The sequence below is a fragment of the Kitasatospora sp. NPDC004799 genome (assembly GCF_040609095.1).
Lineage (GTDB): Bacteria > Actinomycetota > Actinomycetes > Streptomycetales > Streptomycetaceae > Kitasatospora.
Genome location: NZ_JBEXJK010000009.1, coordinates 1 through 54,767, shown reverse-complemented (window position 1 = coordinate 54,767; position 54,767 = coordinate 1). Strand labels below are relative to the sequence as shown.

Here is a 54,767-nt window from a genome sequence, read left to right as displayed (position 1 = left end):
GGTCGGCGCCGGCCGCGTCGTAGCCGGTGAAGAGGTCGGTCAGGCCGGCCGGGGGCTCGCGCCAGCCGGAGGGCGGCGGGGCGGGCTGGCTGCGGCCGATCCGCAGGGAGGCGAGCCGGGGCAGGTCGGTGCGGCGGTCCAGGTCGGCGGTGGACAGGGCGAGGCGCACGCCCGTCCAGTCCTCGCCGGTGCGCTGGGCGACGGCGGCGCGCAGCACCAGGTGGGCGGTGTCGGCGCCGGTCCGGTAGGACAGCCGGTAGGCGGGCACCCAGCGGGCGGCCGGGACGCCGTACTCCAGTTCCAGCTCCAGGTCCACGTCGGCGGGGTCTGCGGTGTCCGTGGGGTCTGCGGTGTCCTGGGGGTCCGTCGGGTTCGTGGGGTCCGTCGGGTCCGTCGGGTTCGTGGCGGTGAGGGTGAGCAGGACGGTGGTGCTGGTCCCGACCGGCTCGGCCCGGTCGGCGGTGGACGCCCGCTCCAGCCGGTCGGCGGCCAGATCGCGCTCGTGGTCGGCGAGTTCGAGCTCCTGGGTGAGCTCCTCGGCGTGCCGCTGGAGCCGGGCCAGCCGCTCGTCGACGAAGTCGGCGAGCTCCAGCCAGGCGTCGGCGGGCGTACGGCGCAGCGGCTCGTCGCGGCGGCGCTGCGGCGGGACGGCGCGCAGCGCGGCGGTCTCGGCGATCGTGGCGTGGACCAGCCGCAGGCGCTCGGCGAGCGCGCTGCGGTGCTCGTTGGCCTCGTCCAACGCCTGCTGCAGGGCCGGGAGTTCGTCCGGATCGCGGAGTTCGGCGAGCAGTTCGAGGCGGGCCTCGGTGACGGCGGCGCCGGGCGGTCCGGAGAGCACCCGGGCGCGCAGCGAGTGGCCGTCCAGGGCGGTGGGCAGGCCGGTCAGCCGCAGCCGTCCGTCCGGCGGGACCGGCACGGTGGCCCGTCGGCGGCACACCGCGCCCTCGGCGTACACCACGACGGAGTCCAGGACCGACGGGTGGGCCGGTGCGGCGGGCGGTTTCGACTGCCCGCTCCGGCCGCTGTGCTGATCGTCCATGCGCAACCCCTTCGTTCGCGTTTCGCCTGCCGCCCGGCGCTCGTGGTGCGGCTCGTGCTGCCGTTCGTCGTACGGCTCGTGCTGCCGCGCGGGCTTCCGGGCGGCCCGCGCGTCCTGCCCTCCTCGGTGCTGCCCGCGCCTTCCCTTCTCCGTTCTCCCCGGTTCCCCCTCGGGCGGCCAGTCTGCCCGGCTCCGGGGTGGGCGTCGTGGGATTTCCGGATCGGGATCTCCGGCGGCGGCGCGTGCACGGTGTGGGACGGGGGCGGGCCCGTGACGGTTGCCGGCAGCGCAAACTGCCGGGGCCGCCGTCCCGGTTGCCGGGCAGCGGGTGGGGACTTCGGCGGGGTGGATGAGGGAGGATGGGGCGCGGGTGCTCCCGGACGGTCCCGGCACCTGTCGAGAATCGTGAGGAGAGCGACCCGCCATGCGCACTGCCGTCGTCGTCGGCACCGGACTGATCGGCACCTCCGCCGCGCTCGCGCTGACCGCCCGCGGGCTGACGGTCCATCTGGAGGACGCCGACCCGGACGCGGCCCGCACCGCCGAGTCGCTCGGCGCCGGCATCACCGACCCGGTCGACGGCCCGGTGGACCTGGCGATCATCGCCGTGCCGCCCGCGCTGGTCGGCCGGGTGCTGGCCGACTGCCAGCGCCGCAACCTGGCGCACTGGTACACCGACGTCGCCAGTGTGAAGGCCGGCCCGGGCAGCGAGATCGCCGAGCTCGGCTGCGACACCGTCCACTACATCGGTAGTCACCCGATGGCCGGCCGCGAGCGCTCCGGCCCGCTGGCCGCCCGCGCCGACATCTTCGAGGGCCGCCCCTGGGTGCTCACCCCGACCGCGGACACCGACACCGAGACGCTCAACGCCGCGCTGGAACTGGTCGCGCTCTGCGGCGCGGTGCCGATCGTGATGGACGCCGCCGAGCACGACCGGGCCGTCGCCCTGGTCTCGCACGCCCCGCAGCTGGTCTCCTCGCTGGTCGCGGCCCGGCTGGAGAACGCCGACGAGACCGCCATAAGGCTCTCCGGCCAGGGTGTGCGCGACGTCACCAGGATCGCCGCCTCCAACCCCGGCATGTGGGTCGACATCCTCTCCGCCAACGCGGGCGCGGTCGCCGACGTCCTGGAGGGCGTGGCCCGCGACCTCGGCGAGACGGTCACCGCGCTGCGCGCGATGGAGGCCGCCGAGGAGACCGAGCGCCAGGCGGGCGCGGCCGGCATCGAGGCGGTCATGCGGCGCGGCAACACCGGCCAGGCCCGCATCCCCGGCAAGCACGGCGCGCCGCCCACCCGGTACGAGACCGTGGCGGTCGTGCTGGGCGACCAGCCGGGCGAGCTGGGCCGGCTGTTCGGGGAGGTCGGCGAGGCCGGGGTCAACATCGAGGACGTCGACATCGAGCACTCGACCGGGCAGCAGGTCGGCTTCGTCCAGCTGTCGGTGGCGCCGACGGCGGTGAAGCGGCTGACCAAGGCGCTGCGGGCGAGCGGCTGGAGCGTCCGGGACTGAGGTCCGGGGCGGGGGTCGGGGCCCGGGTCGGGGCCCGGGGCGGGGGGTCGGTCGGTCGGTCGGGGCCCGGGTCGGCCGGTCGGGGCCGATCGGTCGGGGCGAGGGCGGGGGCTGGCCGGGGCCGATCGGTCGGGGACGATCGATCGGGGGAGGCCGTCAGCCCGGACGGCGGCGGAGAGTGTTGCGGCGGCGGTCCATTAACCTTGAGGGAGACAGTCCCCGGCCGCCCGCCTGCCCAGGCCCCGGCTCCCATGCTCAGAGAGAGGTTCGCCCCGTGGACACTGCCGACCGAGCGCACGCCCCGGTCGTCGTCGCCATCGACGGACCCTCCGGCTCCGGCAAGTCGACCGTCTCGCGCGCCGTCGCGGCCCGGCTGGGCCTGAGCTTCCTGGACACCGGCGCCATGTACCGGGCGATGACCTGGTGGATGCTGGCCAACGAGGTCGACGTCGAGGACGCGGAGGCGGTGGCCGTCGCGTGCGGCAAGCCGGTGATCGTCTCCGGCACCGACGCCGACGGCCCCACCATCACGGTGGACGGCCAGGACGTGTCCGGCCCGATCCGCGGCCCCGAGGTCACCGCCAAGGTCAGCGCCGTGTCCGCGGTGCCGGCCGTGCGGTCCCGGCTGGTCGAGCTCCAGCGCGGCTGCGCCGAGGTCGCCGAGCGCGGCATCGTCGCCGAGGGCCGGGACATGGGGACCGTGGTGTTCCCGGACGCCACCGTCAAGGTCTTCCTGACCGCCTCCGAGGAGGCCAGGGCCGCGCGCCGGGCGGCCGAGCTGCGCGCCAAGGGCGTGGACGAGGCGACCATTACCGCGATGGCCGCCGACCTCGCCCGCCGCGACGCCGCCGACTCCTCCCGGAAGACGGCCCCGCTGACCCAGGCCGCGGACGCGGTCCTGGTGGACACCAGCGACCTCACCCTGGAGCAGGTGATCGACCGGATCGCCGGACTGGTGGAGGAGCGGGCCGGACTGTCCGCGGTCTGACCGGCTGCCGTCGGTCCGACCAGGACCGGCCCGAACCCCTCGGGCCGGCCGACGAGTGAACCGCGGGCCGTCGAGGTGCCGCGGAGACAACCATCGCGCTGCCCCGAGCGGGGCGGGTACGCACGGCACGCCCCTGGGAAGGGCCGGGCCGGGAAACGGAACAGACGAACATGACCGCAGAGCACGCCGCCACCGGCCCCGGTGAGCTGGACGCCGCCGACTACGCCGAGTTCATGGCGCTCGCCGCCGAGGAGGGCTTCGACCTCGACGGCTTCGACGCCGTGGACGGCGCCGAGCCCGTCCGACTGCCGGTGCTGGCCGTCGTCGGCCGCCCGAACGTCGGCAAGTCGACCCTGGTGAACCGCATCATCGGCCGCCGCGAGGCCGTCGTCGAGGACAAGCCGGGCGTCACCCGCGACCGGGTCACCTACGAGGCCAGCTGGAACGGCCGCCGCTTCAAGGTGGTCGACACCGGCGGCTGGGAGATCGACGTCCTCGGCATCGACGCCATGGTCGCCGCCCAGGCCGAGCTGGGCATCGAGCAGGCCGACGCGGTGCTGTTCGTCGTGGACGCCACCGTCGGCGCCACCGACACCGACGAGGCCCTGATCAAGCTCATCCGCCGGGCGGGCAAGCCGACCGTCCTGTGCGCCAACAAGGTCGACGGCCCCTCCACCGAGGCCGAGGCCGCCTACCTGTGGTCGCTCGGCCTGGGCGAGCCGTACCCGGTCTCCGCCCTGCACGGCCGCGGCTCGGGCGACCTGCTGGACGCCGTCATGGACGCGCTGCCCGAGGCCCCGCCGCAGACCTTCGGCGACGCGGCCCCCGGCGGCCCGCGCCGCATCGCGCTGATCGGCCGGCCCAACGTCGGCAAGTCCAGCCTGCTGAACAAGGTCGCGGGCGAGGAGCGCGTGGTCGTCAACGAGCTGGCCGGCACCACCCGTGACCCGGTCGACGAGATGATCGAGCTCGGCGGCAAGACCTGGAAGTTCGTGGACACCGCCGGCATCCGCCGCCGGGTCCACCTGACCGCCGGCGCCGACTTCTACGCCTCGCTGCGCACCGCCGCCGCGCTGGAGAAGGCCGAGGTCGCGGTCGTCCTGATCGACGCCAGCGAGACCCTCGCCGAGCAGGACACCCGGATCATCTCGATGGCCGTCGAGGCCGGGCGCGCCGTCGTCGTCGCGTACAACAAGTGGGACCAGCTCGACGAGGAGCGCCGCTACTACCTGGAGCGCGAGATCGAGCGCGACCTCGTCCAGGTGCAGTGGGCCCCGCGGGTCAACGTGTCGGCCAAGACCGGCCGGCACATGGAGAAGCTCGTCCCGGCGATCGAGACCGCGCTGGAGGGCTGGGAGACCCGCATCCCGACCGCGCGCCTGAACGCCTTCCTGGGCGAGCTGGTCGCCGCCCACCCGCACCCGATCCGCGGCGGCAAGCAGCCGCGCATCCTGTTCGGCACCCAGGCGGGCGTCCGTCCGCCGCGCTTCGTGCTGTTCGCCTCGGGCTTCCTGGAGGCCGGCTACCGGCGCTTCATCGAGCGCCGGCTGCGGGAGGAGTTCGGGTTCGTGGGGACGCCGATCTCGATCTCGGTGCGGGTCCGGGAGAAGCGCAAGAAGAAGTAGCAGGAGCGGTAGCGGCGGCCGGACGGGAACGGCCGGTCCGCCGCGACCGACGGCCGGAGGGCCTCGCCACGGTGGTGGCGGGGCCCTCCGGCATGTTCGGGGGTGTGGGCGGCCTGGCTCGGCTCGGCCGGGGCTTGGCGGGGGCGGGCCGGGTCTGCTGGTCGCGGCGCGGGCCGGACCGTCAGCGGAGTTCGACGGCGGGGCCCGGGGGTAGGGAGAGCATCTGGCGGTGGCGGCCGCCGGAGGCGCGGGTGGGGGCGAGGCCGGCGACCGTACCCATCACCGGGGCGGGCGCGGGTGGCGCCGGGGGTGCGGGTGCGGGGACCGGCACCGGGGGCGGGGCCGCGCCCAGGTAGCCGGCCGCGACCCAGCCCTGGCCGTTGGTGAACTGGGCTGCGGGGACGGCGGGTTGGTCCTGGGCGGGGGGTGCGGTGGCGTGGCCGGGGCCGTCGCCGGTGGGGGCGGTGGGCTCGGGGCGGCCGTGGTGGTGGCCGACGGCGTGGGCGCCGGTGCTGTGGCTGCTGGTGCTGTGGTTTCCGGTGCTGTGGCTGCCGGTGGCGTGGCTGCCGGCGTGGGGGGTGACGTGGGTGCCGGCGTGGCCGATGGCGTGGGCGTGCTGTTGGGCACCGGTATGACCACCGCCGGTATGAACGGCCCCGGCATGGCCGGGCTGTTGGCCGCCGGCGAGGCCCGCGCCGGAGCCGTGGTGCTGGTGGCTCGGCATGAACTGGGGGAGGCCCGGCACCTGGCCCGCGAGGGTGTGGAAGGCCTGCTGCTGGGGCGGGTACGGGCGCTGCTCGCCGGGCAGCGGGTAGCCGTCGCGGACCGCGAAGCCGGTGAACTTCAGGTCCTCCTCGCCCGAGCGGTCGCCGGGCAGGGCACGGAAGAGGCGCCGGTACTCGGAGTACAGCTCGTCGTAGATCGGCGTGGCGGAGTGCGGGTGCTCGGCGTCGTACGACGGGCGCATGCCCGGGATCGAGCGCGAGGCGGTGGCGGACCGGCCGGGGGACGCGGAGACGTCGTAGCTGTACACGTAGGGGCCAACGAGCGAGAGGGGCGGGGGATGCGGGGCGTGGTGGCGCGGGTGCGTCCACGCGCCGGAGTGCGGGAAGGGCGGACGCGCCGGGCGGAGGGTGGTCACGCCGGGGGTGCGACGGGCGTGCGGGGGTGACGGAGATGGCGGGGACGGCGGAGCGGCGGCGGGTCTGCCGGGGGTGCCGGGGCGGCGGCGAGGGTGACGGGGCGGCGCGGGGGTGCTGGCGGCGGTGGGGCTTCAGGGCGCGGTGGACGCGCGCCCGCCGGAAGGCGGCCACGGGGAGGCCGCCTTCCGGCGGGTCGGCGCGGGGAGCCGGATCAGGTGCCGGCGAGCGGGAGGGAGGCGGCGACCACCTGGCCCAGCGCCACTGCCCGCTCCAGCGCCTGCCGCAGCAGGTCCTCGCGGGGCTGGCGGCCGACCAGGCCGGCCGGGACGGCGTACATCGTCACCTCGGAGAGCTGGCTCGCGGCCATCCGCCAGGCGTCGGTGACCTGGAGCGGCTGGTGCGCCTGCCACCAGCCGGTGCTGCCGCCCGCCGCGGCGGGCTGGAGGATCGCGTGCAGCTTGCCCATCGCGACCAGGACCGACCAGCCGGGCAGCTGGTCCGGGGTCTCGTCCAGGTCGGTGACGGGCTGGAAGCCGGCGTCCTGGAGCAGGTCGAGGAACTCGTCCTCGCCCGAGGTGCTGCCGGGCCGGCCGACCGGACCGGTCGGCTCGACCACCAGCGAGGCGTGCCCGACCTTGCCGTGCAGCACCAGCCCGCAGGTGATGCCGAGGATGGCGGCCTGGCCGGGGGCGCTCGGCTGGGTCTGGGCGGGGCCGACGGGCGCGGCCGGCGCCGGGGCGGGCGCGTTCGGCACGACGGCGGGGACGGCGAGGTCCGGGCCGCCGGGCTGGGACTGGTTGATGCTGCGGACGGCGCCGACCAACTGCTCCTCGGAGACCGGTACGACCTGGGAGGGGATGCAGCGGGCGTGCGCGAAGGCGAGGACGGCGGTCTCGTCACCGACGAACAGCACGGTGCTGGTGGGCTCCACGTGGGTGTCGCCGGGGGTCCGGCAGGAGGTGCACTCGTAGCTGTCGGGGGCGCGGTCGCCGACTAGCAGGCGGTCGGCCTCGTCGTCGCCGATCTCGGACCGGACCTCGTCGCTGACGTCGAGCATGCGCGGCACAGGGTCTCCTCGGATGGGTGCGGATGGGGCTTCGGGGCTGACACGGAGAGGTCGCCATGCCCAACGGGCCCTTGTGTCAGGCGTCACGGGTGGCCGACGAGGCTGACGGGAATTGCCCCGGATCCGACCGCGCGGCGTGTTCTCGTGGTCGCAATCTGTCGATGTCGGTGCCGGGACTGCCGGAATCAAACGGTGAGGTGAGTCACGCGACCCGGATGTTTGATCTAGGAATCAACGGTTAATTCGGGCATTTCGGGCAGGATTGGTCGGTTGTTACCACCGGTAACCCTTGGCTGAGCTGGGCAGACCGTTGAAGTTTTGAAATCCCCGTCGCCCGGCTCGTAGCTTCTTGGGCGGCGCAACGAGCGCCACCCGGGTTCACCCCCGACGCACAGCCCCCCGGTCCGCCGGGCGCGGCAGGTGCCCGCCGACACGATCGCTCGAACAGATCGTCGGTGAGCGGCTGGGTGGCCGGGGCGGCAGCGGCACGTCCGACACGTGCACGGCCGTCCGACGGACGCGGCAAGCGATCGCGGCCCTTCCCAGGGCCTTGGTTCCGCATGCCCGCCCGGGGCTGTCGAGAGGAACCCCATGACCTTCCGTAACGAGACCGCCGCTGCCACCACCTCCGCCGCCACCAAGCGCAACCGCGTTCGGATGGCCGTCGTGGCGGGCGCCGCTGTCGCGGCCCTGCCGGTGGCCGGCCTCGTCACGGCCACCTCGGCCTCCGCCGCCTCCGTCGCGACCTGGGACGCCGTCGCCCAGTGCGAGAGCGGTGGCAACTGGGCCATCAACACCGGCAACGGTTTCTACGGCGGTCTGCAGTTCACCTCCAGCACCTGGGCCGCCTTCGGTGGCACCGCCTACGCCTCGCAGGCCAACCTGGCCACCAAGGCGCAGCAGATCGCCGTCGCTGAGAAGGTCCTCGCCTCGCAGGGCCCGGGCGCCTGGCCCGTGTGCTCCGTCAAGGCCGGTCTGACCAAGGGCGGCGCCCCGGCCGCCGTCGACACCTCGGCGGGCTCGACCGCCGCCAAGCCGGCCGCCCCCGCCGCTCCGGCTGCTCCGGCCGCGAAGCCCGCCGCCAAGCCGGCCGAGGCCCCGAAGGCCGCGCCCAAGGCCCAGGCCGCGCCGAAGGCCGCCGCCGCCCCCAAGGCCGAGGCCCAGAAGTCCGCGCCGAAGGCCGACCAGGGCGCCAAGTCCTGGAACCGCTCGAACGACGCCAAGCCGGCCGCCAAGGGCAGCTACACCGTCAAGGCCGGTGACACCCTGAGCTCCATCGCCGCCGCGCAGGGCCTGGACTGGCACGACCTGTACCAGAACAACGCCAAGGTCGTCGGTGGCAACCCCGACCTGATCTTCCCGGGCCAGACCCTCAGCATCTGAGGTCTCCCCGGCTCGGGCACCTGAGGACTCGTGCGTGGCCGCACCGTCCGGGTGCCGGACGGCACCGACGTACGGATGTGCTGATGTGTCGACGTTCCGATGTGTCTGCTGTGTCGGGATGTCCGCGTTCCGACGTACCGATGTGCTCGGCTTCCACGGCCGCTTCTCCGCCGCGCGGGTCACTCCGCCGGTCGGGGGAGCGGCCGTCGGCGTTTCGCGGCGTTCGGCCGAGTGCCCGGGCGGTGGGAGCGTGGCGCGTCTAGGGTCGGCTGCCGTGCCACATTCCTGTGATGAACGTATGGGCCGAGGTCGGTTCGTGGTGGGCGTGGCCGCCGCCGTGGCGGTGCTGCTGGCTCTCCCGTCGGGCGGGGTACGGGCCGGGGCGGCCGTCCCGGTCGCCGACCTGGTCTGGGACGCGCTCGCCGACTGCGAGAGCGGCGGCGACTGGCGGGCGGACACCGGCAACGGCCTCTACGGCGGCCTGCAGATCCGGACGTCCACCTGGGCGGAGCTCGGCGGTCCGCGCTTCGCCGACCGGCCGGACCACGCGAGCCGGCGGGAGCAGACGACGGTCGGCGAGGAGATCGTCCGCCGCCAGGGGTGGGAGGCCTGGCCGTCCTGCGCCCGGGAGCTGGGGCTGCTCGGGGGTGCGCCCGCCGCCGGCGGGCCGGGGCCCGGGTAGCCGCGGTGCGGGAGGATGGTGGGGTGATCCAGGGCGAGCTGTTCAGCGACCCGGGCGAGCCCCGGGGCGGGTCCGCAGGCGGGCGCGAGCGCTCCGAGCCGGCCCCCGGTGCCGTCCTGCTCCCCGGCTGGCTGGACCTCGACGCGCAGCGTCGGCTGGTCGCCGCCTGCCGGGAGTGGGCCCGCCCGCCGGCCGGCCTGCACACCGTGCGGATGCCCACCGGCGGGATGATGTCCGTCCGGACGGTGAGCCTCGGCCTGCACTGGTACCCGTACGGGTACCGGCGGGTCGCCGAGGACGGCGCGCCCGTCAAGCCGTTCCCGCCCCTGCTCGGGGACCTGGCGCGCAGGGCCGTCGCCGAGGCGTACGGATCCGCCGTGGGGGAGGTCGCGGGCGCGGCCTCGTACGGGCCGGACATCGCGATCGTCAACCACTACGCGCACGGCGCGAGGATGGGCCTCCACCAGGACCGCGACGAGCGGGCGGACGCGCCGGTGGTCTCGCTCTCGCTGGGCGACACCTGCGTCTTCCGGCTCGGGAACACCGAGACCAGGACCCGCCCGTGGACCGACCTGGAGCTGCGCGGCGGGGACCTGCTGGTGTTCGGCGGTCCGGCCCGGTTCGCGTACCACGGGGTGGTGCGGACGCTGCCGGGGACGGCCGATCCGGCGCTGGGGCTGGTCGGGCGGCTCAACATCACGGTGCGGGAGTCGGGGCTGGGGTAGTCGGTGGGGTGGGGTCCCGTCGCCCGCGGGCCTTGCCTTGCCGTGCCGTGCCGTGCCTTGCCTTGCGGTCCGTCACCTGTTCGTCGACTCGTCTACTCGTTCGAGTGAACTGGGTGCTCCGGACCGCTGCGCGGGAATGACCCGGGTCGCCGGAGAATTCGAGTGAGCTGGAGAATTCGTTCGGAGTCCGAGAGGAAGCGTGCGCATGGGAACCCCCGTCGACGACCTTGTCGATCTGCTCGACCTTGAGCAGATCGAACTCAACATCTTTCGTGGGCGCAGCCCCGAGGAGGCGCTGCAACGGACGTTCGGCGGCCAGGTCGCCGGGCAGGCGCTGGTCGCGGCGGGGCGCACGGTGGACGACGAGCGCCCGGTCCACTCGCTGCACGCCTACTTCCTGCGCCCCGGGGTCCCCGGCGTGCCGATCGTCTACCAGGTCGACCGGATCCGCGACGGCCGCTCCTTCACCACCCGGCGGGTGCTCGGCATCCAGGGCGGGCGGTCGATCTTCGCGCTCACCGCGGACTTCCACAGACCCGAGGCGGGCGGCATCGAGCACCAGTACCCGATGCCGTCCGTCGCCGCCCCCGAGGACCTGCCCAGCGCCCTGGACGAGGTCGGCTCCCGGCTCGGCGAGCTGCCCCCGTTCATCAGCCGCCGCCAGCCCTTCGACGTCCGCTACGTCGACCGGCTGCGCTGGACGAAGGAGGAGCTGGAGGGCGTCGAGGCGCGCAGCGGCGTCTGGCTGCGCACCAACGGCCCGCTGCCGGACGACCCGCTGATCCACGTCTGCGCCCTCACCTACGCCAGCGACATGACGCTGCTGGACGCCGTCCGCGCCCCGGTCGAGCCGCTGTGGGGCGAGCGGAGCTTCGACATGGCCTCGCTCGACCACGCGATGTGGTTCCACCAGCCGTTCCGGACGGACGACTGGCTGCTGTACCAGCAGGAGTCCCCGATCGCCCACGGCGCGCGCGGCCTGGCGCGCGGGCAGATCTTCGACCGGCACGGCCGACTGGTGGTGTCCGTGGTGCAGGAGGGGCTGTTCCGGCCGCTGAAGCGCGGCGACGGGTAGGTGGCCGGGTGGCCGGGCTCGTGCGCCGTGTTGCGCCCTCGTGTGCCCTGCCTGCTGCCCGTGTCGGTGCGTTGCCGCCGTGTTGCGGTTTCGGCGGCTCCGGCCCGGCCGGAATGATCCGTCCGTGCGGACGGTGTTGTGGATGAGCGAGACGGACGGCCCGAACGACGGGCCGTCCGCGGACCGACCGGGAGGGTGACCCGATGACGGCGACGGCCGCGGAGGACTGGAAGCACTGGAGCGACGGCCGGGCGGCGACGGTGAGCGCGCCGCACGGCCAGCTCGCACTCACCGGCACGCACTGGCTGGAGCCCGAGCCCGCCGAGATCCCCGGCCTGCCCGGGCGCTGGTGGGCCGACGCCGAGGGCGTCCGGGTCCGCGCGGCGGCGTCCGACGGCATCACGGTCCACGGCGCCGGAGCCCCCGTGGAGGGCGAGGTGCTGCTCCGCCCGGACACCGACCCGGCCGCCGACACCGCCACCCTGGGCGCCCTGCTGCTCGTCCCGATCGAGCGCGAGGGCGAGCCGGCCCTGCGGGTCTTCGACCCGGCCGCGCCCCGCCGGGCGGCGTTCGCGGGCATCTCCGCCTACCCGTACGCGCCCGAGTGGGCGGTCTCCGCCGTCTTCACCCCGTTCGAGGACGGCGACGCGCGGTCGGTCGTGGTCCCGAACGCCGACGGCCGGGAGCGCCCGCTGGCCGTATCCGGGCAGATCGCCTTCACCGTGGCGGGCGAGCACCGCACCCTGACGGTCAGCCGCTCGGGGCGGCGGCTCAGCGGCGTGATCGCGGACGCCACCAGCGGCATCGACACCTACCGCTTCCGCTTCATCACCCTGCCGGAGCCGGACGCCGAGGGCCGCACCGTCCTCGACCTCAACCGGGCCTACCTGCCGCCGTGCGCCTTCTCGGACCACTTCATCTGCCCGTTCCCGCCGCCGGGCAACCGGCTGGACTTCGCGGTGGAGGCGGGGGAGAAGCAGGTGCTGAGCCGGTAGGGGGCCGTGGGCGGGGGGTCTGCGGGTGGTCTTGCGGGTGGTCTGCGGGCGGGCCCCTGGCGGGACCGGGCGGGCCGGGGGTTCCGCCGGTGCCGGGCCCCGGTGCGGGGCTGCGCGGGGGCGGAGCGGAGCATGGGGGACTATGTCGAACGATCAACATTCCACGCCCGCCGGTTCCTCCACGCCCTCCCCGGCCGCCGCCGTCCCCTCGTCTCCCTCCGCCTCCGTCCCGTCGTCTCCCTCCGCCTCCTCCTCCCCTGAACCCGAACCCGATCCCGGGCCAGGGGAGGTGCCGGGGGCCGGCTCACCCTGGTACCGGCGGGCGTTCGCCGACCTCAGCCCGCTGCGCGACCACCCCGACTACCGCCGGGTCTGGGCCGGGCAGGCCGTCTCCTCCATAGGCCAGCAGATGACGGCCGTCGCCGTCTCCGTCCAGGTCTACGATCTGACCGGCTCCGCCTTCGCGACCGGCCTGGTCGGCATCTTCTCGCTCGTCCCGCTGGTCGCCTTCGGCCTCTACGGCGGCGCGATCGCCGACACCGTCGACCGGCGCCGACTGGGCCTGATCGGCTCGGCCGGTCTGGCCGCCGTCTCCGCCGTCCTGGCCGCGCAGGCACTGGCTGGCCTCGGCCTGGTCGCCGTCCTGTACGCCGCCGTCGCCGTCCAGGCCGGCTTCTTCGCGATCAGCTCGCCCGCCCGCTCGGCGATGATCCCCCGCCTGGTGCCCAGCCACCAGCTCCCGGCGGCGAACGCGCTGAACACCGTCAGCATGAACCTCGGCCTCACCGTCGGCCCGATGCTCGGCGGCGTCCTCATCGGCGCGTACGGCGCCCAGGCCGCCTACCTGATCGACACCGTCGCCTTCACCGGCACCCTCTACGCGATGTGGCGCCTGCCCGCCATGCGGCCGCTCGGCGATCGCAAGGGCCGCGCCTCCGTCCTCGACGGCCTCCGCTTCCTGCGCGAGCAGCCCAACCTGCGCACCAGCTTCCTCGCCGACCTGGCCGCCATGGTCTTCGGCATGCCGCGCGCCCTCTTCCCGGCCATCGCGGTCACCTTCTACGGCGGCGACGCCGGCACCGTCGGCCTGCTGGTCTCCGCCCCGGCCGTCGGCGCCCTGATCGGCGCGCTCTTCTCCGGCTGGGTCGGCCGCGTGCACCGCCAAGGCCTCGCCGTGCTCGCCGCCGTCGCAGCCTGGGGCCTGGCCATCGCGGCCTTCGGCGCCCTCCACAACCTCTGGCTCGGCCTGCTGCTGCTCGCGGTCGCGGGCTGCGCCGACACCGTCAGCATGATCTTCCGCAACACGATGATGCAGGTCGCGGCCCCGGACGAGATGCGCGGCCGGCTCCAGGGCATCTTCATCGTCGTCGTGGCCGGCGGCCCCCGCCTCGGCGACTTCGAGTCCGGCACCGTCGCGGCCCTCACCAACCCGGCCACCTCCGTGATCACCGGCGGCCTCGCCTGCGTCGCCGCCGTCCTCCTCCTCGCCGCCCGCCGCCCCGCCTTCCTCACCTACGACGCCCGCCGCCCCACCCCCTGACCCCACCCGCCCGAACCTGGCAGCGAGCACCCCCCGACGTGCTGTATTGTTTTCCACGTCGCCGGGACAACCGGAGATAAGGTCGAGAAGCCCACAGCAGAGCCCCCCAGGCCCCGCTGCAGGCGCCGAGACCACGGGACGTGGCGCAGCTTGGTAGCGCACTTGACTGGGGGTCAAGGGGTCGCAGGTTCAAATCCTGTCGTCCCGACAGTGATGTCGGTTGTGAGAGCGGGTACTTGGGAAACCAGGTGCCCGCTCTTGCTGGTTTTGGGGCCCGTTTTCTGGTCCCGGGCAGTTTCCAATGTGGTCCCCAGGTTTGGCCGCAGGTGTGTCGCCACCCGTTGCTCCAGTGGCTGGTGTGTGGATTGTTCTTCGATCTCAAGGTGAAGTGCGAGCTCTCCTGCCGTTTTGCTGGAGCGAGGCGTGGTGGCGCACTTGACCTTTGGTCAAGTGGGTCAAACTGGTTCATATCGGGTCACTTCTAAGGCCCTTCTGGCGCCTACTGCTTGCCGTGGTGTGAATCGGGCAGCATCAGAGCGGCTTGTCAGCGGCCATTGCGAGGCGATGGCAGTTACGGCGTGTTACCAGTGGCGGGTGATCGGCCGTCGCGTTGGAGCTTCTCGAGGTGACGGGGCAGGGCTTGGCCGGCTTCCAGGATCCGGAGCACGTCGGGGTGGAAGCAGCGCTGGGTGGTGGTGATGAGCCGGTGGCCTGCGATTTCCTTGAGGATGTGCGGAAGGATGCCGGCGTCGGCTATCTAGGTCAGGCCGGTGTGGCGAAGGTCGTGGCGGCGCAGGTGTTCGTAGCCGAGATCTCGGGTGACGTCGTCCCAATGGGTGGCGTCGCGTAGGACGGCGGTGCTGATGCGACCGCCGCGCGGGCCGGTGTAGAGGCGGGCGTCCGGGTCGCCTCGCGTTGCTTGGAGCCGCCTGATGATGAGTGGGCGCAATGGTTCGATGATCGGGATGAGGCGGGCGACCCTACCCTTGTGTGCTTGTCGACCAGGCCGCCGGGGGCGGGGGTGGTCTGTCGGCGGCAGGTCAGGAGCCACTTGTCGGTATCGACGTCGCGGGCCCGGACTCCGGAGACCTCGCCGATCCTTGTGGCCGTGCAGGCACTGTGGACAACGACATCACCCCATCCGCGATAGCGGTTGTAAGAGGCCGCGACCAGGGCATCGGCGAGTTCGGTGAGGGCGTCCCAGTCGCGCAGGGCGAGGGAGCGGGGATCCCGCAGTTCGTCTTCGACTTGCTGGTATTCGCGCTGCCAGCCGGTGATGTGGGCAGGGTTTTGTTCGAGGATGCCGTCCACGATGGCCTGCTCGAAGATGCGAGAGAGCATGGCGAGGGTGTTCTTGATCGTGGAGCGGCTGCAGCCATCGGCGATCCAGCCGAAAACTGCCGCAGTGATGAGAGCGGTGGTGATCAGGCGGAGGGGGAGCCGCCCGAGCCCGGGCTCGATCCGCAGGCGCCAGTCGGCCAGGTAGGGAGCGTGAGTGGTGGTTTCCAGGCCGGTCAGGATGACCGGGAGGCGGAGGTTGACGTAGCCGCCCAATGGCATGGAGGCCAGGGATGGGAGGACAGGGCTGCCGGTGGCGTCGGCCAGGATGGTCAGCCATTGGGTGACCAGTGTTGGGTCGAGCCCATTGTGGACGGCCCCTGCCAGGAAGCTGGCCCAGGGCGGCGTTGGTGAGCGGTGAAATACGGTATCGCGAGCGCAGGGCGCTCGGCGGAGCCGGAGGGTCGGCGGTGGTGATCTCGCTGAACAGATCCGGGGCGCTGATTCCCAGGGATGCATTGAAGTACTCATGGATCACGGTTGCGCCGATTCTGTTTGCTTGTTTGATGCCGTCACTGCTTCATGCTCTATGGTGTGCCGTCGCTGCAGGACATCGACCAGTCCGTCCTCGCGGAGATCGACGAGATGCGCGACCGGCTGCGTCTCCATCTGCGCACTTCACGTCGCTGGGAAGGGCAGCTATGGCGTAACCTCACGGCGCGGGCGATCGCAGGATCGAACACGATCGAGGGCTACGCCGCGAGCGTGTCGGACGTCGAGGACATCATGGTCGGCGAGGTGCCGATCGATGCTAACGAGACCGTCACGGCCGAGATCGAGGGTTATCGGCAGGCGATGGCCTACATCCAGCGCCTCGCCGAAGCGGGCGACGACTTCGCCTACATCAAAGGCCTGCTCAACGCGTTGCACTTCATGATGCAGGGCCACCACCTGATCAAACGGCCCGGCTGGTGGCGTACCGGGCCGGTGTACGTCACCTCTGCCGAAGACCCGACCATCGCCGCTTATACCGCCCCTGATGCCCAGCAGTTGGCAGTACTGGCTGACGAGCTGGTTGATTGGCTGAACGAGGGCGACCTGAACGCTCCGGGACTGGTGCGGGCCTCGATGGCGCACCTGAAGCCGGTGGCGATCCACCCGTGGTCGGACGGCAACGGGCGGATGTCCCGCGCGCCCTGCACACCCTGGTCCTGGCCCGTGAAGGGATCATGGCACCGGAGTTCTCCAGCATCGAGGAATGGCTCGGCCGGGCCCGCAACACCTACCGCTACTACGACATCCTCGCCGAGGTCGGCGGCCCCGTCTGGACTCCTGACCGAAACATCCTGCCCTGGATCCGGTTCTGCCTGCGCGCCCACCACCAACAGGCCCAGAGCGTCGAGCGCCAGGTGAACACCACCCGCGAGGTCTGGACCGCCCTCGACAAAGCCGTCGAGCAGCGCGGCTGGCCCGACCGCATGCTGTACGCCCTCTACCCCGCGGCGATGGGCAATCGCCTGCGCCGCGCCACCTACCAGGCCGACGCCGAACTCAGCGAGCAGCAGGCCCAACGCGACATCCGCGAACTCGTCCGCGCTGGCTGGCTCACCGCCAAGGGCGAGGCCCAGGGCCGTTACTACACCGCTGGCGCAGACCTGCCCGAGGAGATCACCCGTGGGGTACGTGAGCCCCGGCCGCTGCGCGACCCCTACGCGTAAGGTCGAGCCGGAGAACAGCGCGGACGCGCCGAGCGGGCTTCGGCATCGCGCCGCCGCTTCGCGTCGACTGCTCGGCAGCGGTAGATTTGACTAAGTCAACGGACTTCCTCGGAGGAGTGCTGTCCAGCACCTTCGCCCTCGGAATCCAGCCCGCCTGCCCCCAGGACGAGGAAGCATGGACCCTCACGACGACCCGGTGACGCTCAACCTTGCCCGCATCGCTCGGCTCGCCGGTGTCGGTCGGGCCGCGGTGAGCAACTGGCGTCGTCGCTATCCCGACTTCCCGCAATCCGCAGGTGGCACCGACGCCAGTCCCGCCTTCGTGCTGGGTGAGGTCGAAGCATGGCTGCTCCGCCACAAGAAGATCGAGGATGTCCCTCGGGATCTGAGCCGGCTGTGGCCGAAGGTTGAGGACCTAGGCGACCGGGAGGGCATGGCGCACGTGGTGGCCGCGGTCGGTGAACGCCTGACGGAGCCCGTGCTGCGTCCACCGGCCGCCGCTCCGGAGCCGGACGGAACGACTCAAGCGCTCGTGGCGGAGCTGTTGGAAGCAGTACGCGGCCAGTCTGCCGTCGAGGCGTTCTCAGACCTGATGGAGCGCTGGCACGGTGTCCACGTCCGCCAGGTGCCCGCCACTCCCGAACCGCTGGCGCGAGCTGCTGCGGTCCTCGCCGCCGGAGTGCGTGGTGCCTCCCCGGTGCGCGACGTCCTGGATCCGGCGTGCGGGCTCGGGACCTTCCTGCTGGCCGCCGCCGACCAGTGGTCCAGGCAGCTGCCGGCTCCGACGCTGGTGGGCGTGGACAGGGACCCCGCGCAGGCCCGGCTCGCCCGGGTCCGGCTCAAGCTGGGGTATCCCGGGAACGAGTCGGACGCCCAGTGTGCCGACGTCCTCCGTGGTGCCGTCCGACCACCGCTCCCCGTCGATGTGGTGTTGTGCTACCCGCCCTCCAATGAACGTGACTGGGGTCGCAATGAACTGATGTCCGACCCCCGTTGGACGTACGGGCTGCCTCCGCTCGCGGAGCCCGAACTTGCTTGGATCCAGCACTGCTTGTCCGTGCTGGCGGCTGACGGGGTCGCCGTCGTGGTGCTGCCGCCGGCGGTGTCGGCGCGTCGGGCCGGGCGCCGCATCCGAGCCGGCCTGGTGCGGGCCGGAGTCCTACGGGCGGTGGTTGCGCTGCCCGTAGGAAGTGCCCCGCCGTACGGGGTCGGCCTGCACCTGTGGGTGCTCACGAAGGACGGGCAGCCCGGCAGCCCCGTGGTGTTCGTCGACGGCTCGGACTGCCGTGAGACCTCCTCCAGTGGGCGGGGCACCGTCACCAACTGGGACGGCTTGCGAGAGCGGGCGCTCGCCGCGCTGCGGGGGGAGGAGCCGCTCGGCACGGCGCAGGTCCTTGCCGAGGACCTGTTGGACGACGAGACGGACCTGACCCCGTCGCGGCACACGACGGTGCGGCGAGCCGTCGGTCCGGGGGAACTGCGCCGGGCTTGGGCGGACTGGGACGGCGCTCTGGTGAACCTGACCGACGCGGCCCGGGTCCTGAGCACGTACCGTGCTGTCGCCACCGACCCCGACGGAGCGGACTTCAGCCTGGTGGCCGACTGGGAACGGTCCGGCGCGCTGCGGGTCGTGTCGGGGCGGACGCCCGCGCAGGCGCAGTTCCGGCAGGGGCCGGCTCCGCGGGACGGGCTGCGCATCGTCACGGCCTGGCGGTCGGAGCGGGACGAGTCACCGTGGCTTCCCACCGCGCAGGCCCTGGAGCTGGAGGCCGCGGGACAGGCAGAGCTGACCGAGTTCGGCGACGTCGTGGTGGTCACGGCCGCCGGCGACTTCGACGCCTGGGTGGAGACTGCGGGTCCGCGCTTGCTCACCGCACAGACGGTCGCGCTGCGCCCCGACCCGGAGCTGCTTGATCCGTTCTTCCTCGCGGCCTGCCTGCGAGCTCCCGGGAATGGGCGGGGCGCGGCCAGCCACGCGTCCACCACGTCCCGGGTGGACGTGCGGCGGCTGCGCGTTCTGCAGGCACCGTACGAGCGGCAGCGGGTGGTCGGCGAGGTGTACCGGCAGTACGTCCGGTTTCAGGCCGCGCTCGCCGGGCTCGGTGAGAGGGGCGAGGCTGTGGGGACGGTCCTGGCGGCCCTGCTGGGGCAGGGCGGGCTTAGTGGGGGATGATTCCCGTATGGTCGGTCAGTTCTGGCCGGGCAACCTGTCCAGCAGGTTGGTGACCTCCGGACGGAGCCGCGCTGACTCCGGGTCGGTCGGCTCCCCTTCAAGCAGCTCCCTGATGTCGAGCCCTGCTTCCATGCACAGCTCCGCACACGGCGGGCCCGGCTGCCCGTCGGTGACGGCCAGCAGGGTCTCGGCCTCCGCCAGCCAGCGCGGGGCCAGGGTCGCACCGCTCGCGCCGGTTGCCACCTCCGCACAGAGCGCACCGAATCGCGCGCTCGCCAGGCGCTCGCGGTGCTCCCGGTCGAGTGGGCCGTCGGCCAGTCGGTGTTCGATGGACCGGTAGGCCTGCCGTGCCGCCACCTCCTCGCCTCGTACCACGTGTGCGCGGGCGACGAGGAGATGGGCGTCGGTGACCATCAGGTCGCCTGGCCACCGACGGTCCGCCTTGGGCAGGAGCAGACCCAACTCGTGCACGAAGTGATCGGGTGCACCGCTCGCGACCTCGTGGCCGGCGGCTACGAGCAGTGCGCGCAGCCCGGACCGGGTGAGCCCGCCGACCGGTGGCCGCTGCACCCGCGGTCGGTGTCCGGAGGCGGTACGCGCGGCCGGCTCCGCCGTGACTGATCCGCCGTCGTCCTGCCGGTAGGGCAGGGTCGGGTCGGGGGAGAGCGTCGGCTGCGGGGCCGGATCACTGGGAAGGGGCAGGTGGGCGCGCCAGACGGCAAGCGCCTCGGACACGGTGGGGCGGTCCCGGGGATCCTTCGCCAGCAGCCCGTCGGTGATCTCGACGATCGGTACCGACAGTCCCGGGACGAGCGCACTGAGCAGTGGGGGGCGTTCCTCGCGGTGCCTGCGCATCAGCTCGACGTCGTCGCCAGTGAAGACGGGTTCGCCGCTGATCATGCGGAAGCCGATGCAGCCGACGCCGTAGAGGTCGGCGGCCCCCGTGGGGTTGCGCTCGCCACGATGGAGTTCGGGAGCCATGTACCCGAATGTTCCCGGGGTGTAGTCCTTGGTGTAGCGGGTGGCTTCCGGCGCGAGGGGGAGGGCGATGCCGAAGTCGGTCAGATACAGTCTGCCGCTCTCGTGTTCCAGAAGGATGTTCGGGGGTTTGACGTCGCGATGGATGACGTGCTCGGAGTGGATGCGGTCGAGTACCTCTAGGAGAGGCACGATGACCGAGGCCACTGCCGGTAGGCCGGGCCGATTGCGTTCGAGGAACTTGCGCAGGTCGAGGCCGTCGACATACTCGGTGACGAAGTACCAGCGCAGGCCTGTGAGGTGCTGGTGCACCAAGCGGGGGACGCCTTGGCCACCGAATTGCTGATGTAGCCGGCACTCCCGTGAGAACCGCCCGCGGTCCTCGCGCGCGGGTTGGCGTACCCCACTGCCCGTCCGGTCGTCCCGCAACTGCAGGAACTTGATCGCGACCTGCTGTCCGGTCTTCAGATCGTCCGCTTTGTAGACGACCCCCATCCCGCCCCGCGTCCCGTCGTCACACCGGACGAACCTGTCTGCCAGCTTCTCGTCCGCAGACCACGGCTCCCGCACTGCGTTCCCTCCCCGGTTCATCCGCGTGAGGGAGACGATACAGCATGTAACTAATGCGTTGACTCCGTTCACATCGTGCCTCATAGTGTTGCTCCCGTCACCGCGCTGTGAGGAGTCCGCTCTGTGCTGCCATGGATGAGCCCACCTGGCATGGTGGGTGCCGGCCGCATCGTCCGCATTCCGGTCCGCCACCTGCGCGACAGCCCGTCCGCCTGCCCGATGGGTCGGGCGCTGGACGTGCGGCGTGATGTCGCGGTACGCGGGGGCGCACCCGCGTTCGTGCCGGTGGTGGACTTCCCGTTCAAACCCTGGGGGCAACTGGTTGACCAGGTCGAGTTCCACGGTGCCGCCGACGTCGGCGCGGCGCTCGCCGCGTGCGGGCGCGCCCTGTCCCGGTCGCTGCCGCAGCACGTCGAGTACGCCGCCGGAGCCGCCGCCGCCTACCGTGCGGCCTGGTTGGCCGAACAGGCAACACGTGACGGAGGTTCGATAGCCCGTACCCTGCCTGTCGCCCCTCAGTGGATGGCGCTCCGGACAGCGCTTGAAGCTCCCGATGCCCGCGGCGTCACCCACTACGAGCGCACCGCCTGGGGCCGGCAGTACGCCTCGTCCGACGGCAGCGTGCGGGAGTTGGTGATCCCCAGCCTGGGGCCGGCCAAGGAGGTGCTGCCGCTGGCCGAACTGTCCGCCGTGGCATCGGTGCTGCTCTACGGTCGCCCGGTGCAGGACGCGTTCGCCACCCCGGTCGAGCCCGTCCCGGACCTGCCCCCGCCTCCTCAGCGGATGCGGATCTTCTCCGCAGGCCTCGCGGACGGGCGTCTCGTCCTGCTGCGGGCGGCGGAGAACGGCGTCGAGGCCGACTGGACGGCGGCCCAGGTGCAGTCGCTGCACGGCGCCCAGGTCGCCCCGCGGCTCGCCCGTGCCCTGGACGGTCGTGAGCTCAAGCCGGGCTCCGACTGCGTGCGGTGCAAGGGCTTCACGGCCTGTCCGGCGGTGCCCCGCGCTCCCGGCGTGCTCGTCGCGCCGCCACCGCGTCGGACGCGCAAGCGCCGCAGTGTGTCCGTCAGCGACCTGCGGGCGCACCGCGATTGTCCGGCTCGCTACCACCTGACCCGGGTGCTCAAGCTCAGGGACGGCAGGATGGAGAACGAGGCGCTGCGCCGGGGGCGGGCCGTGGACGCCTGGCTGAACGAGCGCCATGCCGATCCGCTCGGCCGCGCCTGCCACGAGGTGCCGCTGCCAAAGCATCTGGACGGCCTCTCGGAGGAAGAACTGCCGAGTGCCATTGCCATGTTGCGGTCACACCGGCGGCATTGCCCGTTGAACATGCCCGCAGCCAGCAAGCTCAGGCCGCAGTACCGGTTGGCCGTCCACGACCCGCAGGCCGACGTCCTCGTGGTCGCCGACTGCGACCTGCTGTACGAGGAGCGCGGCGGTGTCGTGCTCCGCGAGACCAAGACGGCGTCCCGCGCACCGTCCAGCAGTCTGGACCTGCTGGAGAAGTACCCGCAACTGGCCCTCGGCGTGCTGCTGCTGCATTCCGGTGTGCTGGGTGGCGACGCCCGCCGCTCCAGGGTGGAACTGGAGACGCTGCGGTCGGACGGGCCTTCGCTGGAGGAGTTCTCCCCTCGTGATGCGGCCACGGTGGAACGGGCCCGGGCCGTGCTGGCCGGCTACTCGGTACCGTGGGCCGCCGACAGCCGTTACGAAGCGCTGCCCAGGGCCGGCTACGCCTGCACGGACTGCGAGGCCTTGTCCTGGTGCGCGGCCGGCCGGGAGCGGGCAGTGGGTGACGTGCGGGCGACGGGGCGTCGCGAACGGGGGACGCCCTGATGCGTTCGACCGGACCCGGCCCGGCCCCGGAAGACCTCTCTACCGCCGCCGTTGACGACTGGGCGGCCCACGACGGCGTCCCGATGCTGGCCACCGTGGCCCGCGCCCTGTGCGTCCTGGAGCATCTCGATGGTCTGGAGGCCTTCCGCCTCCCGTACCCGTCGGTGGTCCAACTCGCGCTGGACCGCTCTGCTGTGGCCTTCCTGCGAAACGACGCCCGGCCGCCCGCGTCGCTCGCCGAACTCGTCCAGCGCTGCGCCCAGATCCCGTTGGAGGACTGGCCGTTGCGGCTCCCCACGGACGCTGCCGGCCCCGACGACCTGCTCATCGATCCGGTCTCCTGGCGCCCGACCCAGCTCTGCCACGAGTGGGGCGAGTGGGAGGCACACGCCCAGGATCCGGCGGTGTCACACCGCGACCGGCTGGTGATCCACGGGGCGCTGGAGCGCTGCCAGGCGTACGGGGAGGAGTCCGCCTACGCCGAGTTCCGTCGGCTGCTGGTGCAGCGGCCGGTGCTCACCACGGCCGAACACTTCGCCCTGCACCGCGACTTCGCGCTCGAGCCGGTGTGGGACCTGATCGACCTGATCTATCCTGAGGTGCCGCGTGCGATGAGCCGGAACGGACAGTATGCGGTGTGCGGCCGGTGCGGCACGCTGCTGACCCCGGTCTCCGGTGGCGAGTGGTGGTGTGAGCGTGACCGCTGCCGGCGGCTGGGCGATCCGCCGGTCGGCCGCTGGATCGATGCCGAGCAGGCGGGGGTCGTCCACCAGTTGGAGCAGCCGCTGCGGCGCCATGTGACCGGCCCCGGCCTCGCCGAGGTGGACCTGGAACGTGGACTGACCGCTCTCGGCCTGACGGTGACCATGTGGCCCGGGTTCGATGCCTACGACCTGCTGGTGGTCTTCTCCGACGGCCACCGCTGGGCCATCGACGTCAAGGATTGGGCACACCCCGGATTCCTGGGCCGCGCGGCCCGTCCGGTACCACCGCGGCCCCTGTACGACGAGGCCTTCTGGGTGGTCCCCGCGTACCGGGTCCGGGAACGGCCCGACTACCGGCAGACCTTCGAGCGTTCACGTTCCGCCTCGGCCCGCGGACTGCTTCTGGTGACCGACGAGGAGCTGGTGAACGCCGCACGGAAGCGGTTGCGTGACATCGGCACGACCACCCGTGAGGAGACCGACCATGCGTGACGAGCGCAGCGCCTACGCTGAGGTGGTTGCCGCACTGGGGCCGGAGTGGGCCGGCGCGGGCGCCCCAGACGGGTTCACACCGCTCGACCTGTGCCGAGTCGAACTCGGTCTGCGGCTGTTGGAGCGGCTGTCGCCGGAGACTCCGGCCGAGAACGCCTACGCCTTGTTCAGCGGCTACCCGTTCGCCACCCGTGCCGGATTCGCGGACCGTCCGTGGCAGCGCACCGCGCTCGCCGCGGCCCGGTACCTGCTCTGGCCACTGCGTCGCCGTGCCTGGCGACAGGCGCTGGAGGCCTATCGCCTGCTGCCGGACCGACTGCGGGCCTACGCGCTGCCTCCGCTGGACTCCGCGCAGCCGCCGCGACCACAGCTGCCCATGGTCGCGGCGGACCGCGTGCGAGTCTACGACCGCGCCCTCGCCGCGGTGCCCGGCCTGATCGTGCGCGACCTGGACGACGCGCCCGCCGGCACGAGTGCCTTCCAGGAGCGCCGGCGGATCGCCTCGGTGACCATCCCGGAGGAACTGGTCAAGCCCGCCGGGCCCGGACACGACCTGGCTGCGGGCAGACCGGGTGGCGGCGCGCCCCTGACCGTGCCCCGCGCGGAGCTCTACGCGACGGCTCGGTGGATGGACGAGCGGGAGCGGGAAGCCAAGCTCGAGAGCCCGGGCCACTGGGTGCGTCGTCTCGACGGCCTGCGGTTCGCCGTGCGGGACCGGACCGGTACGGACTTCGCCGAGACGGAGGCGCTCACCCTGGACGGCCTGATCCAGTTGGTCGGCATGGTGGGCGCCGGCAAGAGCACCTTCATGTCCCTGGTCGCCGTCTGGGCGGCGCGCCGGGAGACGCCGCTGCGCACCACGCTGGTCGTCAGTGACGTCGCCGAACAACTGCGGCTTTGTGCCCAGTTCGACGCCTTGGGGATCCCGGTGGCCCCGGTGCTCGGCATCACCACGCGGGAGCTGCACGTCCAGCGGCTGCACCGGCGGCTGGCGTCCCGCGGCTTCCACAGCATTCTCGATCAGGAGGACCCCGGCTTCGATCTGCTCAGCACCGTCTGCCTGGTGAGCGGTCTGCGAGGGGTGGAGGGCGGCCCGCTGGAGTACCGTGACGCGCCCTGCAACCGGCTGCACCCCGAACCGACGGCCCGACGGCGTCCGGAACCGGCGTCCGCCGCGCCGCTGCAGGCGTGGTCGCCCGAGGGACCAGCGCCGCAGGAGCCGCCGCAGCGGTCCGCCCCGGAGAAGCTGCCTGGTCAGCCGCACGCCTGTCCGATGTGGGGTGGCTGCCCGCGCCACACCGCCGTCCGGAGCCAGGTGGACGCCCTGGTCTGGGTGGCGAATCCGCAGAGTCTGGTCCAGAGTCAGGTTGCCGTCCAGCTCAACGACGAGCGGCTGCGCCAGCTGGAACTCGCCTGCCTGCGCAGTGATCTGATCTTCGTGGACGAGGCGGACAACGTCCAGATGAGCCTGGACCGGCTCTTCGTCCCGTCCGGCACGCTGGTGCGCCCGGACCCGGACTCCTGGCTGGACCAGGTGAACCGCTACAAGATCGAGGAACTGAGCCGGCGCGGTCGACTGCCGCTGACCGACGGGCAGGTGGCCGAATGGAACCGAGCCCTGGGTGGCGTCACGCTCGCCGTCGACCCGCTGTGCACACTGCTGATCAAGGACGAGGAGTTGCGGACCTGGGCGGAACCGTCCTACTTCAGCCCCTGGACCCTCCAACAGAAGCTCCTCGACGGCCTCTTCCGGGACCTGGGTCGGTTCCTCCGGGAGGCCGACCGGGAAGCCGAGGCGGACGGCGCGGTCGTGTCGGGGGACGAGGAGTACGACACCGCGGGCCCCGATGGCGAAACCCAGCTGTACGAGGGATACGACGACGTGGAGCAGACCTCCGCGCCGACCCCCCACCTCACCCTCTCGCCGGCCCGGCGAGAGTTGGAATCCGCCTGGGACGAGTTCCGTGACGATCCGTTCGGCGAGGGGGACGGCGTGGACCAGCTGGCCGCGTCACTGGTGCGGGCGGCCCGGGCTCTGCTGCACCACCTGGCCGCGGGCCGCACCCGGACGCGGATGCGGCGCCTGGCCGATGTCCTGGTCAGTCGGGTGGAGGAGGAGGTGCTGCGGCAGCGGGCCGAGGAGGGGCTGCCGGCCTCGGCGGTACGCGCCCAGGCGCTGCCGCCAGCGTGGTGGGACGCCCTGGTCCTGCGGATCTCGTTCCTGTTGTTGCTGAGCATCCTGCACCATCGGCTGGAGCGGCTCACCTTCCTCTGGCCGCAGGTGGAGGCGGCCCTGCGGCTCGACTCTCAGGGCAGGGAACTGGCCCGGCGGGTGCCGCTGGACTACGCGCCCCTGGTACCCGAGGCCCCGATGGGCAACGTCCTTGGCTACCAGTACCTGTCGGACGGGGAGGAGCGGGACGACGCGGGACGGCGTGGCGGGACCCTGCGGTTCTTCCGGTGCGCTGGTGTCGGCCGCGAACTGCTGCTCTCCCTGCACACCATCGGCGCCGACCCGGGTACCGGGCGGGGCGGACCGCACGTGGTGCTGATGTCGGGAACGAGTTGGGCCGGCGAGTCCACCCGGGCACACATCCGCGTCCCGGTCTCCGTGGTGCTGAAGCCGTCCGACGAGGCCTTGGCGGCGGTTGCCGGTACCAGCTTCGCCACCCGCTTCCTCTACGACCGGGAGGGCCGGGCGATGAGCCTGTCGGGAACGCCTCCCCGCAGCCGACTCGCCCAGGCCATTGCGATGGCCCACCGGTTGGGCGAGCCCGGGCCGGGCGGCAGCTCGGTGCTGGCGCAGGAGATCAGCCGCATCCCTGAACTGTCCCGCCGCAGAGCGCTGTTGCTGGTCGGCAGCTACCGTGAGGCGCACGCGGTGGCCGACACTCTGAACCAACTCGATGCCTGGCGGGGGAAGGTCCGCGTGCTGGTGCCGGACGACGAGGAGCGGGACCCGGACGCGGTGGGCACGGTTCCGGGTCTGGACGAGGAGCAACTCGTCGCGGTGCGTCGGGGCGACGTGGCGCGGTTCGCTGAGGACGCCGACGCGGAGGTGCTGGTGGCACCGCTGCTGGCGGTCGAACGAGGCCACAACATCCTCAACGAACAGGGTGAAGCCGCTTTCGGCGTCGCGCTGTTCATGGTTCGGCCGCACCCGCGTCCGGATGATCTGGACCTGTCGGTGTTCGCCGTCAACGACTGGCTGAGCCGGATGCTGCGGGACCAACCCCGCCCGGACGGCCTGGAGGGTCCCCACACCCTGACCGAACTGTGGGAGAAGGCCGGCTCCCTGGACGAGGCGGCACGCACCCTGCGCTTCCACGGCCGCCGGGAGTGGCGCCGGCTGCTCACCCGCCGCTACGCGTACCGGGCGCTGCCCGTCTGGGAGAAGCGGGCGTTCGCCTGGGACCAACTCGTCACGCTCTGGCAGGTTATCGGCCGGCTGGTCCGTGGTGGAGTGCCGGCCCGGGTGGTCTTCGTCGACGCGGCCTTCGCACCGGGCCTGGCCCGCCGGTTGGCGCCGGGCCCGGTGGAACGCGGTCGCTTCGCGAACGGACCATCGTCCGCAGTGACCGCGCCGGACGGTCTGCTTCAAGCACTTGGTTCGGTGCTCGGCCCCTACCTGAGCGCCTCCCCGGGAGTGGTGTCGGACTCCGACCCGGCAGCGCCGGCCCTGGTGCGCCTGCTCTACAAGCCGTTTTACGACGCGCTGTGCACCATGACGCACCGCTGAACACCCGCCGGTCCGTCCTATCCCAGCCTGACAGGAGTTCCACGTGGCACCCATCTACCGCAACGCTCGGACCACCGCGTGGATCCCGGCCACCCCCGACGCGTCGTTCGCGGCGCCGTACCGCGTCATGCCGTTCCCCGAACGCTGGCGTGACGCGGTCCTGGCGCTGTGCAACGCCTCGGTGGTCGCGGCGGGCAAGGAGCCGTGGCGGACGGTACCCACCCGGCGATTGGAACAGGTGCTGCAGGCGTTCGCCCCCGATGTCCTGGTCCTGCCTCGTTCTTACGGGGACCGTGGGCAAGGGGAAAGCGATCCGTGGCTCTGCGTGCCCGTGGGCGTCCCCGACCCCCTGCCGCCGGAGGTCCTCGACACACTGGTCGCCCACTGGCTGCGTGATCTGCGTCCCGAGCGGGAGTACCGCGGTCTGCTCAAGGACACCCTGGCCGAACTGGCGGCCCATCCGCCGCGCTGGGAGGCGCTGATGAAGGAACTGCTACCGCAGGAGACGACCGCGGGTGGCACCGCGCGTCCGGCGTCCGTCCAGTTCGCGCTCAGCCCGGACTGGCTCGCTCGGCAGGTGCTCACTCTAGGTTCCTACCCTTACCGGTCCGGACACCTGACCTTCCGTGCGATGCCGCGTGGCGCCCGTGACCAGGGCGCGCAGCTCGTCTCACAGCCCCTGTGCCACCCCGGCGAGGGAGGCAAGCCGGACGCCTGGTGGTCGGTGGTGCTGTCGATCACCCTGCAGACCACGCCGTTCGATCCGCTGCCCCGGTTCCACCTGCACTGGTCGGTGCGGCGTTGGGCCACCCGGGTCGGTGCGAAGACGGGACGGCTGCGGCTGCCGTGGGCATCGGCCACGACCGTGCTGCTGCGCCCGCGGGTGCCGTTCCTGCCGGGAACCCCGCGGAGCGAGCGGTTCGCCGTCGCCCGACTCGAGCGGTACCGAGCAGAGAACGGCGACTTCGGCGACCGCTGGAAGGACGGCGGCCCGGCCCGGATGCTCACCGGGCTGCCGTTGGGCGAGCCGTTCCCGGACGCCGACGGCATCCTCACCGACCCGGTCTCGTGGCTGCGCGACGACATGCGGGCAGCGGTCCTCTACCGGACGGCTATGGGAAGCCACGACGTCGGCGCCGGGTTCATGACGCAGCAGCTCTCCCAACTCACGGCCTGGGCGGAGCAGGCGCTCCCGAGCGGTCTGCGCCGGGCTCCCGACCTGACCTTGCTGGATCGCGGGACCCCGCTCAACGCTCCCCGCACCAACGGGCCCAAGGACGGGAAGCAGGTCGAGGAGGAAGCACAGCGGGCACGGCGCCGGCTGAGCTGCGCCTACGCGCTGGACGCCCTGCCGGAGACAGCGCGGGAGGGCGGCGTTCCAGTGTTGGAGGCGCGGTTGCTGTGGCAGTCGCCCCGGCTGCGGGACGCGGCGCTCGCTTCGCTGGTCGAACACCTTGGCCTCAAGGGTGACGGTGGTTCGTACACTGCCGCGCAGTATGAGGCGGCGACTCCGGGTGAGCCGGTCATCCATGAATGGTCCGCGCCCGAGCTGACGGTGCGCGTTCGCTGCCTGCGTCCGCTGGTCGTCACGGGTGAGCGAACGGCAGAAAGCCTGGTTGCTCCACTGGACTTGCCGAAGGGATCCCGGTCCAGGAACACCGACGTTGCGGCGGCCGTCGACATGCGCAGGAGGCGCACCGCCGAGTGGCTCGCAGCCGACTGGACCTCGGCCGCGCCCGCACTGGCGTTGGTGGAGATCGGTCGTCCGGAGAGCTTCGGTGACAAGCTGTGTGATCCGAAGTTCGCCTTGCGGCTCGGATGCGCCCAGGCCGGGTACGTCACGCAGTTCACGACGGTGCCCGTGGAGGCGGGCGGTCCGGACAGCAAGGGCGGTCGCGCGGAGACCGACACGAGTCTGGGACACCGCACTCGCAATGCCTGGGACGACGGTTTGCGCCAGCTCGGCGCACGCACCGTACCGTTGGGGGAGATCGGCGAGGGCTTGCCGGAGGGACTCCGGTACGCGGCACTGTGGATGGTCCGCAAAAACCGCACCACACGCAATCGATGGGCCGCGTACGTTCCGGTGGGCGTACTGATCACCCCGGACGCGGCGGGCACTGGGGCTGCCCGGGTCGAGGGCTGGGATCCAGACGCCCATGGCGGGGCGGGCGCTTGGGTCCCTTACCCGCTGATGCTCACGCGCCTCACCCGCCGCGCCGAAATCGAGCCGCTGCTGCCCGGTCCACGCCAAGCCACCGACGCGCAGGAGGCGGAATCCCCGGCGGAGCAGGAAGCGGCCGGCCGCCCGTCCCCCTGGCAGAATCGGGAGCAGCAGCGCCGTGAAGCGGCCGAGTGGCTGCACCAGTTGAGGTCCTCGTTGCGCGCCCAGCCAACCGTGCTCTTCGCCGAGGCACACAATGCCCGGCAGCACTGGACCTGGCTTCAGGACGGCCGCGTCGAGCGCGACCGGATCCAGGACGGTCTCGCTCCGGTCAGGCACCTCGATCCGGATCTGCGGCTGGTCAGGGTGCGGGCCGGTGCGCGGGGTGAGACACCGCAGTGGTGGGGTCTGGCCCAGGGGGGCAATCCCAATGGCATCCAGCAGGGCGTATGGCAGCCTGACGAAGCCCCGGATGGAGTCCGGGTGTTCAACAGCACGACCGCGAAGCCGGTGACAGCCAAGCACGCGGCCGTCACCGCCGACAAGCTCTCAACCCGCCCGATCCTGCAGGGCAAGCGCAAGGGTGAGCCGACCATCGACACCGACCAGAACGCCTGGCTGCCAGGCTTGTTGGAGATCGTCGTCCTTGGTTGCCATGAGGAGGACGGCGACGATCCCCGCGCCTTCGCCCTGCTCACCCACCTCCTGCGCCAGTCCCCGGACTACACCCAGGCGACGGCCCTGCCGCTACCTCTCCATCTGGCCGGACTTGCGCAGGAGTACGTCCTGCCGACACCGAAGTCCGGCGACGCGGCCGACGAGGAAGGCGCGGCCGGTGAGGCGTGGGTGGGATCCGGCTCATCGGCCGAGCCTGCCGCTGACCCGGATCCTGAGGATCAGCCACTGCCGGACCTGGAGGAGCCGGACAGTTCGGAGGTGGAGGGCGACAGTCAGCTCTCCCTCTTCGAGGTGTAGCCCATCGGCACCCAGGAGGCACCGTCGCCTGCTCAGGGGTCGGGGAGGGGCAGAACGCAATGACGCAGAGGCCGTGATGTTCGTTTCCCGACCCAGGGCTGGCTGCAGGTACGGTCGACTGCTCGCCGTTCGGACGTATGACGTGGGTCCACTGCCTGAGCAGCCGTGCCTCCTGCCGCTCGAGTACGGTGCGGGGAGAGGCGGTGATCGACTGGGGCAGGCGAAGATCAGACCTTCCAGCCGGCTCTCGGGGTGGGCGTTCATCTGGATGGCGGCCTGGCGGTGGAGGGCTGCGATGACTCTGGGGGAGAGGCTGATCCAGGCGCGGCTGGCCTCGGTCTTGGGTTCGCGGAGGTGGATCTTTCCGTTGTCGATGGCGGCGAGGGTCCAGCGGACGTAGAGCTTGCGGTCCATGAGGTGGACGTCGGACCAGTGCAGGGCGAGGGCCTCGCCGCGGCGCATGCCGGTACCGAGTAGGACCTCGAACAGGTCGGCCAGCTGGTCGGCGTACTGTTCCGCGTTGTGCCGCAGGAACGCCGCGGCCTCCTTCGGGGTCCAGCACGTGCGCTCCTTTGCGCGGGGCTTGGGCGGCGCGCAGTGCTCGGCAGGGTTGAACTTCAGCCGCCACGACCGCACCGCGTGGTTCAGCGCGTTGCGCAGCGTCGAGACCTGGTACAGCGTGACCCGGACCCGGCCGGCCTTCCGCTGCGCGGCCACCCAGTCCTCGATCTGCTTCGGCCGCAGGTCCAGCAGCCGCCGCCGCCCGAACACAGGGACCAGGTCCCTCTCCACGTAGTCCTTGTAGCCGACGTAGGTGTTCGCGGTGAGCTCCTTCGTCTGCGCTGTCAGGTCGCGGCTGCTCAGGCGGCGGCCCGGTCCGCTTCGTCGTCGATGGCGTCGTAGAGGTGTGTGCCCTGGGCCCAGTCGCGGAGGATCTGCCGGTTGACGAGGGTGAGGTCGTGGCGGGCGGCGAAGTCGCGGGCGTCCCGGGTGAAGCCGTTGAGTCCGATCATGACGGGTACGTCGGCGTGGTGTTCGGGCCGGGCGGTTCCGTTGAAGGTCTGAATGTCCCGGGACCCGACCGGTTTGCCGTAGTGCTTGCACTGCACGACCACCTTGCGGCCGAGGTGGTCCCAGGCGATGACGTCCGCGCCGAGGTCCCCGGCGCGGCCCGAGTGCTGGACCCGGGTGAAGCCGTCGCGGGCGAGCAGGGCGGCGCACGCCCGCTCGAACTCGGTGGCCCCCATCGCGTCCAGGTGGTGGATCCGGTACGTCAGGACGGCCGGGGCCTCGTCGTCGAAGTCGTCGTCCGCGTAGCGGACGTACGTGCGCGCGGGGTGAGGAGGCGGGTGACGAGCAGGAGGGGAACGAGGGCGACCGGAGCGGCGATCAGCGCCGACCACCACGGGTGTTCGGTGATCCAGCCCCAGACGTCCACGCTGAGCCAGCGCCAGAAGGTGGTGCTCAGCCATTGCCAGACGGCCTTGGCGACGGCGATGGCGAGTACCGCTCCGGCACTGGCCTTCAGCAGTGGATCGAAGGTGCCGTCATGGCGCACTGTGCGGCCTCTCGTGTGTCGTCCCGGGGTGCCGGAGTCGGGTCCTTCGGGCTGCGGGGCGGTGGGCGCGTTGCCGGGGGCTTCGGGTCGGCAGGTGCAGCAGTTCGTGGAGGGCGACGCCGTGTTCGGCCCACAGGCGGAGCCGGTCGCGGTCGACCCAGCGCACCTGGTGCTTGTCGCCCCAGGACCTGGCGTCGCGGGTGAAGGAGCCGTTGGTGACCACGACGGCGATGTCGGCGCCGTGGACGGGGCCGGCGGTGCCCTTGACCTGGTACATCACCGGGGATCCGACCTTCGCGCCGACCGTGGTGTGCTTCGCCTGCAGCACGATTCGGCCCAGCGCCGGGTGCCGGCCGATCACGTCGGCGGCCTGGTCGCCCTGTCGGCCGACCTGTCGGGCCGTCCAGCCGTCGCGGACCAGCAGGTCCCGCAACGCGAACTCGAACTGCTGGTCGTCCAGCGCGTCGATGTTGCTCAGGGTCAGCCGCAGGCCGGCCAGTCGCGCCGTGCGGGCCCGATCGGCGGAGTGGAGCCGCATCCACCACGCCGTCGCGCCGACGAGGGTTGCGGCGGCGAGAGCGGCGAGGACGGGCCAGTGCCGGGCGGCGGCCCGGACGCCGGCGGTCGCGGCCTGGACGAGCAGGGTGGCCACCGCCAGGGCGGTGACGCCGGCCGCCAGGTGCTCGGTGGCTCCCCGGGGCCGGCGCAGCCACCGGCGTCGCCGACGAGCCATTACGGTGCCACCGGGGCGGAAGTGGTCGTCGGCGCCGGATCGTTCGGCGTTGCCGTGCCGGTGTCGCCGAAGCCGATGAAGTGGCTCCACAACCACACCAGCGCGCAGACGCCGACGATCGTCCAGCCGCTCATCTTCTTCGAGCTCGGCCGCGGGTTGCGTCGGATGTGGCTGCGGACGACGTGGTATCCCTCGGGTACCGGCATCGGATGGGCTTCCCTCCCGTCGGCGGGCCGCCCCTCGCGGCCCGTTCCGCCCTCTGATGTAGCAGCGTCCTCCGATACGAACTGACGGAACGTCGACAATCGATCACAGGCCGCAGCGGGATTCGGACACGCACCTCGTACCCGACGCCGGCCTCCCGGCGGGACCTGTCGGTGGCATTGGTCAAGGCTGTCGAACCGCCTGACGCGGTGGCGCCCTCGGGGATCGAGGCGGCCGTAGTCACGACCTTCGCCCTACGAACCATCTGTCAGCTGGACGAATGACCGGCCTCGGCGGTGTGGTGGCGTCGTCGATGCATCTGGCGAGAACTGGCGGCGTACGCCGGGGGCGCAAAGAGGGGTGCTCGTGCCCTGGGTCGGTCAGCGACCGCACAGCCGCTGTCAGCCCGTCAAAGCAGTAACAGGCCGTCGAATCACGGCGATTCATCAGAAACGTGAACCGCGACTACGGTCGGGCCCTACCCTCTCGTTGGACGGGAAGGAAATGGTGGGTGACAGGTATGCCTCCTGGCGAAGGACGCACGCGGCGCCAGGGCGGCACGGGTACCGACGACGACAGTGACAGCGGTCTCGCGTTCCTGATGGGCTTCTTCGCGCTCGGCGCCGTCGTGCAGACCGCGGCCTGGCTGTGGGGACATCCACTGGCCGCCACGGCGGCACTCGGCGGTGCCGCCGCGGTACTCGTCGTTCTGCGTGCGGTACTTCGGCGCACCGCCCTCGGCCCGTCGGTGCGTCGATTCCTGCAACCGTTGTGGGCCCTGGTCCGTGCGGGCATCGCCACGCGAATCAAGCTCGCCCGTACCAGGGCCGCGGCGTCTGTCACCGGCCGTATCGAGCAGTGGGCTCACCGGCCGGTGCGTCAGGCGACGCCCGCGGAACCCGCCGCGTCCTACACGCGACGCCCCCTCAGCCACACCCTGGAGGCGTTCGAGGCCGCCACACCGGCCCGGTTCGAGCAGATGTGCCGCGAACTGCTGGAACGTGACGGGTTCATCGACGCCGTATGGGTCGGCGGCGCCGGGGACCTCGGTGCCGACGTCGCCGCCGTGGACGGCCTGGGGCGACGGGTGGTGCTGCAGTGCAAGCGGTACGCGACCCCGCTGGGGTCGGAGGCCGTCCAGAGGTTCAACGGCACCGCCCGGCCCATTCACGGTGCTGCGGTCCCGGTCGTTGTGGCGCTCAACGGCTTCACCGAACCCGCTGCCGCCTTCGCCACCCGGCAGCGCCTCCACCTCGTCGACCGCGAACGCCTCGCCCGCTGGGGTGCCGGCCAGCACCTCTACCAGGTCCTCGACATCGATTCTGGGCCGGGCCGTCATACCTGACAGCCGAGAACCGGCACGGAAGACTCCCTTGCCGGCGTCCCGAGCACCCGGGCGCCGGGACTCCGGCGAAAGGTCACAAGCCACAGGTCCGTGAGATCACATCTCCGCACGATCTTCCGACCAGATGGTCACCGCCGGCCGATCTGCGGCTAGGGTCACTCCACGACCGGTAGGGGGGCCTATGCTGCCAGACTTCAACGACCGCGGGCACCTACCGCCAGGCCGCTACCGGCTGACCATCACGCAGGCCGCCGAAGCCTTCGTTCACGCGGAGCACTTCCAGGCCTCCACCACCCGGGTCCAGATCTGGCAGGGCTTCCAGGAGTACCTCTACCAGTTCATCCACCTGGAGGAGCAGTTCGCGCCGCTGCTTCAGGGCCGCGAACTCATCCACAGCGTCTGGCTGGGAGGCAGCTTCGTCAGCGCCAAGCTGGACCCTCACAACGTGGACGCCACACTGCTCATGAACCCCGAAGCCGAGCGGGCCATTCGAGGCAATTCCGGCTCGAAATGGCTGACGACCGCCTTCAAGAGCTGGAAGGCTATGCAGGACCGGTACGGCGTGGCTCCCCTGCGGATCCCGTACGTGCCGGTGGCCAAGGTGTTCCAGCCCCAGGACTTCGCAGCCGAGGAACTGGAGTACTTCCGCGACCGCGGCCGCTGGGACGACTGGTGGCAGCGATGCCGCCGCCCCGGGGAGGGGGAACCAAGCGTGCAGAGCGCCGCGCCGGTACGAGGCTACGTGGAGGTGACCCTGTGACGGCCGAATGGCGAGAGCAGATGCGCCGACTCCACGGCGAGAGCACCGCCCGCCGACTCGAAGAGGAAGGCACGGAAGACCGGGACGACGACCTCGTCGAGAGCGACCTGCGCCGCGCCAACCTCGACTACCTCCAGCGCCACGACCCCCAGGCCCAGGCCGAGGAAGAACTGCAGATCCGACTCACCGGAGACCACGCCGTCACCGGCGCCCTCCAGTTCGACTGGGGCAACGCCCTGCTACGCCCGCTCCAGGACAGCGTCTCGGCGGCAGCCCACCAGGTCCCTCTGGAACTGACCGGACTGTCCCGCGGCAGCACCATCATGCACGTACGGCCCCGGCCGGCCCCCGACCCCGAACCGGACGACGACGGACTTCCGCTGGACATCTCACCGGCCGACGCCGGCGTGCGCGCACTCGTCAACCTGCTGCGCGCCCTCGAAGACGAGCAGGACGTCCGGGCCTGGAGCGAGATCCTCGACCCGGTCGACGTGGTCGTCAGAGCCCTCGACAAATTCGACCTCGGCATGAGCATGAAATGGCTCGCATCCGACGGCGACGTCCGCACCGCCACCCTGACAACCCGCGGCCGGGCGTACGTCGCCCGCCTTCGCGAGACCCACACAGCCGTCGACGTCCAGCGCCTGTCCGGCCGGATCACCGAACTGCGCAGCTCCGGCGTGGTACGGATCAAGACCGGGGTCTCGAAGAAGTCACCGGCCTGGGACGTGAAGTTCGACGACCCCGACCAGCTCTTCGCCATGCGCCTGGCGCTCGGCGACCAGGTCCGCTTCGTCGTCGAGCAACGCCGCACCTTCGACGCGATGAGCCGCACCCGGGCGACCGAGTACCGCTTCCTCGACGTCGACCACGGCCCCGAAGCTTTGCCTGCCAGCTGACTGAGATCCGCTGCTGCGTGGTGGGTCGGGCAGCCCGATCCTCGGGAGCTTGATACAGGGGATGTGCTTGCGGAGCCGGTCAAGGCCCCACCGGACCGTAGCGGCGTACCACCAGCGGCAGGACGGAAGCCCTCCGCCGACCCAGGGCACGGATAGAGTCGACGCAGCGGCCCAGGACCGGGACGTGCGACGGAGGAAGAGGGCTGGAGGACGGGGCATGTACCTCAAGAACGTGCGGGTGCGGAACGTACGCGGGTTCCGCGGCGCCCGTGAGGTGGACCTCGACCTGACCAGGCCCGACGGCTCCTACGCCGGTTGGACGGTGCTGGCCGGCCGCAACGGGTCCGGCAAGTCCACCCTGCTGCGCGCCGTGGCCCTGGCGGTCAGCGGACCGAGCGCGGCGCGCGGGCTGGTGACCGGCTTCGACTCGTGGATCAGCGACGAGCGCGAGCGGGCCGTCGCGGAGGTCTGCCTCCAGCCGGATACGGCGGAGGACAGGTTCACCACGGGCCGCCCGCCGTCCGGCACGTTCTGGGCGGGCCTGCAATGGACCGCGCCGGAATCCGCGACCGCGTCCGGGCGGCATGCCCAGCCGGCACTGAGCCCGGTGGTGTACAGGAAGGCGCCGACCGCTGCCCAGCGCGGGCCGTGGGCGGACAACCCGGTGGGCTGGTTCTGTGCGGGTTACGGGCCGTTTCGTCGGCTCGTCGGAGGCTCGGGGGAGGTCCAGCGGCGCATGGCCGGGTCGGGCGCCGTGGCCCGGCTGACCAGCCTCTTCCACGAGGACGCCTCACTGGCCGAGGGCGTCAGCTGGCTGATCGAGCAGCACCTGCGGTCCCTGGAGAACCGCCCGGGCGCGGCCGAGCTGAAGCTCATCGCCCTGGAGATCCTCGGCGACGAGCTCCTGCCCGACGACTACACCATCGGGAACGTGGACTCCGACGGCCTGTGGGTCACGCACGGCGGTCGCTCCTTCCCCCTGCGGGAGATGAGCGACGGCTACCGCACCGTGGCCGCGCTCGTGGTCGACATCCTCAAGCAGCTCCACGACACCTACGGCGCCCTCCACGTCGAACACGACAGCGGCCACCCTGTCGTGACCGTCCCCGGTGTCGTGATCATCGACGAGATCGACGCGCACCTGCACGTGTCCTGGCAGAAGCGCATCGGGGGGTGGCTCAAGCAGCACTTTCCGCTGGTGCAGTTCCTGGTCACCACCCACAGCCCGTACATCTGCCAGGCAGCCGACCCGGCCGGGCTGATCCGCCTGCCCGGACCCGACGTCGACGAAGCCCCCGAAGTCGTCGGGACGGACCTGTACGACCGGGTGGTGTTCGGCAGCGGCGACGACGCGGTGCTGTCCGAGCTCTTCGGTCTCGACACCCCGTACTCGCAGCGCGCGGACGAGGCCCGGGCGCTCCTGGTCGCGCTGGAGATGAAGATCGTGGCCGGCGGGGCGAGCGAGGAGGAGCGGGAGCGCTACCGGCAGCTGAAGCGGACCCTGACCAGCTCGCCGTCCGCCCGGGTCGACGAGGTTGCCGCCCGCCTGCACTCCCTGACCGGGCACGTCGCGTGATCCGAATCCAGCGGCTTCCCCTTCCGGAGCCGCCGCGTTCCCGCATGGCCGAGTGCACCTGCGACATCGTGCTGGCTCCGGAACCGAAGGCCAGGGCACGACAGCTGTGGAAGCACTCGACCGTGCGACGTGACGTGCACGTTCCGTTGCGTGGCCTCCTCGGGGAGATGGCGGCCGGGCGCGAGCGGTGCATGTACTGCGGGGACAACCAGGGCACCGACATCGACCACTTCGATCCCATCGACCGGCACCCGATGCGCGCCTTCGACTGGACCAACCACGTCCTCGCCTGCTCACTGTGCAACAGCCACCTCAAGAAGGCCGTCTTCCCGCTCGACGGCGGTGGGAAGCCGCTGCTCATCGACCCCACGGCCGAGGACCCGACACCGCACCTGCGCCTGGTCCTGGCGGTCGGCCAGTACCAGCCACTCACCCCCAGGGGCCGGGCCACCATCGACCTGTTCGACCTCAACCGCGGCCTGCTGGCCAAGGGCCGGGTGAACGCCTTCCACGTCACGAAGGCCTGCGTCGCCCAGTGGGCCGACGCCACCGCCAAGGGGGACCACGACGAGGCCGCCCGCTGGGCTGCGGTCGTCAACGAACAACCGATGGCCGACGTCGTCCAGGCCATGCTGCACCAGGCCCTCGGCCCCGCCGCCGAGATCGTTTTCGACGACGACCCCCAACTCCTCGCCCACCTCCGCGAACCCGGGCTCCGGACGGCCCTGCTCATCGGGTAGGACACCGTGGGTGGCGACCCGGTCGGCCATGCGTTGCCCGAAGGGAGGCGGGAGATCCCCGGCTACACCTGCTGACGCACATCAGTGGCAGCACGAACCTGACGTCGGCGAATTCAGCAGTGCTCGCGTACGCCCCTGGCGCGCGCCCCGAACGTGCGGCTTAAGGTGCGGCATCTGCGCTGTGGGACTGGAGAGTTGGGGGAACGCTATGGAGGGCAACAAGCCGAAGAACGTGCGCGAGGTGATTCAGCAGCTCGCTCAGCCGTCGAACGTCGCGGTCCACTCCAGCGACAAGCTGCTGGGCGAGGTCGAAAGCCGTCGCCGCGAAGGACGACGAGGAGCGGAAGAAGAACCAACTCGACGCGCTGCGCCGCAAGCCGGGCCTGCGACCCGTGCCGTCCGGGGAAATCGGCGCGGGCGTCCAACTGACGCCCTGGGATGTGCTGCACACCCTCGGACGCGCGACCGCACTCGCGCGACGCGGTGCCGGGCGGGGGCTCGCGGAGCACTGGGGTTGCCTCAAGTACAGCCAGGCGCTGGAGGGAACGCTCGGGACCTTCATGGCCCTGTCGGCCGAGGGCCGTGACACGGCGGACTACTACAAGGCACTGCAGTCCAACGAACTCGGCGTCGGGTTCGCGCTGGCCGTGGCCAAGCATGTCCTGGCCAGGCGCTATCCGGACCACAGTGTGTCGATCGTGCCCGCCGACGCCGCCCTGCGGGCGGGCTTCGCGGTGACCGGCCGGGACAGCGGTGTCTCCGTCGGCTACCGCTACCGGCCCCAGCACTTCGCGGAGGTGTGGAAGCCTGGCCGGCCATCGCGGGTCCTCCCGATCGCCTGCAAGGGCAACCACAGCGGCGCCTCCGCCTCCCACACCCAACTCGCCTCGGCCGCGGTCCACGCCGACGCCGTGCACATCGGCGGATGGACGGACACACCGGCCCTGATCTTCAGTACCGAGCTCCCCGTCGACGGGCCGATGACCGTCCACCTGCTGCACGCGCCCGGCAACGGCGGCACACTCACCCACCCGGCCAGCAAAGCCCGCGACCTGGACCTGGAGCTCGACCAGGACAACATCTTCCCTGGGATCCTGCCGCCCGGACGAGACGGCGAGAACCCCGACTCCGTTCCGGGTTTCCACATCGAAGCGGACCACTTCGCCTGGTTCCAGCACGCCCTCGCCCGCACCGGCGCGGCGGGCCTGACGGCCTTCGCCGGAGACGCGGAAGCAACCGTCCCATACCTCACCGCCCGGCAGGGCCGCAAGCGGTACGAGGGCATCTCGCATGCCGCGATCGGCAGCGTCCAGGACGCGGCCCACGAACTCCTCGGCCTCCCGTTCGTCGGCACCGACCACGTCCTGCGCCTCAACCGCACCCGAGTGGAGGCCTTCTCGGGCGTGGCGGAGGACCTCTTCAAGCACCTCGCCAAGCGCCGCCTCACCCGCTACCGCGACGAGGCCCACGCCCGCCGCTCCTCGTGGCCGACCGCCACCTGGGACGACGACTGGGACGGCCCCGTCTCCATCCACCCGGACGGATCCGTCCTCGCCCTTCGAGTACTTCCGGAAAGAGACTGCTGACGGCACGGCTGTGCCCGCTCCGAACTCCGCTATCCGTCTGCGCCCTGCTCCGCCAGGACAGAGAACGCATTGCCAGCCGCCAGGGTCCGCCCACGAGTCGAGGCTGTTCGTGGGCGTGTTAACTTCTCCGGTCATGAACGCGAGAACAAGTCTGGCTGCCGTAGCTCTGACGGCGACGGCCATCGGCGGCGCAGTGGCGTGTACAGCCGATGGCCAGTCGGCCGCCACATCCACGGCAGCGCCGCGCCGCATCCCGGCCGAGCCCGACCCCGGGTACACCAGCGTTCCTGGCTCAGCAACTGGTCGGAAAGCCCAGCAGTCGGGAGGCGTCGGTCCCTGTCGGACGGGCCGCCCAGGAGTTCCTGATGGCGGAAGGCGGGATGACATACCCGAAGGAGCAGTGCGAGAGACAGTGGCAGCTGCTCACCGTGGAGCAGAAGACGCTGTGCATCGTGGTGGATTCATGGACGGGTGCATGAATCCGGCGTAGCCCGCCCGAAGCCCTCTCTGGTGAGGAGGCCAGGCGCGGCCCGCACTGGAGTTCCCGGGAATGGGACATGGGGCCGGACCGGGCTGCACCTTTTGCCAGCATGGAGAGTTTCGTTAATCAGTGTTCGGACGCCCACCGCTTTACCCGGTCGATCACACCATCCGGATCGGGGACGGTCGCGTGGACGGTGAACTCGGCGTACCCGGAGTCGTCGATCGGCAGAGCGGGCAACGGATGCTCGCGCAGCCGCACGACGAGGTACCCCGCGGCCAGTAGGTCACGAGACTTCTCCTCGTCGATGTCGGCCTTGTCCGCGTGCCAGTAGGAGCCGTCGTACTCCACGGCGAGTTTCCGGCCGCCGCTGAGTTCGACTGTGATATCGACGTGCCAGACGCTGCGCCGGACGAACGCGTCATGGCGTGCAGCCTGACCGGAGGATGCTCTGCCGAAGGCGCGTTCCGCGGCCTCGTGGTGGGCGAGCTCGATCTGGGACTTGCCGTGTTCCCTACACTCGGGGCATCCGCTGCCTACGGTGCGGGAAGCCAGGGGCGCCTGCCACACATGCTCGGGGTCCGTGGTGCAGACCCACGTCGGGACGAAGGCTGTCTGCCCGCTGGGGCGCACGTGCCAGGCGGAGAGCGGGTTCACCGGCGACCACTCGGCGGCGAGTTCCGGGAAGTGGAACGCGAGTGAGTCGAGGATCGTGCGGCATTCGGGGCAGCGCAGGCGCTGCCCCTTGTCCCGCTGTTCCGGCGTGTCCTGCCACTCGTGGCCGCAGCCAGGGTCCTGCCACCACACCGTTCTGCGTGACCTCGGAGAGAGCTTGGCCAGGCTGATGCGGCCGTTGCGGCTCGGGTGCCACTGGGAGGCGATCTCCGGACTGATCCTGAACGGGGCGGGATCTGGGGCCTCGGCTTCCAGCCAGGCGGCGCGGGTGTCCTGGCCCCGGCAGGAAGGGCAGCCCGAGTGCAGGAAGGTGTACGGGGATATACGCGGGTGGTGTCCCTGCGGACAGCGGAACCGTCGCAGCGGCCAGAACCCGGCCACGGTGACGGTGCGCGGGTCTTCGTCGTCGGCCCATGCCGCGAGCAGTTCCGGCACTTCGGCGACGGTCGTCACCTGGTAGCGCTCGTACTCCTCCTGCCACTCGGCGTGGCGCTTCGGCTCACATGTCGGGCACTGCGCCCGGTGGATCATGTCGTGGACCCGGGCGGTGAACTGCAGGCCGCAGTCGGGGCAGCGCCAGGCCGCCTCCCGGCGGGCCGTGATGGTGACGGTCTCCCACTGTGCAAGGTCGTTCTTCCCGTGGTCCCACCATGCAAGGACGGGGAGCCCGGAGTCCTTGAGCAGGGCCCGCTGCTTCTGCCCGGGCGAGCTGGGCGTCTGCCGTGCGCGGCTCGGATTGGTCTTGCACCGGCAGCCGAACGCGATGTCGCCCATCCGCTCGGCGGCAAGGCGGTTGCAGTACTTGCACCGGACGTGATGAGGGTCGTCGCGGTAGGACGGGTCGGTCAATGCTGCCAGGTAGTCGTAGCCGTTCTTCTCCGCGTGTTCCCTCGCCTCTGCCACGGGAACCGGCGTCAGATCCGCGTACACGCCGTGGCGCCGCCGTTCGTCCTGTGCCCACTGGCCCCAGTAGCACGCCCGGCACGTCGCCTCGCCCTCCCCGTTCTTGGCCAGGGTGTACTCGAAGCGGTAGTGCGCCTCGCAGCCGCACATCAGGCACCGGGTCAGACGCCACACCGTCGGCTTGGTGAACGGCTCCAACGGCTCCAGTCCGCCGGTGCGGAGGATTTCTGTGATGTGATCGTCGCACCAGGCGTCGCGCGAACGCGTCCGGTACGCGGATGGCTGAGAACAGCCGGCACCCGCGCACAGCTGGACCTGTTTCTGGGGCGCTATGGGGCTCACCTGAGGATTCTCCCATGGCGCCACCCGGGAGCGTGGTGACGGGTGGGTGCTTGGGCCGTGGCCGGGTCCCTCTCCATCTGTTCCCTCTGTTCGGCCGGTCCGCCGCGTCGCGGCCGACGACCACGTACGGTGCGGCGGTGTCCGGGCGAGCCATGCCACCCGGAGTACCCGGGCACTGCTCATTCCTCGTCGTCGGCCTCCGGCTGCCAGGCCCGGAGCAGTGCGTGAACGGGAAACACGGAGTCCGGCACGGCGAGTCGGGTGACCGGCATGGCCCTGGTGGCTCCTGCGATGGGGTGCTCGCGGATGAGATGTGGGACGAGCAGCGCCACCGTGCCGACCAGCCAATCGACAGCGACCTGGTAGGTGGCGACGCAGCCGTCGCCCACACGGTCAGCGGGTCGTGCGCCCGGTCCTCGTACGGTTCCCTCTCCGCCGGGGGGTCTTGACAGCGACCAGCTGCTGCAGGGCTTCCTCGTGCAGGGTGGTCTGCTGGCGGGCTTCGGAGATCCAACCCGCGACGACTCGCTCGAACGCGGCCTCGGCCTCCGGGCGGCCTTCAGGCGGCTGTAAAAAACGACCATCGAGCCGCCGCTGGGCAGGTTCGCGATCGCGTCGGGAATCTCGGTGGCCCGCGGGCCGGCTCGTACGACTGTACGAGCCGGCCTGATTCGGGACCACCGGCCTCGTCAGAGGGAGGTGGGCGGCTTCGGCCGTGCCGTTTCATCTGTGGCGGCCGTGAGGATGTCTCCGAGGCGGAGCCAGGCGCTGGGTCCGGAGTTGCTGATCGGGCTGTCGGCGAATCGCTGCCAGGCCTGGTGGTCGTCTCCGAGCGCGGCTTCGACCAGGGCGAGCACGGTGGGATGCGTGCTGTCGTAGCGGTGCCCGCGTGCCTTGAGTGCGGTCCAGGCGGGCAGGGCGAGGACGGTCTCGCTGGGGCAGTCGGGCAGGGCGAGGATCTCCCGGGCCCATGCTTCGCGGTTGGCGGGGCTGCCGCCGAGCCTGTGGCGAAGCTCCCGGGTGAGCGTGTGGATGGCGTGGCGCGGGTCGGAGTGGCGGGCGAGGACCGAGTCGAATGCCGGTCTGCCGCGGCGGCCGTGCAAGGCGAGGGACAGCAGCGCCTTCTCCACGAGGTCGTCGTCGCCGGCGTGCCGGTCGAGGTACGCGTCGAGTACCTCCGCAGAGGCGGCGGACAGGCTCCGCACCGTCACCTCCTCGGGATCGCCGAGGGCCGTGCGACGGGTCGCGGGTGGCTGCGGGGCCGGGTCGGCGACGATGCGCGTGATCGCGTCCAGGAGTTCGTCGAACCGCCTGCGATCTTCCTGGGATTTGTAGTCGTAGGACTGGGGGCCGGACCGGCTGTGGCGGGCGTCGCGGATCACCAGCCGGACGGTGGCTTCGACGGCTGGTGTGAGTTCCGGAAGGTGGACCAGCATGTCGCGGATCCATCGCAGGTCGGCGGCCCTGCTGATTCCGTAGAGGTCCTTCGACTTCCAGGTCCGCAGGGCCTGCACGGCCGTTTCGGCGAAGTGCCTTCCCAGGTCGGTGAGTTCGTCCGCATGGCTTCGCCAGGGGTGGGGATCGCCGTAGGCGGGCTTGGCCTCGGCGGGGTTCAGGATGAGGCGCCACGGTCCGTCGGCCGCGTGGCTCACCCAGGAGACGGCGGAGTCGGTGCCCCAGCGGGCTTCGAAGCCGTCGTCCTGCAGGTACAGGGCCTCGATGTCCCTCCGGTCGGTCTCCTCCAGGGCGGAGAGCTCGGCGGCGAAGTGCTCTCGGGCCTCCTCCTTCGAGGAACCGTCCTGGAGGAAGGTGCAGATCCGGGTCGTGAGCATGGCGGCGTCGAACCGGGAGAGGTCATCCAGCGCGATCCGCCGGAGGAGCTTCGGCTCGACCGTCCACGGCACGCTGCCGAGCAGCTGGTCACGGACGACCTGGTTTGCCCAGGTAGCGGAGGTCATGTCGATGAGCTGGGGGTGACGGTCGGGGTGCTGTTCGAGTACATTCGACCACATACGTCCCCACGCGTCGAACGCCGCCCTGATTCGGCCGGACCATGCATCGGAATCCTCGTTCTTCAGACGCGTGCGGTCGGGGCCGTCGGGGAGGAGCGCGACGGCGGCCTCGAACACGTCGTCATGGAGGCTTTCCGTCTGCAGTACCACCTGTGCGGGCGTTGGTTTCTTGAGCAGCTCGGGCGTCATGTACGGCGGCTGGGGAACCCGCCTGCGCAGTTCGTCGACGACGGCAGCACAGAGATCGGCAGGTCGGTCGGCGGCACCGAGGGATCCGAGCCGGCGGTCGGAACAGCGGCGCAACGCGTCGGCCCGCAGAGCCGGGTCGCAGTCGGGATGGACGAGAGCGAGAACCAGCAGTGAGGTCGAGTCGGTGAGGTATTCGTACTCGGTCTCGGTCTGCCGCAGCCCGTTCGCCACGGCGGCCTCCAGCAGCCAGTTGGGTGCCGAATCCCGGTAGGGCTTGGCGAGCAGCGCCGCGAGGAGCGGTCCGCCCAGTTGGCTGTCGGCCACGCCGCGGGCCTGCTCGGCTGCCACCCGGGCCGCCGCGGACCCGGGATCGGCACCGGCGGCGACAGTGGTCAGGAACTCTACGGGCAGCCGGATTTCGTCAGTGGCCATTCCTTGCTTCCCTCTCCGCGGTGACTCGTCGGACTCCATCCTGCTCCATCGGTCGGACAATCCGGGAACGAACGGATACGAGGGGTCCGGGGCCAGGGCGGACTGACCCGGCTTCGCGGGGGACAACTCCTCGGCGACTCGGGTACGGTGTCCGGCAGACCAGGTCCGGACCGCCGACAGCATCGGCGGAACCAGCCTCGGCCGATTTTTTCTCCCCGTCCGGAGGCGTGTCAGCAGCGCGCCCACCAGCGGAACTCCACCATCCCCGCGCCATGTGCCCGCGGAATGCCTTCTACTGAACCGGAGTTCCCCGCATGCCCGAGCACGAGCTCACCGCCTCACCCCGCGACTTTCTCTGCGAACACACTCCCAGCAAGAGTCGCGTCCTCGCACTCCTCACCCACGACGACGGCCCCGACTCACTCCAAGCCGTCCTCACCTGCCGCGATCCCGAACTCGCCCACCGCGCGGCCGAACTGCTGCGCCGGATCCTGAGCCGGGCGGTCGGGGCCCTGCTGGAGGAGTCCGTGGACGGGTTGTGCGGGCAGTTGCCGGACGCTCCGGCGTCCTCGCTTCGGCGGGCCGTGGCCCATGTGCTCGCCGGCACCTGGCCGACTGCCGCCGGAACGCTCATCGCCTGGCCCGAAGGATCCGCGCACGAGGAACCCGACCAGGAGGACGGCGCCGACAGCGAGGGCAGCGGCGAGGACGACCAGGCCCTGGAATCCGCGGGCTCCGTACGGGGCGCAGCGCGGCTGCGCGACCTGCCGGGCCAGGTTGTACGGATCACTTCGCTCCGTGAGTTCCACGTCCACGACCGGCAGGCTCTGCTGGGGGCGGCGGGCGAACAGGGCTGGGAGTCGATGCCGGCCGACCAGCTCGACGCCGACGACCCGCACGATGTGGTCGGCGCGGTGATGTGGCTCGCGGACCCGCCTGTCTACGTCGATGGGGCGGATGCCCTGACCGAATGCAGCCATATCTCTCTGCTGCGGCGGGACAAGGGCGACGAGGTCGCGGAGTGGAGTGCGGAGCCGGTCGTGGCGGACTTCGGCCCCGGGCGGCGTGCCGCCAAGGCCGGGGAGTCCCCTGACCACAGCCCCGGCGAGGAGCTTCCCGACTTTGCGGCGCTCTTCCCTGTGGAGCCTCCGCACTGCGAGGACCCGGAGTGCGAGGAAGAGAACTGCTTGTGGCAGCTGACTCCCCGCACGGTAGACCTCCTGCACACCGCGCTGTCGCTGCTGGCCGACGAGGCGTACGAGGACGCCGAGGAACTCGGTGACGGGCGCCTCGTACCGGATGAGCACGAGGGCAGTTGGGGGGTGTTCCCGCGGCTGCCGAAGCTGACCTTCGCCACCGACCTCCAGTGGCGGCGCCGCTTCGCCCGCGCCGCCGACGACCTCGCCGACGACCTCGAACGCGGCCACTGGCCGCGGCCGACCTGCACCGCCGAGGAACTCGCCCTGCATCTCGCCATCGACGACGCCGGCGACAGCGCCGACGAGATCGGGGACGACTCCGACGGCACCGGGCACGGCACGCACAGCACGCTGCCGACGCACCGCGACGACTACGACTTCGGCGCCTGCACGGACATGTTCTTCCAGGACACCGACGTCCTCATGCTCTACAGCTCCCGCTTCGACGGCATCGAGGACCCCGATGGGGACGTCAACCGGCAGCTCGGGGTGGGAGACCTGCGCGCGCAAGCCTGGTTCGAGCCGTTCGGGAACGTCAGGGCCCGGGACCCCCACCGCGGCTTCCGCCGCTAATCGGACCGGCTCATCCGGACGGCGGGCCGAGGCGCGCGAAGTGCCTCCGCCCACCGTCCGGGCGCCCGGGAGCGGCGCCCGGAAGCGACCTTCCGGTCGCCGCTCCCGCCCCTTCCCGGTGCGGCGGCGCCGAGCGAACGGGTGGCCGAACGGATCGGGGCAACCTCCTGCGGCGGAGGTACATCCATGAGCTGCCTCGTCACCCGTGAACGACCGACCCCGGAGGTCACAGGGCTGCCCGGCATGACCCGATCGAACCGGGAAGACCCTCGCCCTCTTTCCTGAAGGTGCCGCGTTGGTCACTCTCTGTGGATGGTCGACAGATGCCGTGCGATGAAGAAGGACAGGAAGCTCTGCAGGAACCGGGTCTCCAGCCCCGGATTCCGCTGTCACCTGCATCAAGGACTCCCCGCTGGCCCGCGACCCACCGATCCGTCCCCACGCAGGCGGGCAGCGAGCGGCGCACCCGCGAGACAGACGGGCCGAAGGCCCCGCCGGCCCGCTTCCACGGTGAACCGTCCCTCGTCGGCCGCCCGCCCCGCACCGCCGGCGAGGACACCCCGGATCCCGGCCCAGCGCACCACCTCCCGTCAGGCTCCGACCCCGCCACGGGTCGTGACCCGCGCCGAGACGGACAGCGCCGTCCGGGTGTGCGCGCAACTCGTCGGCGGAGGCGGCGGCGACGTCATCGCCGCCCAGGCCGTCCGCTACGTGGCCCCAGAGACCTGGAGTGCGCTCGTCGAGCGACACCGCGGCAAGGGCTGCGACGCGCTCGCCGCCTTCGCCCGCGCGCTGCTGGACGGCAAGAAGTCCCTGCACGGCGTGGTCGGCAGCCTCGTCGGCGCCCTGCTGGCCGCGGTGGGCCGCCCCCGCATCGAGCAGGTCTTCGCCCAGGAACTCGCCAGCCGCGTACCGCTCCCGTTCGGGCACGAGATCGCCCTCGCCGCCCGCGGCCTCCAGGCGGCCGGCATCTTCATCTGCTTCACCGACGGCGGCGCGATGGGCGACTGCGCCTGCCTGCGTGACCTCCTGCTCAGCGAGGGCAAGGCCCAGCTCGACAACCTCCTCCAAGGAGCCCTGAACGACTGGAGCCAGCTACCTGGCCGCATGCAGCCGGAGACTGTCGCGGTTGAGCGAAACTGATGCGAAAGCATTAACCCCCTTCTGGTGCAGCACATTTCGCCTGACGGAATGGGCGGTCGAGGGCGGGTTTCGCTGCTCAGATAGGGGAAGCAGAGCCGGTTGGGCACTGTCTGTCTGTGCTCCAGCGACCGCTCCAGTCGGCGGCGTGCAGCTCGGCATCCGTCGGCCGCGGCGTTCCGATAACGGATGTGATCAACCGGTTACGAGGTGCGCAATCCGTGTGGTAGTTGTGGGAATCCTCCGCGCCATGGCCGTTTACAGTCGCGCGCGGTCGCTGGGACAGGAGGCGGCAGTGGTTGATCTGGTCGTGGCCGAGACCGCCGACGGACCTGATGAAGCCGGCAAGGAAGAGTTCGTCCATCCGATTTTCCGGATGGCGCCGAAGGAGGACAGCGGGTCCGACACGCTGCGCAACTACCGTTACCAGACCGAGGTCACTGCCCAGACATGCATCGCCATGCTCACCGCAGGCAACATTGACTACGTCGTCTGCGAATGGCACGAGGACTACGTCGTCGCCTACACGGACGGCTCGGTCGAACTCGTCTCGGTCAAACACCGCGCGAAGAGTCGAACCCCGTGGAACCTGCAGGAGATCTGCAAGGACGGCGGCCTGGCCCATCTCTTCGACCGCTGGCGGGCTTGCGACGGCGCGGGTAACGTCAGGCTGCGCCTGGCCACGAACGCCGGCCTCGCCACAGGAAAGACCGGAGCAGCGGCGCTCGCCGCCATGTGCGGGCCCGACCCGAAGACCACCGTCGGGGTAGACGCCATGGCAGAGAAGGTCAGCCGGCACTTCCTCAAGATCCGCTTGCAGCAGCCCTACGCCACCATCCCCAAGGTCCCCGACGTATCCAAACTCGCCGACATCGCCATCCCGGCCGGCTTCACCGACACGGTCAAAGACTTCTTCGCGGTGCTCCACATAGACGCCGAGCTGCCCTCCCGCGGAGACATCACCGACGTGAACCTGCAGAGGCTCCTCCGGCCGGCGGTCGAACTCCTGCAGCGCGAGAACGTGGACATCGAAGCCACCTACTTGGCTGTGGTCGAACGCATTGACAAGGCGAACCGCGACGAGAACGACCGCGCCCAGTACGCCGCCTACATCGCAGACCCGAGCAGGGTCCGCCATAACGTCCAAATCCAGCAGCGCATCGCCCGGCGTACGCTCTACCCAGGCACGATCCGCGACGAGTTCATCTCAAGCCGCGCCGCCGTGCCGACCTTCACCCGAGGGAAGACCCCTATCACAGCCCCGGGCGGGGCGAACCTGCGCAAGAAACTCGCGCGCGGCGGAGTCCCTTCCGACCAGGCCGCCCACGCTGAACGTCTGCGCTCCGCCTGGTACACGACCTGGGAAGAACACCGATCAGGACTGGCAGGCGACACCACCGACCTGGCGAACGTGAGCCTCGAAGTGGTCGACGCTGCCTTCGCCAGTCGCGACCAGGCGGAGAACGAAGCGCTCGACGGGGCACCCTACGGCCGGCGCATGAACCAGCTCCTCACCCAGCACCTCCTGCCCGAGAACCTCTCGTCGTCCCTGGCGTTCCCGGTCAACGGACAACACCTGCGCGGCCTGGCCTACGAACTCTGCGACCAGTGCGACTTCTACTTCTCCGAGCCGTTCGACACCTCCGAGGAGGAGGCGTCGTGACAAGCCGAAGCGACGACCACGCAGCCGCCATCGCGAGAGTCAGGGACCGGGCCCGCCGACAGGAGATGCGCGAAGCCGGCTACCACGAGGCCCGCATCCTCCTGCTGATCGACAAGTTCACCACCGCGAAGAAGGGCTTGGACGGGCTCACCAAACTCGCCAAGCTCGACTTCCTGCTGCGATACCCCGCCATGCTCGACCGCCTTCTCACAGAGGACGACATCCACTGGCCGCAGGGAGCACAGCCCACCGCTTCCGAACGCCGCGCCGTCGAGAGCCGCATGACCCGGTACAAGTACGGCCCCTGGGACCAGCGCTACTACAGCGTCCTCGGATCCCTCGCAGCCCGCGGCCTCATCACCTACAGCGGCGCGAACCGCGCGGAGTTCCGCATCACCGCCAACGGCGCGATCGCCGCCACCGCGCTGACGGCAACCGACGAATGGGCCGTGGTCGCCCAGCGAATCGCCCTCCTGAAGCGGCACTTCAACAAGTCGGGGACAGCGTTGAAGACCCTCATCTACGACCGCCTGCCCGACGCGGTCGACAGGCCCTGGCGCACGGAGATCTGATGGCAACCCACCTCCGCTTCATCTCTTTGACCGTCACCACGGCCGACACCGAGAAGACCTACCGCTTCGACCAGCCGGCCACCGTCGTCAGCGGTGCCAGCGGCACCGGTAAGTCCAGCCTGCTCATGCTGCTCAAGTACGCCATCGGCGGCAAAGCCATGCTGACCCCCGCCGTCCGCAACCACGTCCACTCAGTACGGGCCGAGGTGGTCGTCGGCGAGCAGCACATGACCCTCAAGCGAACCATCAACGACAGCCGGACCGACCACGTCGACATCCTCGACCCCGAGACCCTCACGCTGCGCCGCACCCTCCCCATCCGCGACTCCGCCGGCGGAGAATCCCTCTCCGACCTGCTCCTGGAAGCGCTGAGATTCCCCCGCGAGAGCATCGCCACCACCCGCGAGGGGAAAGCCACCGAACGCGACCTCACCTTCGCCGACCTCTTCACATACGTCTACCGGGACGCCCGAGGGATCGACCAAGAGGTCATCGGACACCTCGACACCTGGTTCAAGTCCGCGCGCACCCACCTCTTCAAGCTGATGTTCGGACTGACCGACAGCACCGTGCTGGAACTAGGAAAACTCCTGGGCAAGCTCAAGGAGCAACTCAAGGCGAAGACGGCCGAGTACGAGAGCGTCCAGCGCTTCCTGGCCGCCACCGACCCCCGCACCGACGAGGAACTCCGCGCCGAACTAGCCGATCTGCGCGACATGCTGCAGCGCGCCGACACAGCCCTCGCATTGCTGCGCCACGAACTGCAGGAAAGCAGTGCGGCCGACGCGGTCCTCCGCCAAGAACTCCGCACGGCGATCGAGGACGCGAGCAAGGCCACGCAGGAACTCCTGGCAGCCGAGGAACTCATCGAAGCCCGGGAAGCGGTCGTCGCTCAGATCGAGCTCGACCTATCCCGCCTGGAACGCTCCGCCACCGCCATCGAGAAGCTCCTGCCCTTCCACTTCGTCGTCTGCCCCCGATGCATGCAGAGACTCGACGCACGACCGGTGCCGGAAGACCACTGCCTGGTGTGCCTGCAGCCCGACCCCGCCGACGACGACGTCGACCCGGCCGCGGTCCAGCAGACCCGCAACGCCTTGGAACAGCAACTCCAAGAGGCCCGAACCCTCCTGGCCGCCGACACTGAGGTCCTGCGCACCGCCCGCGAACGCGTTCAGCAGGCCGAGTTCCTCACGCACAGCCTGCGCCGGCAACTCGACGCGCAGACCCGGGGGATGGTGTCTCCGCACTTCGAGGCGATCGCCGATGCCAGTGCCCGCGGAGCCACCCTCAGAGCGAGCATCGACGCGGTGACCCAATTGCGTGACTCCTGGGCCAGAGCCCGTGCGATCGACCAGACCGTCCGCGACATCAGAGCCCGCCGCACCCGCGCCACCGCCGACCAAAAGGCCCGACTCGCGGAGCTCGCCGCACGCAAGGGGCTGGTCACCGATCTCAGCCGGAACTTCGACACCATGGTCGCCGAACTCCGCCCAGCCCCGTGGATCGAGTCCGCAACGATCGATCCAACGACCTACCTGCCACTGATCAACAATGGTTCATTCGAGACTCTCCAGGCAGACGGTGGCGGCATCGTGACATGCATCAACGTCGCGTACAGCCTCACGCTTCTGGAATTCGGCATCACCCACCCCGACGTCCTCGTCCCGTCCCTGCTGATCATCGACTCACCACGCAAGGCATCGGGCACCAACGAACAGGACCAAGAACGCGGCCGCCGCACCTACCACCGCCTCCAAGCGATCGCTGAAACCTACGGCTCCCAAATCCAGCTGATCATCGCCGACAACGACTCCGCTCCCGTCCCCAGCAGCACCTTCGGAAAGATCGAACTCGACTACGACAACCCGACGGTCCCCGGCGTCGCCCACCCCGGCCCCGGACACACCGGCCGCGCGGAGGACGAACGCGAAAGCTGACAACGCCCAGCTCCTCGACAGGCTCTCGGACAAACGCAGCCTGAACCGTTGCTGTCACACGCGAGAGCCCTCCGCCTGCTGGCGACTCAGGAGGGTCGTCGTGAGTTCGACGGTAGCGAGGTACCACCAGAAGATCCAGTCGAGGAACGCCGGATCGTAGTCCTCCTGCTGGGAGGCGTCCCTGTGGCGGATCTCGAACTTGTTGGCGATCACGAACAGGGCCCCGTCGTCCGGCTTTCCGAGTTCGCTGCGGATGAGGTCGCGCCGCTCCTCCAAGATGCCCGCGAGCACGATCACCGCGGAGCGCTTCTCCTCGATGGACGCGCCGCGGCTGCGGTAGAGGGCGATGGCGTGCGTGGTGCGCTGCTTGATGTCCGGGTCGGCGACGGCGAGGACACGGTGGACGAGGTCGGCGCGGGCGTCATCGGTGACCGCGACGAGACGGCCCTGGTCCTCGCCCTCGTCGGCGAGGCGGTACTGAACGCCGGCACTCGCGAGCAGGCGGTTCACCTGCCACCTGTACAACGTCCGAGCGGGACCTGCATGGAACTCCCGGTGATGCCAACCACACTGGCTGTAGGAGTGGTACCAGCGATCACGCGGACGTGAGACCAGGTCATGGAAGACCTCTACCAGTCCCAGGAACGTGTCCTCGTCCCACTCCCCAGGGGTAAGGGGCCAGAGCAGAGGTATGCCCAGTCGGCGCTCCAGCACCTCGGCGGCATCCGGCAGGTCCGCATAGACGTCGACGCACTCCTGCCCGAAGTGCTCCGCGAGATAGCCGTTGCGGTGCATCTCCCCGATCAGTCGGGCGAATCCACGAGCTGCCGAAGCCGGACTTACCGATGCATTCGGGGCAGCCTTCCCCTGGCGCTGTGGCCAGTACGGACGCGGCTCCGTGACATGCCGGACCTCCTTCGCTCTGTCGGCCAGCTCACGAAACCAGGTCTCCTGCGTCACCACTGGAGCCTGCTCCGATGGCGGGAGATCGGAACGGGGGCTCCAGTAGCTGCTGTGGGGAGCTGTGGCAGGAAGATCCTTAAAGTCCGAGCAGGCACTGGCCCCCTGGAACGCTTCAGTGAGTAGCCACTCGGCCCTGGACACCCAGCTGTTGTGGTCGGTGGCGGTGAGGTGGTTGGCCTCGCTGACGAAGAGGTCGACCGGCCAGGCCAGCTCGTAGTTGCTGAGGTCTATCACTGAGGTCCTTCCGTGCCTGCTGGCTGATGAAGTCGGCCAGAGGGTCGACCGGCTGGATGGGTGCCGGTCGCCGTAACGGAGAATACCTGCGACCCCGAACTGACCATCCGAATTTCCTCGTGGGTCCGGCCTCCGCTGGGCCGTCCTGCGAGCGAGCAGCCAGCCGCAAGGCCTGACGGCCGCCCTCGCCGGGACGGGCGTTCAGGTGCAGCCTCGTCAGACTGGTGAGGGGTTCCGGTCGCGGCTGCTGCTACGCCGCCAGCGGCAGGTCGTCGTCGTCACGGGGGACGGCCCGGAGCTGGCGTGCCTGGGCCCGGTCGAGGGCGGAGGCGAGCGCCTGGACGGCCTGGTCGGCGGAGTCCTTGAAGAGGTGGCCGTAAAGGTTGATTGTGGTGACGAGGGTGGAGTGTCGCAGGGTCTTGGACACGACGGCGAGGGGGATGTTCTCGGCGATCACGATGCTGGCCGCGGTGTGGCGCAGGTCGTGCAGCCCAATCTTGGGGAGGTCGAGTTCGGCGGTGCGCTTTCGGAGCTGGTCGAGGACCCACTGGGGCCGCAGCGGCGTTCCGCCCGGGCGGGCGAAGACCAGGCCCTCGAGCCGGGCGTCGGGGTGGGCGTTCATCTGGATGGCGGCCTGGCGGTGGAGGGCTGCGATGACTCTGGGGGAGAGGCTGATCCAGGCGCGGCTGGCCTCGGTCTTGGGTTCGCGGAGGTGGATCTTTCCGTTGTCGATGGCGGCGAGGGTCCAGCGGACGTAGAGCTTGCGGTCCATGAGGTGGACGTCGGACCAGTGGAGGGCGAGGATCTCGCCGCGGCGCATGCCGGTGCCGAGCATGACCTCGAACAGGTCGGTGAGCTGGTCCGCGTACTGTTCGGCGCCGTGTCGCAGGAAGGTGGCGGCCTCGTCAGGGGTCCAGCAGGTGCGATCGGCGGAGCGGGGCCGGGCAGGGACGGAGTGCTTGGCCGGGTTGTAGCGCAGCCCCCAGGTGCGCACGGCGGCGTTGAGGGCGTTGCGCAGGGTGGAGACGATCCGGTAGACGGTGACCTTGCCGCGCTTGGCCTTGTGTTGGGCGGCGATCCAGCGCGCGATGTGCTTCGGGCGCAGGTCCGGGAGCCGGTAGTGGCCGAAGGTGGGGATCAGGTCCCGCTCCACGCACGCGTCGTAGCCGGCGTAGGTGTTCGGCGCGAGCTCTTCCTTCTTCACCGCCAGCCACTGCCGCAGGAAGCTCGCCACAGTGACCCGGCGGTCCTCGTAGACCCCGCGCAGCTCGCCGTCCAGCACTGCCTTCATCTCCCGGGCCGCCTCGGCGCGAGTGGCAAACCCACCGCGCCGGCGGGTCTTTCGCTTCCCGTCCTCGGGGGCCAGGTCGACACAGTACGTCCACGACCCGTGACCCGCCTCCTCCAACAACCGCACACACCATGGACCCAACTGCCTCCCGTGACCGTCCGAACAACCACACCGCCGGTACACCCGGCCACGCTGTGGACGCTGTCCCATGAGCTTCGCCTTCTCTCGGACTGGACGGTGACTCTGGGATGAGAGTGGCTACTGCGTTAGAGAGTGTTGGGTAATCGGGTGACTACTGGTGCTTGAGGTCGTCGGCGAGGCGGCGGGCTGCTTCGGTCTCGATGGGGCCGCGTGGTTCGATCT

The 54,767-nt window shown here is 71.0% G+C and carries 42 protein-coding genes, 1 tRNA gene and 1 pseudogene; 28 read left to right on the top strand and 16 right to left on the bottom strand.

What is annotated here, in order from left to right; all coding sequences use genetic code 11:
- On the bottom strand, window positions 1-1,039 hold a 1,039-nt coding region (locus ABZW03_RS02505; RefSeq protein ID WP_355250956.1), incomplete at its 3' end, for a DUF4139 domain-containing protein.
- A gap of 424 nt (window positions 1,040-1,463) precedes the next feature.
- Between ABZW03_RS02505 and ABZW03_RS02500 the strand changes: the two genes are divergently transcribed.
- The 3 genes from ABZW03_RS02500 (at window position 1,464) to der (ending at window position 5,162) form a co-directional block, all read left to right on the top strand.
- On the top strand, window positions 1,464-2,549 hold the full coding sequence (locus ABZW03_RS02500; RefSeq protein ID WP_355250953.1) for a prephenate dehydrogenase: 1,086 nt from the start codon (window positions 1,464-1,466) through the stop codon (window positions 2,547-2,549).
- Between the two features lie 274 nt (window positions 2,550-2,823).
- Entirely contained in the window at window positions 2,824-3,537 is a 714-nt protein-coding gene (gene cmk / locus ABZW03_RS02495) for a (d)CMP kinase (RefSeq protein ID WP_355250950.1), read from the top strand.
- A gap of 170 nt (window positions 3,538-3,707) precedes the next feature.
- Entirely contained in the window at window positions 3,708-5,162 is a 1,455-nt protein-coding gene (der, locus tag ABZW03_RS02490; RefSeq protein ID WP_355250947.1) for a ribosome biogenesis GTPase Der, read from the top strand.
- A gap of 181 nt (window positions 5,163-5,343) precedes the next feature.
- On the opposite strand, the gene ABZW03_RS02485 is transcribed toward der, so the two are convergent.
- Both ABZW03_RS02485 and ABZW03_RS02480 read right to left on the bottom strand, forming a co-directional pair.
- Window positions 5,344-6,303 carry a hypothetical protein gene (locus tag ABZW03_RS02485; RefSeq protein WP_355250971.1) on the bottom strand — a complete coding sequence of 320 codons (960 nt, stop codon included), beginning with the start codon at window positions 6,301-6,303 and terminating at the stop codon, window positions 5,344-5,346.
- A gap of 212 nt (window positions 6,304-6,515) precedes the next feature.
- Window positions 6,516-7,370, bottom strand: a complete 855-nt coding sequence (locus ABZW03_RS02480) for a hypothetical protein (RefSeq protein WP_355250944.1) — start codon at window positions 7,368-7,370, stop codon at window positions 6,516-6,518.
- A gap of 591 nt (window positions 7,371-7,961) precedes the next feature.
- Between ABZW03_RS02480 and ABZW03_RS02475 the strand changes: the two genes are divergently transcribed.
- From ABZW03_RS02475 to ABZW03_RS02445, 7 genes are all read left to right on the top strand, one after another.
- Window positions 7,962-8,753, top strand: a complete 792-nt coding sequence (locus ABZW03_RS02475; RefSeq protein WP_355250941.1) for a transglycosylase family protein — start codon at window positions 7,962-7,964, stop codon at window positions 8,751-8,753.
- Between the two features lie 298 nt (window positions 8,754-9,051).
- Window positions 9,052-9,435, top strand: coding sequence for a transglycosylase family protein (locus ABZW03_RS02470; protein WP_355250938.1), 384 nt, complete (start codon window positions 9,052-9,054; stop codon window positions 9,433-9,435).
- Between the two features lie 38 nt (window positions 9,436-9,473).
- Window positions 9,474-10,160 (top strand): alpha-ketoglutarate-dependent dioxygenase AlkB, encoded by a 687-nt coding sequence (locus tag ABZW03_RS02465; protein ID WP_355250968.1) that lies wholly within the window; start codon window positions 9,474-9,476, stop codon window positions 10,158-10,160.
- Window positions 10,161-10,365: 205 nt separating this feature from the next.
- Window positions 10,366-11,235, top strand: a complete 870-nt coding sequence (locus ABZW03_RS02460; protein ID WP_355250935.1) for an acyl-CoA thioesterase II — start codon at window positions 10,366-10,368, stop codon at window positions 11,233-11,235.
- A 203-nt stretch (window positions 11,236-11,438) separates the two neighbouring features.
- Window positions 11,439-12,230: a DUF1684 domain-containing protein gene (locus ABZW03_RS02455; protein WP_355250932.1), complete on the top strand. Its 792-nt coding sequence runs from the start codon at window positions 11,439-11,441 to the stop codon at window positions 12,228-12,230.
- Window positions 12,231-12,519: 289 nt separating this feature from the next.
- Window positions 12,520-13,770 (top strand): MFS transporter, encoded by a 1,251-nt coding sequence (locus ABZW03_RS02450; protein WP_355250929.1) that lies wholly within the window; start codon window positions 12,520-12,522, stop codon window positions 13,768-13,770.
- A gap of 134 nt (window positions 13,771-13,904) precedes the next feature.
- A tRNA-Pro gene (locus ABZW03_RS02445) sits at window positions 13,905-13,978 on the top strand.
- A gap of 554 nt (window positions 13,979-14,532) precedes the next feature.
- On the opposite strand, the gene ABZW03_RS02440 is transcribed toward ABZW03_RS02445, so the two are convergent.
- On the bottom strand, window positions 14,533-15,330 hold the full coding sequence (locus ABZW03_RS02440) for a hypothetical protein (protein WP_355250926.1): 798 nt from the start codon (window positions 15,328-15,330) through the stop codon (window positions 14,533-14,535).
- A 312-nt stretch (window positions 15,331-15,642) separates the two neighbouring features.
- Between ABZW03_RS02440 and ABZW03_RS02435 the strand changes: the two genes are divergently transcribed.
- From ABZW03_RS02435 to ABZW03_RS02425, 3 genes are all read left to right on the top strand, one after another.
- Window positions 15,643-16,461, top strand: coding sequence for a Fic family protein (locus ABZW03_RS02435; RefSeq protein WP_355250923.1), 819 nt, complete (start codon window positions 15,643-15,645; stop codon window positions 16,459-16,461).
- On the top strand, window positions 16,458-16,766 hold the full coding sequence (locus ABZW03_RS02430) for a hypothetical protein (RefSeq protein WP_355250920.1): 309 nt from the start codon (window positions 16,458-16,460) through the stop codon (window positions 16,764-16,766). The genes ABZW03_RS02435 and ABZW03_RS02430 overlap by 4 nt, the downstream gene beginning before the upstream one ends.
- 175 nt (window positions 16,767-16,941) lie before the next feature.
- A complete protein-coding gene (locus tag ABZW03_RS02425; RefSeq protein WP_355250917.1) occupies window positions 16,942-18,939 on the top strand; it encodes an N-6 DNA methylase in 1,998 nt (665 codons plus the stop codon).
- 15 nt (window positions 18,940-18,954) lie between these two features.
- Here ABZW03_RS02425 and ABZW03_RS02420 read toward each other — a convergent pair whose 3' ends face one another.
- Entirely contained in the window at window positions 18,955-20,412 is a 1,458-nt protein-coding gene (locus tag ABZW03_RS02420; protein WP_355250914.1) for a serine/threonine-protein kinase, read from the bottom strand.
- 198 nt (window positions 20,413-20,610) lie between these two features.
- Here ABZW03_RS02420 and ABZW03_RS02415 point away from each other — a divergent pair, with 198 nt between their 5' ends.
- From ABZW03_RS02415 to ABZW03_RS02400, 4 genes are read left to right on the top strand one after another with little or no spacing between them, the layout of a single operon-like run.
- On the top strand, window positions 20,611-22,320 hold the full coding sequence (locus ABZW03_RS02415) for a PD-(D/E)XK nuclease family protein (RefSeq protein WP_355250911.1): 1,710 nt from the start codon (window positions 20,611-20,613) through the stop codon (window positions 22,318-22,320).
- The gene (locus tag ABZW03_RS02410) at window positions 22,320-23,516 is read left to right on the top strand and encodes a Fis family transcriptional regulator (protein WP_355250908.1); all 1,197 of its coding nucleotides are present in this window, start codon (window positions 22,320-22,322) and stop codon (window positions 23,514-23,516) included. The genes ABZW03_RS02415 and ABZW03_RS02410 overlap by 1 nt, the downstream gene beginning before the upstream one ends.
- Window positions 23,509-27,255, top strand: coding sequence for a hypothetical protein (locus ABZW03_RS02405; protein WP_355250905.1), 3,747 nt, complete (start codon window positions 23,509-23,511; stop codon window positions 27,253-27,255). Before ABZW03_RS02410 ends, ABZW03_RS02405 begins: the two co-directional genes overlap by 8 nt.
- Before the next feature lie 43 nt (window positions 27,256-27,298).
- On the top strand, window positions 27,299-30,394 hold the full coding sequence (locus ABZW03_RS02400; RefSeq protein WP_355250902.1) for a DUF3962 domain-containing protein: 3,096 nt from the start codon (window positions 27,299-27,301) through the stop codon (window positions 30,392-30,394).
- Here the strand turns inward: ABZW03_RS02400 and ABZW03_RS02395 are convergent.
- From ABZW03_RS02395 to ABZW03_RS02375, 5 genes are read right to left on the bottom strand one after another with little or no spacing between them, the layout of a single operon-like run.
- Window positions 30,278-31,243 (bottom strand): tyrosine-type recombinase/integrase, encoded by a 966-nt coding sequence (locus tag ABZW03_RS02395; RefSeq protein WP_355250965.1) that lies wholly within the window; start codon window positions 31,241-31,243, stop codon window positions 30,278-30,280. The genes ABZW03_RS02400 and ABZW03_RS02395 overlap by 117 nt on opposite strands.
- An 11-nt stretch (window positions 31,244-31,254) precedes the next feature.
- Window positions 31,255-31,641 (bottom strand): restriction endonuclease, encoded by a 387-nt coding sequence (locus ABZW03_RS02390; protein ID WP_355250900.1) that lies wholly within the window; start codon window positions 31,639-31,641, stop codon window positions 31,255-31,257.
- A gap of 26 nt (window positions 31,642-31,667) precedes the next feature.
- Entirely contained in the window at window positions 31,668-31,952 is a 285-nt protein-coding gene (locus tag ABZW03_RS02385) for a hypothetical protein (RefSeq protein ID WP_355250897.1), read from the bottom strand.
- Complete coding sequence (locus tag ABZW03_RS02380; protein ID WP_355250894.1) at window positions 31,942-32,685, bottom strand: restriction endonuclease; 744 nt, start codon at window positions 32,683-32,685, stop codon at window positions 31,942-31,944. The genes ABZW03_RS02385 and ABZW03_RS02380 overlap by 11 nt, the downstream gene beginning before the upstream one ends.
- Window positions 32,685-32,891: a hypothetical protein gene (locus ABZW03_RS02375; RefSeq protein WP_355250891.1), complete on the bottom strand. Its 207-nt coding sequence runs from the start codon at window positions 32,889-32,891 to the stop codon at window positions 32,685-32,687. The genes ABZW03_RS02380 and ABZW03_RS02375 overlap by 1 nt, the downstream gene beginning before the upstream one ends.
- A 518-nt stretch (window positions 32,892-33,409) precedes the next feature.
- Between ABZW03_RS02375 and ABZW03_RS02370 the strand changes: the two genes are divergently transcribed.
- From ABZW03_RS02370 to ABZW03_RS02345, 6 genes are all read left to right on the top strand, one after another.
- A complete protein-coding gene (locus ABZW03_RS02370; protein ID WP_355250962.1) occupies window positions 33,410-34,234 on the top strand; it encodes a restriction endonuclease in 825 nt (274 codons plus the stop codon).
- A 181-nt stretch (window positions 34,235-34,415) separates the two neighbouring features.
- Complete coding sequence (locus ABZW03_RS02365; protein ID WP_355250888.1) at window positions 34,416-34,994, top strand: hypothetical protein; 579 nt, start codon at window positions 34,416-34,418, stop codon at window positions 34,992-34,994.
- A 20-nt stretch (window positions 34,995-35,014) separates the two neighbouring features.
- Window positions 35,015-35,893 carry a hypothetical protein gene (locus ABZW03_RS02360; RefSeq protein ID WP_355250885.1) on the top strand — a complete coding sequence of 293 codons (879 nt, stop codon included), beginning with the start codon at window positions 35,015-35,017 and terminating at the stop codon, window positions 35,891-35,893.
- 217 nt (window positions 35,894-36,110) lie between these two features.
- Window positions 36,111-37,469: an AAA family ATPase gene (locus ABZW03_RS02355; RefSeq protein ID WP_355250882.1), complete on the top strand. Its 1,359-nt coding sequence runs from the start codon at window positions 36,111-36,113 to the stop codon at window positions 37,467-37,469.
- A gap of 44 nt (window positions 37,470-37,513) precedes the next feature.
- Entirely contained in the window at window positions 37,514-38,209 is a 696-nt protein-coding gene (locus ABZW03_RS02350; protein WP_355250879.1) for an HNH endonuclease, read from the top strand.
- 392 nt (window positions 38,210-38,601) lie between these two features.
- Entirely contained in the window at window positions 38,602-39,795 is a 1,194-nt protein-coding gene (locus tag ABZW03_RS02345; RefSeq protein WP_355250877.1) for a hypothetical protein, read from the top strand.
- Between the two features lie 607 nt (window positions 39,796-40,402).
- On the opposite strand, the gene ABZW03_RS02340 is transcribed toward ABZW03_RS02345, so the two are convergent.
- The 3 genes from ABZW03_RS02340 to ABZW03_RS02330 form a co-directional block, all read right to left on the bottom strand.
- The gene (locus ABZW03_RS02340; RefSeq protein ID WP_355250874.1) at window positions 40,403-42,196 is read right to left on the bottom strand and encodes a zinc-ribbon domain-containing protein; all 1,794 of its coding nucleotides are present in this window, start codon (window positions 42,194-42,196) and stop codon (window positions 40,403-40,405) included.
- A gap of 179 nt (window positions 42,197-42,375) precedes the next feature.
- Window positions 42,376-42,585 carry a hypothetical protein gene (locus ABZW03_RS02335; protein WP_355250871.1) on the bottom strand — a complete coding sequence of 70 codons (210 nt, stop codon included), beginning with the start codon at window positions 42,583-42,585 and terminating at the stop codon, window positions 42,376-42,378.
- Window positions 42,586-42,885: 300 nt separating this feature from the next.
- Window positions 42,886-44,829 carry a hypothetical protein gene (locus ABZW03_RS02330; protein WP_355250868.1) on the bottom strand — a complete coding sequence of 648 codons (1,944 nt, stop codon included), beginning with the start codon at window positions 44,827-44,829 and terminating at the stop codon, window positions 42,886-42,888.
- 314 nt (window positions 44,830-45,143) lie between these two features.
- Here ABZW03_RS02330 and ABZW03_RS02325 point away from each other — a divergent pair, with 314 nt between their 5' ends.
- The 5 genes from ABZW03_RS02325 to ABZW03_RS02305 all read left to right on the top strand — a co-directional run bounded on the left by ABZW03_RS02325 (window position 45,144) and on the right by ABZW03_RS02305 (window position 51,916).
- Window positions 45,144-46,601, top strand: a complete 1,458-nt coding sequence (locus ABZW03_RS02325; RefSeq protein ID WP_355250865.1) for a hypothetical protein — start codon at window positions 45,144-45,146, stop codon at window positions 46,599-46,601.
- Window positions 46,602-47,216: 615 nt separating this feature from the next.
- Window positions 47,217-47,744, top strand: coding sequence for a hypothetical protein (locus tag ABZW03_RS02320; protein ID WP_355250862.1), 528 nt, complete (start codon window positions 47,217-47,219; stop codon window positions 47,742-47,744).
- Window positions 47,745-47,991: 247 nt separating this feature from the next.
- The gene (locus ABZW03_RS02315) at window positions 47,992-49,404 is read left to right on the top strand and encodes a dsDNA nuclease domain-containing protein (protein ID WP_355250859.1); all 1,413 of its coding nucleotides are present in this window, start codon (window positions 47,992-47,994) and stop codon (window positions 49,402-49,404) included.
- Window positions 49,401-49,976 (top strand): hypothetical protein, encoded by a 576-nt coding sequence (locus tag ABZW03_RS02310; RefSeq protein WP_355250856.1) that lies wholly within the window; start codon window positions 49,401-49,403, stop codon window positions 49,974-49,976. Before ABZW03_RS02315 ends, ABZW03_RS02310 begins: the two co-directional genes overlap by 4 nt.
- A complete protein-coding gene (locus ABZW03_RS02305) occupies window positions 49,976-51,916 on the top strand; it encodes an AAA family ATPase (protein WP_355250853.1) in 1,941 nt (646 codons plus the stop codon). The genes ABZW03_RS02310 and ABZW03_RS02305 overlap by 1 nt, the downstream gene beginning before the upstream one ends.
- A gap of 54 nt (window positions 51,917-51,970) precedes the next feature.
- On the opposite strand, the gene ABZW03_RS02300 is transcribed toward ABZW03_RS02305, so the two are convergent.
- The 3 genes and pseudogenes from ABZW03_RS02300 to ABZW03_RS02290 all read right to left on the bottom strand — a co-directional run.
- Complete coding sequence (locus tag ABZW03_RS02300; protein ID WP_355250850.1) at window positions 51,971-53,113, bottom strand: hypothetical protein; 1,143 nt, start codon at window positions 53,111-53,113, stop codon at window positions 51,971-51,973.
- A 250-nt stretch (window positions 53,114-53,363) separates the two neighbouring features.
- Window positions 53,364-54,404, bottom strand: a complete 1,041-nt coding sequence (locus tag ABZW03_RS02295; RefSeq protein WP_355250959.1) for a site-specific integrase — start codon at window positions 54,402-54,404, stop codon at window positions 53,364-53,366.
- A 6-nt stretch (window positions 54,405-54,410) separates the two neighbouring features.
- Window positions 54,411-54,614: pseudogene (locus ABZW03_RS02290) on the bottom strand (Arm DNA-binding domain-containing protein); the annotation flags it as partial.
- Window positions 54,615-54,767: the final 153 nt, after the last annotated feature.

Excerpts from the sequence above, each read along its gene's own strand:
- ABZW03_RS02500 (WP_355250953.1), top strand. The coding sequence starts at position 1,464 with ATGCGCACTGCCGTCGTCGTCGGCACCGGACTGATCGGCACCTCCGCC.
- der (WP_355250947.1), top strand. The coding sequence starts at position 3,708 with ATGACCGCAGAGCACGCCGCCACCGGCCCCGGTGAGCTGGACGCCGCC.
- ABZW03_RS02475 (WP_355250941.1), top strand. The coding sequence starts at position 7,962 with ATGACCTTCCGTAACGAGACCGCCGCTGCCACCACCTCCGCCGCCACC.
- ABZW03_RS02470 (WP_355250938.1), top strand. The coding sequence starts at position 9,052 with ATGGGCCGAGGTCGGTTCGTGGTGGGCGTGGCCGCCGCCGTGGCGGTG.
- ABZW03_RS02460 (WP_355250935.1), top strand. The coding sequence starts at position 10,366 with ATGGGAACCCCCGTCGACGACCTTGTCGATCTGCTCGACCTTGAGCAG.
- ABZW03_RS02455 (WP_355250932.1), top strand. The coding sequence starts at position 11,439 with ATGACGGCGACGGCCGCGGAGGACTGGAAGCACTGGAGCGACGGCCGG.
- ABZW03_RS02440 (WP_355250926.1), bottom strand. The coding sequence starts at position 15,330 with ATGCCATTGGGCGGCTACGTCAACCTCCGCCTCCCGGTCATCCTGACC.
- ABZW03_RS02425 (WP_355250917.1), top strand. The coding sequence starts at position 16,942 with ATGGACCCTCACGACGACCCGGTGACGCTCAACCTTGCCCGCATCGCT.
- ABZW03_RS02420 (WP_355250914.1), bottom strand. The coding sequence starts at position 20,412 with ATGGGGGTCGTCTACAAAGCGGACGATCTGAAGACCGGACAGCAGGTC.
- ABZW03_RS02410 (WP_355250908.1), top strand. The coding sequence starts at position 22,320 with ATGCGTTCGACCGGACCCGGCCCGGCCCCGGAAGACCTCTCTACCGCC.
- ABZW03_RS02405 (WP_355250905.1), top strand. The coding sequence starts at position 23,509 with ATGCGTGACGAGCGCAGCGCCTACGCTGAGGTGGTTGCCGCACTGGGG.
- ABZW03_RS02390 (WP_355250900.1), bottom strand. The coding sequence starts at position 31,641 with ATGGGGGCCACCGAGTTCGAGCGGGCGTGCGCCGCCCTGCTCGCCCGC.
- ABZW03_RS02380 (WP_355250894.1), bottom strand. The coding sequence starts at position 32,685 with ATGGCTCGTCGGCGACGCCGGTGGCTGCGCCGGCCCCGGGGAGCCACC.
- ABZW03_RS02375 (WP_355250891.1), bottom strand. The coding sequence starts at position 32,891 with ATGCCGGTACCCGAGGGATACCACGTCGTCCGCAGCCACATCCGACGC.
- ABZW03_RS02370 (WP_355250962.1), top strand. The coding sequence starts at position 33,410 with ATGCCTCCTGGCGAAGGACGCACGCGGCGCCAGGGCGGCACGGGTACC.
- ABZW03_RS02365 (WP_355250888.1), top strand. The coding sequence starts at position 34,416 with ATGCTGCCAGACTTCAACGACCGCGGGCACCTACCGCCAGGCCGCTAC.
- ABZW03_RS02360 (WP_355250885.1), top strand. The coding sequence starts at position 35,015 with ATGCGCCGACTCCACGGCGAGAGCACCGCCCGCCGACTCGAAGAGGAA.
- ABZW03_RS02355 (WP_355250882.1), top strand. The coding sequence starts at position 36,111 with ATGTACCTCAAGAACGTGCGGGTGCGGAACGTACGCGGGTTCCGCGGC.
- ABZW03_RS02350 (WP_355250879.1), top strand. The coding sequence starts at position 37,514 with ATGGCCGAGTGCACCTGCGACATCGTGCTGGCTCCGGAACCGAAGGCC.
- ABZW03_RS02330 (WP_355250868.1), bottom strand. The coding sequence starts at position 44,829 with ATGGCCACTGACGAAATCCGGCTGCCCGTAGAGTTCCTGACCACTGTC.
- ABZW03_RS02325 (WP_355250865.1), top strand. The coding sequence starts at position 45,144 with ATGCCCGAGCACGAGCTCACCGCCTCACCCCGCGACTTTCTCTGCGAA.
- ABZW03_RS02315 (WP_355250859.1), top strand. The coding sequence starts at position 47,992 with ATGGCCGTTTACAGTCGCGCGCGGTCGCTGGGACAGGAGGCGGCAGTG.
- ABZW03_RS02305 (WP_355250853.1), top strand. The coding sequence starts at position 49,976 with ATGGCAACCCACCTCCGCTTCATCTCTTTGACCGTCACCACGGCCGAC.
- ABZW03_RS02295 (WP_355250959.1), bottom strand. The coding sequence starts at position 54,404 with ATGAAGGCAGTGCTGGACGGCGAGCTGCGCGGGGTCTACGAGGACCGC.